The organism is Spirosoma soli (assembly GCF_042684525.1).
Lineage (GTDB): Bacteria > Bacteroidota > Bacteroidia > Cytophagales > Spirosomataceae > Spirosoma > Spirosoma soli.
This window is the reverse complement of the sequence record NZ_JBHULN010000014.1, coordinates 115,343-173,013: the sequence shown is the minus strand read 5'-3', so window position 1 is coordinate 173,013 and position 57,671 is coordinate 115,343. Positions and strand designations below refer to the sequence as shown.

42 protein-coding genes and 1 pseudogene (2 of these 43 running past the window's edge) are annotated in these 57,671 nt (G+C 50.6%); 38 read left to right on the top strand and 5 right to left on the bottom strand.

Annotated elements, in window-relative coordinates:
* From ACFSUS_RS20690 to ACFSUS_RS20645, 10 genes are all read left to right on the top strand, one after another.
* Positions 1 to 364: the 3' portion of a fumarylacetoacetate hydrolase family protein gene (locus ACFSUS_RS20690; RefSeq protein ID WP_381525652.1), read on the top strand. Its footprint begins 248 nt before the window's first position; the window shows 364 of its 612 coding nt (coding positions 249-612); its start codon lies beyond the left edge, outside the window; it ends in the stop codon at positions 362 to 364.
* Between the two features lie 94 nt (positions 365 to 458).
* Positions 459 to 2,432: a M23 family metallopeptidase gene (locus ACFSUS_RS20685; RefSeq protein WP_381525657.1), complete on the top strand. Its 1,974-nt coding sequence runs from the start codon at positions 459 to 461 to the stop codon at positions 2,430 to 2,432.
* A 62-nt stretch (positions 2,433 to 2,494) separates the two neighbouring features.
* On the top strand, positions 2,495 to 2,944 hold the full coding sequence (gene bcp / locus ACFSUS_RS20680; RefSeq protein ID WP_381525651.1) for a thioredoxin-dependent thiol peroxidase: 450 nt from the start codon (positions 2,495 to 2,497) through the stop codon (positions 2,942 to 2,944).
* Between the two features lie 56 nt (positions 2,945 to 3,000).
* Positions 3,001 to 3,858 (top strand): transketolase, encoded by an 858-nt coding sequence (locus ACFSUS_RS20675; protein WP_381525650.1) that lies wholly within the window; start codon positions 3,001 to 3,003, stop codon positions 3,856 to 3,858.
* Between the two features lie 38 nt (positions 3,859 to 3,896).
* A complete protein-coding gene (locus tag ACFSUS_RS20670; protein ID WP_381525649.1) occupies positions 3,897 to 4,874 on the top strand; it encodes an AAA family ATPase in 978 nt (325 codons plus the stop codon).
* Positions 4,868 to 5,440: a hypothetical protein gene (locus tag ACFSUS_RS20665; RefSeq protein WP_381525648.1), complete on the top strand. Its 573-nt coding sequence runs from the start codon at positions 4,868 to 4,870 to the stop codon at positions 5,438 to 5,440. Before ACFSUS_RS20670 ends, ACFSUS_RS20665 begins: the two co-directional genes overlap by 7 nt.
* An 8-nt stretch (positions 5,441 to 5,448) precedes the next feature.
* Entirely contained in the window at positions 5,449 to 6,402 is a 954-nt protein-coding gene (locus tag ACFSUS_RS20660; protein WP_381525647.1) for a transketolase family protein, read from the top strand.
* A gap of 65 nt (positions 6,403 to 6,467) precedes the next feature.
* Positions 6,468 to 7,040 carry an RNA polymerase sigma factor gene (locus ACFSUS_RS20655; protein ID WP_381525646.1) on the top strand — a complete coding sequence of 191 codons (573 nt, stop codon included), beginning with the start codon at positions 6,468 to 6,470 and terminating at the stop codon, positions 7,038 to 7,040.
* A 71-nt stretch (positions 7,041 to 7,111) separates the two neighbouring features.
* Positions 7,112 to 7,573, top strand: coding sequence for a hypothetical protein (locus ACFSUS_RS20650; RefSeq protein WP_381525645.1), 462 nt, complete (start codon positions 7,112 to 7,114; stop codon positions 7,571 to 7,573).
* Between the two features lie 8 nt (positions 7,574 to 7,581).
* A complete protein-coding gene (locus tag ACFSUS_RS20645; protein ID WP_381525644.1) occupies positions 7,582 to 8,037 on the top strand; it encodes a hypothetical protein in 456 nt (151 codons plus the stop codon).
* Between the two features lie 72 nt (positions 8,038 to 8,109).
* Here the strand turns inward: ACFSUS_RS20645 and ACFSUS_RS20640 are convergent, their stop codons facing one another.
* From ACFSUS_RS20640 to ACFSUS_RS20625, 4 genes are all read right to left on the bottom strand, one after another.
* Positions 8,110 to 10,941, bottom strand: a complete 2,832-nt coding sequence (locus ACFSUS_RS20640; protein ID WP_381525643.1) for a M14 family metallopeptidase — start codon at positions 10,939 to 10,941, stop codon at positions 8,110 to 8,112.
* Between the two features lie 101 nt (positions 10,942 to 11,042).
* A complete protein-coding gene (locus tag ACFSUS_RS20635; RefSeq protein WP_381525642.1) occupies positions 11,043 to 12,068 on the bottom strand; it encodes a LiaI-LiaF-like domain-containing protein in 1,026 nt (341 codons plus the stop codon).
* A gap of 86 nt (positions 12,069 to 12,154) precedes the next feature.
* Positions 12,155 to 12,619, bottom strand: coding sequence for a PspC domain-containing protein (locus ACFSUS_RS20630; RefSeq protein ID WP_381525641.1), 465 nt, complete (start codon positions 12,617 to 12,619; stop codon positions 12,155 to 12,157).
* Between the two features lie 214 nt (positions 12,620 to 12,833).
* The gene (locus ACFSUS_RS20625; protein WP_381525640.1) at positions 12,834 to 13,454 is read right to left on the bottom strand and encodes an N-(5'-phosphoribosyl)anthranilate isomerase; all 621 of its coding nucleotides are present in this window, start codon (positions 13,452 to 13,454) and stop codon (positions 12,834 to 12,836) included.
* Positions 13,455 to 13,672: 218 nt separating this feature from the next.
* Here ACFSUS_RS20625 and ACFSUS_RS20620 point away from each other — a divergent pair, with 218 nt between their 5' ends.
* From ACFSUS_RS20620 to ACFSUS_RS20610, 3 genes are all read left to right on the top strand, one after another.
* Positions 13,673 to 14,011, top strand: coding sequence for a PadR family transcriptional regulator (locus ACFSUS_RS20620; protein WP_381525639.1), 339 nt, complete (start codon positions 13,673 to 13,675; stop codon positions 14,009 to 14,011).
* Entirely contained in the window at positions 14,008 to 16,638 is a 2,631-nt protein-coding gene (locus ACFSUS_RS20615; RefSeq protein WP_381525638.1) for an ABC transporter permease, read from the top strand. The genes ACFSUS_RS20620 and ACFSUS_RS20615 overlap by 4 nt, the downstream gene beginning before the upstream one ends.
* Before the next feature lie 61 nt (positions 16,639 to 16,699).
* Entirely contained in the window at positions 16,700 to 19,399 is a 2,700-nt protein-coding gene (locus tag ACFSUS_RS20610; RefSeq protein ID WP_381525637.1) for a permease prefix domain 2-containing transporter, read from the top strand.
* Between the two features lie 67 nt (positions 19,400 to 19,466).
* Here the strand turns inward: ACFSUS_RS20610 and ACFSUS_RS20605 are convergent, their stop codons facing one another.
* Positions 19,467 to 20,321, bottom strand: coding sequence for a sugar phosphate isomerase/epimerase family protein (locus ACFSUS_RS20605; RefSeq protein ID WP_381525636.1), 855 nt, complete (start codon positions 20,319 to 20,321; stop codon positions 19,467 to 19,469).
* Positions 20,322 to 20,688: 367 nt separating this feature from the next.
* Between ACFSUS_RS20605 and ACFSUS_RS20600 the strand changes: the two genes are divergently transcribed.
* The 25 genes and pseudogenes from ACFSUS_RS20600 to ACFSUS_RS20480 form a co-directional block, all read left to right on the top strand.
* Positions 20,689 to 21,027 (top strand): PadR family transcriptional regulator, encoded by a 339-nt coding sequence (locus tag ACFSUS_RS20600; protein ID WP_381525635.1) that lies wholly within the window; start codon positions 20,689 to 20,691, stop codon positions 21,025 to 21,027.
* Positions 21,024 to 23,675 (top strand): permease prefix domain 2-containing transporter, encoded by a 2,652-nt coding sequence (locus ACFSUS_RS20595; protein ID WP_381525634.1) that lies wholly within the window; start codon positions 21,024 to 21,026, stop codon positions 23,673 to 23,675. The genes ACFSUS_RS20600 and ACFSUS_RS20595 overlap by 4 nt, the downstream gene beginning before the upstream one ends.
* An 8-nt stretch (positions 23,676 to 23,683) precedes the next feature.
* Complete coding sequence (locus ACFSUS_RS20590) at positions 23,684 to 26,344, top strand: permease prefix domain 2-containing transporter (protein ID WP_381525633.1); 2,661 nt, start codon at positions 23,684 to 23,686, stop codon at positions 26,342 to 26,344.
* Between the two features lie 30 nt (positions 26,345 to 26,374).
* Positions 26,375 to 26,752, top strand: coding sequence for a hypothetical protein (locus tag ACFSUS_RS20585; RefSeq protein ID WP_381525632.1), 378 nt, complete (start codon positions 26,375 to 26,377; stop codon positions 26,750 to 26,752).
* A gap of 3 nt (positions 26,753 to 26,755) precedes the next feature.
* Entirely contained in the window at positions 26,756 to 29,383 is a 2,628-nt protein-coding gene (locus ACFSUS_RS20580) for an ABC transporter permease (RefSeq protein ID WP_381525631.1), read from the top strand.
* A gap of 86 nt (positions 29,384 to 29,469) precedes the next feature.
* Positions 29,470 to 32,079 carry an ABC transporter permease gene (locus ACFSUS_RS20575; protein ID WP_381525630.1) on the top strand — a complete coding sequence of 870 codons (2,610 nt, stop codon included), beginning with the start codon at positions 29,470 to 29,472 and terminating at the stop codon, positions 32,077 to 32,079.
* Between the two features lie 75 nt (positions 32,080 to 32,154).
* Positions 32,155 to 34,773, top strand: a complete 2,619-nt coding sequence (locus ACFSUS_RS20570) for an ABC transporter permease (protein WP_381525629.1) — start codon at positions 32,155 to 32,157, stop codon at positions 34,771 to 34,773.
* A gap of 85 nt (positions 34,774 to 34,858) precedes the next feature.
* A complete protein-coding gene (locus ACFSUS_RS20565; RefSeq protein ID WP_381525628.1) occupies positions 34,859 to 37,528 on the top strand; it encodes an ABC transporter permease in 2,670 nt (889 codons plus the stop codon).
* A gap of 235 nt (positions 37,529 to 37,763) precedes the next feature.
* Positions 37,764 to 38,117 carry a PadR family transcriptional regulator gene (locus ACFSUS_RS20560; protein WP_381525627.1) on the top strand — a complete coding sequence of 118 codons (354 nt, stop codon included), beginning with the start codon at positions 37,764 to 37,766 and terminating at the stop codon, positions 38,115 to 38,117.
* Between the two features lie 41 nt (positions 38,118 to 38,158).
* Complete coding sequence (locus ACFSUS_RS20555; protein WP_381525626.1) at positions 38,159 to 38,650, top strand: hypothetical protein; 492 nt, start codon at positions 38,159 to 38,161, stop codon at positions 38,648 to 38,650.
* 54 nt (positions 38,651 to 38,704) lie between these two features.
* Positions 38,705 to 41,107, top strand: a complete 2,403-nt coding sequence (locus ACFSUS_RS20550; RefSeq protein WP_381525625.1) for an ABC transporter permease — start codon at positions 38,705 to 38,707, stop codon at positions 41,105 to 41,107.
* A gap of 326 nt (positions 41,108 to 41,433) precedes the next feature.
* On the top strand, positions 41,434 to 41,760 hold the full coding sequence (locus tag ACFSUS_RS20545; RefSeq protein ID WP_381525624.1) for a PadR family transcriptional regulator: 327 nt from the start codon (positions 41,434 to 41,436) through the stop codon (positions 41,758 to 41,760).
* Positions 41,761 to 41,763: 3 nt separating this feature from the next.
* Complete coding sequence (locus tag ACFSUS_RS20540; RefSeq protein WP_381525623.1) at positions 41,764 to 44,421, top strand: ABC transporter permease; 2,658 nt, start codon at positions 41,764 to 41,766, stop codon at positions 44,419 to 44,421.
* Positions 44,422 to 44,477: 56 nt separating this feature from the next.
* Positions 44,478 to 44,849, top strand: a pseudogene (locus ACFSUS_RS20535) (permease prefix domain 2-containing transporter); the annotation flags it as partial.
* A gap of 84 nt (positions 44,850 to 44,933) precedes the next feature.
* Positions 44,934 to 45,140, top strand: coding sequence for an ATP-dependent Clp protease proteolytic subunit (locus ACFSUS_RS20530; protein ID WP_381525622.1), 207 nt, complete (start codon positions 44,934 to 44,936; stop codon positions 45,138 to 45,140).
* Positions 45,141 to 45,395: 255 nt separating this feature from the next.
* Complete coding sequence (locus ACFSUS_RS20525; protein ID WP_381525621.1) at positions 45,396 to 45,731, top strand: PadR family transcriptional regulator; 336 nt, start codon at positions 45,396 to 45,398, stop codon at positions 45,729 to 45,731.
* Between the two features lie 74 nt (positions 45,732 to 45,805).
* The gene (locus tag ACFSUS_RS20520) at positions 45,806 to 48,553 is read left to right on the top strand and encodes a permease prefix domain 2-containing transporter (protein WP_381525620.1); all 2,748 of its coding nucleotides are present in this window, start codon (positions 45,806 to 45,808) and stop codon (positions 48,551 to 48,553) included.
* A 71-nt stretch (positions 48,554 to 48,624) separates the two neighbouring features.
* Complete coding sequence (locus ACFSUS_RS20515) at positions 48,625 to 51,249, top strand: ABC transporter permease (protein ID WP_381525619.1); 2,625 nt, start codon at positions 48,625 to 48,627, stop codon at positions 51,247 to 51,249.
* Positions 51,250 to 51,333: 84 nt separating this feature from the next.
* A complete protein-coding gene (locus ACFSUS_RS20510) occupies positions 51,334 to 53,697 on the top strand; it encodes an ABC transporter permease (protein ID WP_381525618.1) in 2,364 nt (787 codons plus the stop codon).
* A 71-nt stretch (positions 53,698 to 53,768) separates the two neighbouring features.
* Complete coding sequence (locus ACFSUS_RS20505; RefSeq protein WP_381525617.1) at positions 53,769 to 54,143, top strand: SnoaL-like domain-containing protein; 375 nt, start codon at positions 53,769 to 53,771, stop codon at positions 54,141 to 54,143.
* Between the two features lie 175 nt (positions 54,144 to 54,318).
* Positions 54,319 to 55,275 (top strand): pentapeptide repeat-containing protein, encoded by a 957-nt coding sequence (locus tag ACFSUS_RS20500; protein WP_381525616.1) that lies wholly within the window; start codon positions 54,319 to 54,321, stop codon positions 55,273 to 55,275.
* An 11-nt stretch (positions 55,276 to 55,286) separates the two neighbouring features.
* Positions 55,287 to 56,054, top strand: coding sequence for an ABC transporter ATP-binding protein (locus tag ACFSUS_RS20495; RefSeq protein WP_381525615.1), 768 nt, complete (start codon positions 55,287 to 55,289; stop codon positions 56,052 to 56,054).
* Entirely contained in the window at positions 56,055 to 56,819 is a 765-nt protein-coding gene (locus tag ACFSUS_RS20490) for an ABC transporter permease (protein WP_381525614.1), read from the top strand.
* Between the two features lie 160 nt (positions 56,820 to 56,979).
* Positions 56,980 to 57,306 (top strand): PadR family transcriptional regulator, encoded by a 327-nt coding sequence (locus ACFSUS_RS20485; RefSeq protein WP_381525613.1) that lies wholly within the window; start codon positions 56,980 to 56,982, stop codon positions 57,304 to 57,306.
* Positions 57,303 to 57,671, top strand: partial view of an ABC transporter permease gene (locus ACFSUS_RS20480; protein ID WP_381525612.1) — the 5' portion only. It continues 2,259 nt past the right edge of the window; the window shows 369 of its 2,628 coding nt (coding positions 1-369); its start codon is at positions 57,303 to 57,305; its stop codon lies beyond the right edge, outside the window. Before ACFSUS_RS20485 ends, ACFSUS_RS20480 begins: the two co-directional genes overlap by 4 nt.

Below are 57,671 nucleotides of genomic sequence, written 5' to 3'. Positions count from 1 at the left end.
CATTGACTTTACAGCACGCGATGTGCAAAGTAAGTTAAAGGCCAAAGGCTTGCCCTGGGAATTAGCCAAAGGCTTTAACGGGTCAGCGCCCATTTCTCAATTTGTGCCGAAAACAGACTTTCCCGATTTGCAAAACGTAAACTTTCGGTTAGATGTCAACGGCGCAACTCGTCAACAAGGCAACACGAGTCTGATGCTTTTCAAAATTGATTATTTGATTTCGTTTGTGTCCCGGTATTTCTTGTTACAACAGGGCGATATTCTGTTCACGGGCACCCCCAAAGGCGTCGGTCCTGTGCAGGTTGGCGACCGGCTTACGGCTTATATTGAAGATCGGCCCATGCTCACGTTTGACGTAAAATAAGTAGCTCTTTTCGCTTTTGAGACCATCGTTCGTTCATACTCTTTCAGCCATTTTGCTCAGTGCAGGTCTGGCTCTTGGCCAGCCCGTTACTAACATGCCTAAAGCGCCGGTCAACCTCATGATTCAGACCGGCTACTTTCTCTTCCCGATCATGCCAGGGGGAGCCAACTCATTATCAGGCGGAATGGGGGATCTTCGGGCTAACCATTTCCATGCGGGTTTAGATATCCGCACCGGTGGCCGTGAAGGACTCGATGTACACGCAGCGGCCGATGGTTACGTGTCCCGTATTGCCGTCTTCACCGGAGGCTATGGTAATGTCGTATTCATTAAACATCCCAATGGCCTGACCACCGTTTACGGCCATTTGAAAACGCTGAAAGACTCGCTGGGTACTTACCTCCGGCAACAACAGTACGAGAAGAAGACCTTTGAGATCGACCTCCGGCCTTCTCCTGACCAATTTCCGGTTAAAAAAGGCGACATCATTGCGGCTTCCGGAAACACCGGAGGATCGGGTGGACCTCACCTGCACTTTGAGATCAGAGACGCCAACGACAACCTCATTAATCCGCTCCTGTATAATTTCTCGGAGCTTCAGGACGAAGTCCCCCCCTATTTTGAACGTATTGCGTTGAAAACAATGACGCCCACCTCACGGGTCAATGGCGAATACCAACGAATTAGTTACGTTCCAGTTCGTCGGGCCGATGGTACGTATACGATCACCCAGCCGATTTCTGCCTCGGGCCTGATTGGCCTGGAAGTGTTAGGCTACGATAAAACGAGTGGGTCGCCCTACCGAAATGGAATCAGTTGCCTCGAAATTCGGCTCGATGGCCGGGAAGTATTCGCGTATAACATGAACAGCTTCCCGAATGAGCATACCCGGTTCATGAACATCCACGAAAATTACGAAGTTGAGCAAACGACTGGCCAACGGTATCACCGGGCTTACATCGCCGATGGCAACGTTCTGAATCTGTATAAATTACAGAGCAATGCAGCGTATCGAGGGCGCTTACCGTTGCTGGATGGTAAGCCGCACGAGGTTACCCTTACTCTTTACGACGCATACGATCACTCGGCGCAGCTTACGTTTACTGTTTTGCCAGAAGTCGCTAGCAACAATCCAGTCCAGATGGATTCCATACTGGCCCAACCCGCCAGTTATTCACCAACGTCCGACGACGATCTTTCCCCAGCAATCCCATCAGCGACGATAACGACTGACGAAAACGTGCTTAAACTCAGTGTTCGGAATGTGTCACCCTCAAATCCACCCGTTGCTAAACTATTTACAGGACGAACCACCTCCGAACTGCCCGCGAGTTATGTACGTAACAACCAGGCAATTTATCTCATAGATTTGCGGCAGACACTACCCGATTCGGTACAGTTTGGGCGGGGTGTAGTTCGCACTAATTTGAAAAAACGTATCCTTCCCGGCCGAAACGACGTGTTCACGGATGGTAACACCCGATTGGAGTTCAGTCCCAGGACCTTGTTTGACACCTTGCATCTGGCCCTACGGCCGGTGCCCGGTGGTGGCATTGAAATCAATCAGCCAACAATTCCACTGAATGATTATCTGACTGTTCAATACAAACCTAATTACCCGATTGCTATCGATACCATGCGGACAAAAGCCTATTGGACGAGCGGTGGACGGGAAAGCTTTCTGGGAGGAACCTGGAATAAAGGACAGATTGAATTTAAAACTCGTTCGCTGGGCCGATTCCAACTGCTGACCGATGCCAATCCGCCGACGGTGGAGATTCTGGCGGCAACGCCTGCGGGTATTTCGGCCAGAATCCGTGACGATCTGTCGGGTATTGCTCAATTCCGGGCGCTGGTTGATGGCGAATGGGTACTGATGCAGTATGACTATAAACGAGCCTTACTATGGTCAGACAAACTCAATCCCGGTGAACCTTTCGAAGCAGGGGCCGAAGTAATTGTGCAGGTAAAAGATCGCTCGGGTAACATTGGGTCGGATAGCACAACCATTGCCGAGCCACGTCCTGTGGTGCGCCGAAAAGCGACCACGAAGCGACGCAGACGATAGTAAACAAGACTTAGAGTAGTACTTTTAAAGCCACAAGCTAACTAGCCTAATCCAGAAGTTACATGAAGCTATCCATTGGCGACCCTGCCCCCGATTTTACCAGCACAGACCAAAACGGTCAGCCCATAAAGTTGTCTGATTACCGAGGCAAAAAGGTGGTTCTGTATTTTTATCCCAAAGACGACACACCCGGCTGTACGGCACAGGCGTGTAGCTTACGCGATAATTACGCTGACCTTCGGGCGGCTGGTTATGAGGTGTTGGGCGTAAGTGTCGATAACCAAACGGCACATCAGAAGTTTATTGGAAAGTATGATCTGCCCTTCACGCTCGTAGCGGATACCAACAATCAGGTTGTTGAGGCTTATGGCGTTTGGCAGGAAAAAGCTATGTATGGCCGGAAATTTATGGGTATCGTTCGCACAACCTTCGTGATCGACGAAAACGGCATTATCACTGACATCATTACGAAAGTGGATACCAAAAATCACGCAGAACAAATTTTAAAGTAACTCGGGTGGAAACCCGTTCATCAATCCCAAAAGCGGGTTTCCACCCGCGCTACCTTATGGAACTCGAACAACTCGAAGGCATTGCTACCGCCGTCCGGCGCGACATTCTCCGCATGGTTGCGGCCGTTAACTCAGGCCACCCCGGCGGCTCATTAGGCTGCACTGATTTTTTCGTCGCCTTGTACTTCGACATCATGCGCCGAAAAAAGGATGAAAAGGGCAACCCAATTTTTGATATGGATGGCCGCGACGAAGACCTCTTCTTTTTGTCGAACGGGCATATTTCACCAGTCTGGTATTCGGTACTGGCGCGGGCGGGCTATTTTCCACTTAAGGAGTTAGCCACCTTCCGCAAGCTGGACAGCCGACTCCAGGGTCACCCCACCACCGCTGAACACTTACCCGGCGTCCGGATCGCTTCGGGTTCGCTCGGCCAAGGCTTATCGGTAGCGAGTGGCGCGGCTTACGCCAAAAAACTCAACGGTGATGACAAACACGTGTACGTCCTGATGGGTGATGGTGAGCAGCAAGAAGGCCAAATATGGGAAGCTGCGCAATTTGCCCCGAACAAGAAGCTGGGTAACCTCACGGCTATTATTGACCTGAACCATGCTCAGATCGACGGTACGACCGACAATGTGAACAGCAACCGCGATCTGGGCGCTAAATACAAGGCGTTTGGTTGGTTCGTTGAAGAAATGGAAGGCAACGACATGGCCGAAGTGATCCGTACGCTTAAGAAATCCCAGGAGAACCCTGACGTGCCAACCTTAATCCTGATGCATACTGAAATGGGCTTTGGCGTGGATTACATGGTTGGCAACTACAAATGGCACGGTACGGCTCCTGACGCCGAGCAATTGACCCAGGCACTGAATGGCCTCCCTCTTTCAGTTGGCGTAACCGATTATTAATCGTTTAAAACAGCATCCTGCTGTTTCAGACAGCGCATATGAACATCAAACGCCTTGTCATCGAAAATTTCAAGTCCATAGAACGGATTGAGCTCATTGAGCCCAATCCGTTCACGGTCTTTGTTGGCCCCAACGGGTCGGGCAAATCGAATATTTTCGAGGCTTTGGAGTTTGTGAATCGATGCTCTAAGACACTAGTATCTGAAGTAGTTAGGGAATTTGGTGGTGTAAGTAAGATCAGTTACCGAAGTGGGGCCCACCTGAGTCGATTTTATTTTAGAACCGATTTTGGTGAAGAAACTGAATACACTGAGATTAGATTCGCATACGATGCTATACAAGATAAAATTCATTTACCCAATAAGATCCAGAATGAATGGTTAAATCTATCAACTGATACACAGGACCAATTTTACCTTGGCTTTAGTAAAGTTTTTATTAACAGCAGTAAGTCCCCAAGATACAATTACCAAGACGATCGTTCTCTCAATTCAGCCGCAACTAATTTAGAGAAAGTCCTCAAACGTATCCTCCTTGATGACAAAATGCGTCCAGAAATTTTTGAATGGCTTTTCTTGTTCGTTCCAGGTTTCGATTATGTTTCGATTGACGAGCATAATGAGATTCAATGGTACGAGAAATATTCTGTTGATCACTTCACTAAAGATTTAATCTCTGATGGTACTTACAACATTCTGGCTCTACTAACGGCCGTTTACCAAAGTGATAAACCGCAGTTCCTTTGTATTGAAGAACCAGAGAATGGTTTGCACCCAGATGTCATTAAAGAATTGGTTAACTTATGCCGCTACGCCTGTGAAACATATGGGCATTTTATCTGGCTTAATACGCACTCACAAACGTTGGCAGCACAATTAACTTCCGATGAAATTATTGTTGTTGATAAGGTCAATGGAGCCACGCAAACCAAACAATTCAAAGGTCGTGATTTCCATGGCTTACGTATGGACGAAGCTTGGCTGATGAATGCTCTTGGAGGGGGGCTTCCGTGGTAAAAATAGGTTTCATTTGTGAAGGCAAAACCGAGAAAAATATTATCGAATCAGACAGTTTTCAAGAGTGGCTGCGTCTAAACAGTTTTGACTGTTCACTTCCGGTCATTGATGCAAAAGGAAATGGTAATTTACTTCCCCACAAGATTGAAGCTCTACGCCAAGAACTGCTTGATCGAGGTGTGCACAAGATAATAATTCTAACGGACCTGGATGTTGACAGTTGTATTACATCAACTCGGCAACGGATCACCGAACGAGCAGACCAACTAATCATTGTCGCAGTCAAACAAATCGAAGCATGGTTTCTGAGTGACACGCAGACCTTACAAAACTTATTTAGTGATCCAGCTTTCGTGTTCAACTTACCAGAAGAGGAAATGAGTCCGTTTGCCACGCTTCAGCAGTTATTTTTAGCAAAAACAAATCGCGGTGTTGGTAGCAAAAGTATTCTCGTTAGTCGCATGCTCAATTACGGCTTCAGCATTGAGCAGGCTGCTCAGCACCCGAACTGTCCGTCGGCACGTTATTTTCTAACTAAATTGCAAACCCTCGCTTCGGCGAATTAAAAACGACCATGAAAAAATACGAATACACCGAAAAAAAGGATACGCGCTCAGGTTTCGGCGCGGGCATCGCCGAACTGGGTCGCTCGAACCCGAACGTTATTGCGCTGACAGCGGATCTGGCGGGATCACTGAAACTCGAAACGTTCATCAAGGAAAATCCCGACCGCTTCATTCAGTGCGGTATTGCCGAAGCGAATATGATTGGTGTATCGGCGGGTTTGACCATTGGTGGCAAAATTCCATTCGCCACCACCTTCGCCAACTTCGCTACCGGACGAGTTTACGACCAAATTCGTCAGTCAGTTGCTTACTCAAACAAGAACGTTAAGATTTGTGCATCACACGCGGGCGTAACGCTTGGTGAGGATGGTGCCACTCACCAGATCCTGGAAGACCTGGGCATGATGAAGATGTTGCCGAACATGACCGTCATCAACCCCTGCGATTATAACCAAACGAAAGCCGCCACCATCGCTATTGCCGATTATGAAGGGCCCGTTTATCTACGGTTTGGTCGTCCGGTGATTCCAATCTTTACGCCAGCCGATCAGAAATTTGAAATTGGTAAGGCATGGCACGTTAACGAAGGCTCCGCAGTGTCAATCTTCTGTACAGGCCATCTCGTTTGGGAGGCAATCAAAGCCGGGGAAATGCTGGCCGAAGAGGGTATTGAAGCCGACATCATCAATATCCACACAATTAAACCGTTAGATGAAGAAGCCATTCTGGCGTCTGTTAAGAAAACAGGTTGTGCCGTATCGGCGGAAGAACACATGATCAACGGCGGTTTAGGCGACAGTGTAGCCCAGGTGCTTGCCCGTAACTATCCTGCTCCCATCGAATACGTTGGCGTTCACGATACCTTTGGCGAAAGCGGTACTCCCGACGAATTAATGAAGAAGTATGGCCTCACCGCCGACAAGATTGTTGAGCAGGTGAAAAAAGTAATTAGTCGTAAGTAGTAAGTGATCAAGTGGTAAGTAGTTAATTACTTACCACTTACCACTTATAAACTTACCGCTTATTTATGACTGACGAAGAACTGCTTACTAAATATCGCGACCCGTCGAGCCGGAATTATGCCTTCAATCTGCTGGTGCGTCAGTATCAGCAGAAAATTTACTGGCATATCCGTAAAATGGTCATTGACCACGACGATGCCGATGATCTGGTGCAGGAAACGTTTATAAAAGTCTGGAATAGCCTGGAACAGTTTCGGGGTGATAGTCAGTTATATACATGGATTTATCGCATTGCCACTAACGAATGCCTCAACTTTCTGAACAAGAAACGTCGGCGTTTTTTCCTACCAATTGGCGATGTGGAAGGCGAATTGATGGAGAAGCTCGAAAGTAACTCCGACTACGTTACGTCCGGGAACGATCCGAGTGGCGAAGAGGTGCAGCTAAAACTACAGAAGGCGCTGCTTAAATTGCCCGATAAGCAACGGCTGGTGTTTAATATGAAATACTTCGACGACATGAAGTACGAAGAAATTTCGGAGATTACCGGCACGTCGGTCGGCGCGCTGAAAGCATCGTATCACCTCGCCGTCAAAAAAATTGAAGATTATCTGAATAAATCCGATACAACCGATTAAACCCCAGCCTGTACGAGCTGTCAAACCTAGAAATAGGCAGACAAATCGTGTGGCTTGTACACAAGAATACAATGAACGAGAACAATTACTTCCGGCTTGATGAACTTCCTCCCGAGCACCCGCTTCGGCAAGAGCCGTTTAGTGTGCCGGATGGCTACTTCGACGCCTTACCGTCGCGGGTACAGGCACGCGTTACTCGTAAGCCCAAACCTGCTTTTTCCATTAGCTGGTCGTGGCAACGGACCGTAGCGTCTTTGGCGGGAGCCAGTTTAATTGCTGTGCTGATCTGGCAGACATTGCCACAACGGCAGGAATCGTTAGGTAATGAAGCATTGAGTGGTGTAAGCAATGAGGTCATTGCCGCTTATCTCGACGACCAGGGCATTGACCCATACGAATTGGCCGATACGCAACAGATTCATTCGTCGCTCGGCAACGATACAACGGCAATCCAGTACCTTAATGTACAGCCCGCCGATATTCAGCAACTTATTGATGAGCAGGGTCTGCGAGAAGGTAGCCAAGGCTCTTAATTTTAAGAATGGTTAATTTTACCACAATGAGACACGCATGGATGGGTTGGCTAGTTGGGTTCGTATTGATGGCGCATGTTGCCGGAGCGCAAAATGACCTCAACGGCCGCCAGAAAATTGAATCGGCTAAAATTGGAATGATCACGAACCGTCTGAATCTGACCACGGATCAGGCTCCGCAATTTTGGGCCGTTTACAATGAATATAACGCCAAAAAGCAGGAGTTAAACCGGAGAATTCGGCAGTTGGGCAATGAGCCATCGCGCAATAACCTAAATAATAATCAGTTAGTAGACGGCTTGCGGGAAATCAATGCCACCAAGCAGAAGCTCGCTGATCTGGATGAAGAATATATGAGTCGGTTTCTGAAAGTTATTAGCCCGGCGCAGTTAAACGAACTGTATAAAACCGAGCGCGACTTTAATCGAATACTGCTCCGGCAGTTGAATGGTCAGGGAAATTAACCCTGTTGTTTACAAAAAGAAAGCCGCTCCGATAATCGGAGCGGCTTTCTTTTTGTAAACAGCAGTCAAAGTTTACTCCGTATCGGAGGCTAACGCTCTCGGCCCCGAGTTGGTATAAAGTTGGTTGAACAGGAATTTGAAGGTGCTATGTGCCTGCGCCCGGAATGTGATTTCCGGTCCAAACGCGTATAGCTTACCAGAGCCGACTGGGGCGACAAAAGCGGCAACACCATCCTGCAAATACGACTGACCCCAGGCCCAGCCGCTACGTAATGGTTTATCGGTTGCAAACCAGGCCAACGGTTTTACTTTTCCGCTAGCGATTGCATCAGGAGCGAGTTTGAATACCGGACTGGCGTCGAAATACACATCACTTTGAGCGGGCATACCCCAGGCCGCCTGGTTCGTTGAATCAACGTTGACCCGCAGAATACTGCCAGGAATGTAATATTTCTCACTGGGCAACGGCCGAGTCTGTCCCGTGTTCGTCATCTCCACAAGCGCGTTTTTCACCGGTAAGCCTAAATGGTACGCCAGGTTTGTGCTGGAACCAATAGTTACCACCGATCCGCCAGCTTCCATAAACTGCTTAAGTTGAGGTATAGACTTATCGGCCGTGATTTTACCCAACCAGGGTCGATATTCCGCTGGCGTTTCTTCTGCTTTGGGCTCCCGTCCGCCAAAGCCTCGTTCGTTATTATCCTGGCCACCCACTGGCGGAATAGCCCGCGTTACAAACACAATGACGTCATATTTCTTACGCAGATCGCCCGCGTCAATGTCCTGCGGATATATAACCTGAATCGGGAAATGATACTGCTCCATAAGCCAACGTACCCAACCTGAAGGCATCGATCCGCCGTACGTGTCCCACAGGGCAATCCGCATGGGAGCTACTTTGGTTAGGGTAGCCGGACGTTGAGCTACACCCGTAATTTCGAGACCTAAGTCAGCCGCTGATTTATCCAGAACAGATTTAGCTTTTGCCCCCGCAGGTACGAAAAAAGCACCGGGTTCTACCCCACCCTTGGTCGCCGTGCCGCCTGATACTCGGAATACGTCAACGCCCGCCTTCAGCAGATCGTTAGCCGCCGTGAAGGAGTAGTTAGACCGGGGAGTCAGGACATAGCCCGCTACCGACGAAGCCGCTTTTACTTCTCCTTTCGGCGACTGCAATTCTCCGTAGGGTATCCGCTGAAATGGCCCGTTAAAGTCGTCAAGCAAGCGATCAAACCGAACCCCCATCTGGTACGCCAGCGTCCAGCCAGCTGCGTCGTAAGGGCGAATGGGCGGGCCACCCGGATACTGGAAATCGTTCGGGTGGTCCTGCGGTTCGAACATATCAAGTAAATGCGGCCGGAACGACTGATTGGTTTTTATGACGTACGAACCTGCTGGATACTTCTTGCCGGCAACGCTAAAGTCGGCGGTTGCCTTATGCACGACCAGTCCTGTTTTGATGAGCGCGTTAATGAACCCCACAGTCGTTGGAAAATCGGGTTGATCGGCCGAAATGATGTAGCCACGCGGATCGCGCAGAGCTGGGGCTCGCATCACCGAATCGTAATACTTGACATGTATACCCGCATTTCGGTTCGACCACCCCATGGGATCACTAGCCGCCGTATTTGCCGAGTTTGGGGCTTCGTTGGAAGTTAGTTTTCTCTGATCGTTTCTGTACGCCTGATTAATGGCGTCAACCCGTTTCGGCGAAAGCGTCCAGTAGTCATGACTACCATGATCAATGGCATTCTTACCCATGTGGTAGATGTTGAAAAGCAGCTCATCGCGGTGACGAGCTGCGTAATCCAACACAGCATAATTCAGCGACAGCGAGTAATCAATTGACTGCTTAAACGTCCACTTTTGCGGAGTAACCGGGCTGGGCGTCGCTCCGTTCGGAATGAGTCGCTGGGGTACCAGTGGTACGTCTTCCGGGGTTGGCCCACCGATAATCTCGGTTAACAAACCAATCATGTTGTGAAAGTGAGTGGTTGTGCGCAGGCCACCGTTATACCAGGTAGAGAAACTAGCCCCATTGAGCCGCGTGAAACCAGGTTTGTTCTCGGCATTCAGCCGGTTATACATAGCCGCACCCAGCGCATCAATGCCGGTTACCATCATCGGGTCGAAGACGTAGTTGAAGGGATCGCGATACGGCGGACCAGCCAGCACTGAACCCGCAGGACCGCGCTGGTGGTGGTTGTACATGATCTGCGGAATCCACTCGACGAACAGTTGACGCCCAATGTTCTGCGATTCTTTCATGTTCATGATAAAGAAATCGCGGTTATTGTCGTGACCAACGTATTTCTGATAAAGCTTAGGCAGGTTTTCGAGTGATCGTTTCTCGGGTTTTGGCTCCCGCATATACCAGTTCGTCACGATCTCCTGTCCATCGGGATTAGCGTGGGTGAGCAAAATAACTACCTGATCCAGAATGCGCATCGTTTCGGGGTCTTTCCGGCTTACTAACTGCCAGGCTGTCTCGATGAGCTGGTGCGTACCAACGGTTTCGGTCGCGTGCAAACCGCCATCGATCCAGACGATAGCCTTGCCTTCTTCGGCCAGGGCGCGGGCTTGCTCATCGGTCAGGTTTTCGGCCCGGGCCAGTTTCTGAGAGATCTCTTTGTAGCGATCCAGCTTTTTCAGATTGGCGGGCGACGAAACGATCATCATAAACTGCCGACGACCTTCCTCTGTAGGTCCGATGTCAACAAGTTTGGTGCGATCCGAAGCTGCAAGTTTTTTAAAATAGGCTTCGGTCTGGGTGTAGGTGGCGAGTTGGTAGTTATCGCCAATGTTGAAGCCGAAGTGCTCTTTCGGCGATGGAAGGGTTTGCGCCTGCGCCAGCCGTGAGCTAAGCAACAGAACGACAGTAACTGAGCGAAGAACTCTGATCATCACGTAGGGTATTTTGTCAGGTTGATATTTAGCGGTTGAATTTAACTATAATAAGCTAAAACCAACCGCTAAACCACTAACATTTACCCTAATAACCGAATTTAATATCGAATGACCTTGAAACTGGAGATACCCCCATCGAAACGGATTGTCATTTTTTTGGCAGCAGCATCATATCCAGGGCTAACAAACTCTCCCCCGCCTACCTCCGTAAAGTCGTCTAGTTGTTCCAGATTCAGAGCGCCATCTTTTTTTATTCGGCAGCCCACTTCTTTTGGTACACGTACCGTAACAGAGGCCGCTCCTACATCGAGCTTTACATCGGAGGCATCCGCTTTAGCCCCTAACTTAAGGTCAAGATCGGCGGCTCCGGCACCAATTTTCAGGCTTTTGATGGCGTAGGGGCTTAAATCTAAATCACCTTGACCGGCCCCCAGAGCCACGTCCATCGTCCAAACAGGTTTGGTGTTTAAATGTACATCCACCCGGTTTTCGAACTTCCCGTCTTTCAAATCGATGTTCTGATGCTCTTCCGTAGGCTTAAGTTCAATGGTCGGAATATGCGTAGTTTCGTCGCGGTCTACCGACATCGAATAACTACCAACGGTTTGCTTTGTATCCGCTTTTATGAGCTCGGTTGTTGGTTCGCTGATGACAAATCGCCCGGCTCCTCCCGACAATTTTAGAACAGCCTCGCGGGTATCGCCGTCCATTGACTCCGCAAAGGTGTTCGAATGAACCTCAGTATCAGCCTCGTCTCGCCTTTCACGTTCCGCCCGATAATCGGTTTCGTTATCATCATCGTCGTCGTCACCGTTATCATCCTGATCATCGTTGTCATCGTCATGATGCCAGCGCATGTTGTATTCATGATGATCACGGTTGCGGGCAAACAGGCCAAATATCGTAGTCGGTACGGCTACTGCCAGTATAACCGTTGTGACGAAAGCGGCTGGATTACCTCGTCGCTCCAGAATCAAGTTAATACCAGCCAGGATCAAAAGAACCGGCCAAAGGTTGACGAGCGCATGCCAGTCTACATCCAGCCAACCCGCCCGCCGGGCCAGGAACAACACCCCCAGCGTTAGCAGAAAAATACCCCAGAATAGTCCGTTCCTACGTTGCATGATCGTTTTTCAATTATGAATGATGAATTATAAATGATGATGTTTTCGGGCTTGTCATTCATCATTTATAATTCATCATTCCTGGTTCACAGTGGGTTGTTGGTATTATTTTGGTTTGAATCGAATGGCGTTTTAATCCGGTCGCGGAAAATGAGCCACAGTCCAATTGCAATCAATACAAAGGGCCACAGATCACCAAAATCGATATCGAAGTAGCGGTCGAGCAGGAATAAAACGCCGAGCACAATCAGAACGGCTCCACCGACAACGCTACGGTCAGGTGATGCGGGTTGGTTGGGGTTGTAAGGATTCATGGAGAAAACAGGATTTGCGTAAACAGTTAATTGATTGACGGACGCTCCGAGCGGCTGCTTCGGCATGGCAATCCACAAGATAATGTAAATCAGTAAGGCCGGAAAGCCTGGCAATGGAATACCAATCAGAAAAATCAGTCGCACCACTGTGCGATTCAATCCAAAATAGTGGGCCAGTCCGGCCGCGACGCCCCCGATCATTGCTTCGTCGGAGATGCGTTCTAATCGTTTGTTCATGGCTTCTGCCGGAACGCCGGCCCGGTGTCTAAATCCGATGTAAACGTAGCGGGTAAACACATCCCGAGAAAAGACAATTGGACGGATGGACGCGCGTATGGATGGATGTAGGTTTTCAATGATAGTAGGTAATGCATAGTAGTGGTATCGGCAAAGAGCTGAGGGTATAGGGCATGGGGTGACAAAATCATAGCGATCTGACCTAAGCCCCCAGCTAATCCACTTCAATCGCTTCCAGAATATCCATTAGTTCACCGAACTCCTTATTACCTGGCCGCTCTTCGTCACCGCCACTCAGCGCAATCCCCCGCACAGGAAGCTCAGCCAGTAGTGTGTGCACATTTGCGACTGAAATCCCAATACCTAACAGGATAGGGTACCGAGTGGAAAGCCGTTGCAGGGCCGTTTTCAAGTCATCGTCTAGATGGAGTGGGCTGTTACTTTCAAGCAAGATGTATTCGGCACCAGCTGACCCCGTTTGAAACAGGGTATCGAGTTGGTCAAGTGTCATCTGCGCCAAATCGACCCGGAGCACAATTGGCTTACCGTACGTACCTAAGTAAGGTAACAGAGCGGCTTCATCAACCTGCAATAAATCAGGCTGGTAGGCTTCGAGAAGGTGCTCAATGGTTTCCGGGTCGATCGCCGACGTTTCCCCCACGATCTGCACCCCAGCTACCCAAGACTTTATCTCGGCAAATTTTTTCGGGTCAACATACTCGGGAGCATCCTCATCCATCGAAAAACCCAGCATATCCACGCCCATTCCAGCGCAGTAGCGGGCGTCGCTAAGGTTCGTAACGTTCGAAATTTTAACTAAGGTTTTCAGGGCCATTCGTGGTAAGCAGTTAGCGAGTAAACGTAAACAAATGGCAAAAATACGTACTCGCGCTTTCTAGTCCCCTCATTTGTTCTGGATTGTTCAGCTTCGGACAGCTCGTGTACGATTTCGGACATGTAGCTGACAACGAATAGCGGTATTTTAGGCCGGAAAGCAATTTTTAGCAGTTGGCAAGCCATTTGTTCTACAAAAGTTGAAAATAACAAGCTGTTATGAAACGAACCTATCTGGGCGAGTTTGAAGAAATAGTTTTATTGACCGTTGCCGTGCTGGGTGATGGGGCGTATGGCGTCGCTATCACTGATGAATTGGATCGGCAAACCGGCCGCTCAGTCAGCATTAGCGCCGTTCATGCTGCGCTGCATCGCTTGCAAGAGAAAGGTATGCTGTCGTCTCACATGGGCGATGCCACCGCCGAACGCGGAGGTCGGCGGAAACGCTTGTTCACCGTAACAATGCTGGGTAGCCGGACACTACACGATATCCGATCGGTACGCGAACAATTGTGGAATTCAATTTTACCTAATTCATTACCCGCTATCAGCATATGAAGTCCACAAGGTCACGCAGCAGTGGACCACCGCGGTGGGCTGACCGTCTGCTGGAATGGTGCTGCGCTCCGCTCCTGCTAGAAGAAGTGCAGGGGGACTTGCATGAGCGATTTCAACGACGGGCGACCCTGTTCGGCCAACGGAGTGCCCGGCGGCAATATATCTGGGAAGTATTGGGGTTCATCACAAAGCCATTTGCCGTTAAGCGTCAACGGAGCGAGTACTCATCACCATTTTTCTCACATCCTGATATGATACGTAATTATCTAAAAATTGCCTGGCGGAACATCGTCGGCAGTAAAGCTTTTTCGGGCATCAACATTTTAGGACTTGCCCTCGGCATTGCAAGTAGCCTCCTGATCTTACTCTGGGTTCAAGACGAGTTAAGCGTAGACAACTACCACGCCAACGGGCCGCAGTTGTATCACGTTATGCAGCGACAGATGTACGACGGCAAAGTTGAAACAGGTCGTTTCACACCGGGCGTATTGGCCGATGAACTGAAGAAGCAGTTTCCGGAGGTTGTTCATGCGGCCGGCTATACCGGCTGGGAAGCCCGTATGACATTTAGCGTCGGTGATAAAGTTAACAAAGAAGGGGGTCACTGGGCCGGGGCCGATTGGTTTAAAATGTTCAGTATACCACTGCTGGCCGGTACGCCCGAGACTGCACTTAATACACCGAATAGTCTGGCTATTTCCAGAAAAGTAGCCGAGTTCTACTTTGGTAACCCAATGACGGCGATTGGCAAAAGCATTCGCATCGATAATAAAAGCGACTATCAGGTAACGGCCGTATTCGAAAACCTGCCCAGCAACTCGTCTGACAAATACGATTTCCTGCTTAACTGGCAGGACTGCCTCACGCGGAATCCGTGGATGAAGGATTGGAATAACAACGGACCACACACCCGCATTCAGCTTCGCACTGATGCAAATGTTGCCGCAGTTGATGCGAAGCTTACACCATTTCTAAGAAAATACAACAAAGAGATTGGCCGTAGTTTCGACGCCCAGCTGTTTCTGCACGCGCTGCCTGACGCCTACCTGTACTCAAATTTTAAGAATGGACAGCAGGACGGGGGCCGCATCGAGTATGTACGCTTGTTTAGCATTGTAGCGGCCTTTCTGCTCCTGATTGCCTGCATTAATTTTATGAACTTAGCCACGGCACGATCGGTCAAGCGAGCGCGGGAAGTAGGCGTTCGTAAGGTCGTCGGCGCCATGCGGGGGCTATTGGTTGGGCAGTTCATTGGCGAGTCTCTGTTGCTTACGTCGATGGCCTTATTAATTGCACTGATACTAATCAATTTGCTCTTGCCCGCGTTCAATTCTCTAACGGGCAAACACATCAGCTTACAGGTCAACGAGCCTCAATTCTGGCTGATGTTGATCGGCATCACCATTGTAACGGGTCTGTTGGCTGGGAGCTATCCTGCCTTGTTTTTATCGTCGCTTAATCCAATTCGCGTTCTGAAAGGATCGCTTAAGTTTGGGGCTGGTGCCCGGTTGTTCAGGCAAAGTTTGGTGGTCTTTCAGTTCGTTTTGTCGACACTGCTTATTGTCGGGACTATCGTTGTCTATCGGCAGGTAAATTTTATACAGACGAAGAACCTTGGCTACGATCGTGAAAACCTGATCTATATACCCGTTGAGGGCGAACTAGCGGCTCAATCGACGTATAAGACCTTCCGTGATGAGCTCCTTCGGATGCCCGGTGTTCTGTCCGTATCCTCTATACAGGAAGCGCCCCACCACATTGGCAGCAGCACAGGGGGGGTTAGCTGGCCGGGCAAAGACCCGAATGTGAACATTGAGTTTGCGCAAACGTCCGTTGGCTACGATGTTGCCAAGACGTTGAAACTGAAGCTGAGCGGCCGCGATTTCTCTCCTGCTTTCAGCACCGATACGACCAATTACCTCATCAATCAGACAGCCGCGAAACGGATTGGCTACGCAAACCCGGTTGGTCAACCGCTAACTATGTGGGGCAAGCCCGGCAAGATTATTGGCGTAATCGAAGACTTCCACTTTCAGTCGTTGCACACGCCGATTACGCCGTTAATTTTTCGACTGAGTACCGAGCCGGGGTCGCAAAACTTCATGATTCGGACGCAACCGGGTCAGACTCAACAGGCCCTGGCAAGTATGGAGACGCTGTGGAAACAGATGAATCCGAAGTTTCCGTTTGCCTACCGCTTCGCCGATGAGGAATACAGTAACCTCTACAAAAGCGAAACAGTCGTCGGTAGTCTGGCTAACTACTTTGCTTTTCTGGCTATTTTCATCTCCTGTTTGGGCTTATTTGGGCTGGCAGCATTCACAGCGGAGCAACGTACCAAAGAAATTGGCGTGCGTAAAGTGCTCGGCGCCACAGTTCCCAACATCATTACGTTGCTGTCCATGGACTTTCTTAAGCTTGTGATTATCGCTATCCTGATTGCGTCTCCAATTGCCTGGTATGCGATGACCCAATGGATGCAGGGTTTTGAATACAAAGTTGGTGTGGAGTGGTGGGTATTTGTGGTAGCGGGTGTGCTGGCAATGTTAGTCGCCATCCTCACGATTAGCTTCCAGAGTATCAAAGTAGCGTTGATGAATCCGGTTAAGTCATTACGTAGCGAATAAATAGCCTGGAGGTGGGGGCATAGGGTAACACCAAGTCCGCCCCTGCCCTAAGCCCAACGCCATGAGTCCAACCCCCAAGCCCTCCGCCGGATCGCCGGACCGCCCTACCCCTCCGCGTACAGCCGATCGCTTACTCGAATGGTTCTGTGCTCCGCACTTGCTGGAAGAAGTGCAGGGCGACTTGCACGAGCGCTTCCAACGCAACGCGACCCTGTTTGGCGAGCGGAGTGCCCGGCGGCAATATACGTGGGAAGTATTGGGATTCATCACGAAGCCATTTGCCATTAAACGTCAACCGAGTGAGTATTCATCACCTTTTCTAGTAAGCCCTGCCATGATACGTAATTATTTGAAAACGGCTTTCCGTACGCTGACGAAGCATAGAGTCAGTACACTTATCAACTTATCCGGCCTTACGCTGGGCGTAACAGCTTGTCTGGTGATTTACCTCATCACTAGCTTTGAATTAAGCTACAATACGTTCTTTCCTGATAAAGAGCGGATCTACCGCCTGGTCGGTGAGTCTCAGTATGGCGCAGGGGGCGAGAAGCATCCCGTTGGATTTATCCCCAATGCCGTACCGAAGGCAATTCGGGAGGAGATTCCTGGTTTGGAAACAGTAGCTGCGTTTCATAACATTGAGTCGCAGGTCCTCATTCCCGACGGAAAAGAAAAACCCAGGCGATTCGACAACAAAAGTCACGGTGACATTATCGTCGCTGAGCCACAGTATTTTGACATCTTCAACTACCAGTGGCTAGCTGGTAATCCTAAAGTTGCCTTAAATGAGCCCTTCAAACTGGTTCTTTCGGAGCGTAAAGCCCGTATGTACTTTGGTAATTTACCCCTGGACCAGATGCTGGGCAGAGAGGTTATCTATTGGGATTCCCTACGGGTTAGCGTGGCAGGCATTGTGAAAGATTGGGAACAGCCGACTGATTTCAGGTTCACCGACTTTATTTCGTTTTCAACGATCAGGGCCAGCAGCCAGATGAAAGGCAGCATAAACCTTGACCAATGGGACGACATCTGGTCGGCATCGCAGGCCTTCGTAAAACTGCCGCAAGGTACGTCGCCCACCCAATTAACGAATTCCTTTCTGCAATTCTCTAAACAACATTTCAAGCAGGGTTTCAAATTTGTACCGGCTCTTCAACCCCTCTCTGACTTGCATTTCAACGCCAACTACGCAGATAATTACTCCCGAAAAGCCCACTTACCCACGCTTTACGGACTCATGGGCGTTGCTTTGTTTATCTTGTTGATTGCCGCAATTAATTTTATCAACCTGACTACGGCACAGTCTATTCGGCGAGCGCAGGAAGTAGGACTTCGGAAAGTGCTGGGTAGTAATCGGAGCAGTCTGGTTGCTCAGTTCATGAGCGAAACGCTCATTTTAACTGTTTTTGCCGTACTCATTTCGTTAGTGCTCACAAAGCCCGTGTTATCAGCCTTCCAGTCATTCATTCCTGAGGGCGTTGGCTTCAATGGGTTAGATCCGCAAACATGGCTATTTCTGGCGCTTATTACGTGTCTTACGGCTTTTCTCTCGGGCCTGTACCCATCATGGATATTATCGTCATACCGACCTGCGCTTACTCTAAAGGGGCAGAACGCAGTAGTCGGCAATCAGAAAGGTTACCTACGTAAGAGCCTGATCATTTTCCAGTTCACCGTTTCACTGGTCTTCATTATTGGCACCTTGTTTGTAGGTCGTCAGCTTAGTTTTATGCGTACTAAAGACCTGGGTTTTTCGACCGACGCTATTATTTCGCTTCAAACGGGTCGCCTGGGTAAGAGTGACGTTCTGGCTCAAAAACTAAAACAATTGTCGGAGGTCGACCGAGTTACCATGGAATGGTTTCCGCCAATGGGTGAGAGTTACATGGTAACTAAGCTGAAATACCGGGGCAAAAAGGAGATAGAAATGGATGTTTCAGCTAAAGTGGGAGACGCAAATTTTATTCCTTTGTATCAGCTTCGATTACTGGCCGGCCGAAACTATCGCCAAAGCGATTCACTACGGGAACTGGTCATTAATGAAACGTACGCCAAAGCGTTAGGCTTCAAGAAACCGGCAGAGGCCCTTAATCAGCTCATTGACTTTCAAGGAAAAACGTATCCAATTGTTGGGGTGGTGGCCGACTTCCATGAGCAATCGTTTCATGAGAAGATCAGCCCGGTCTTTATTGGGTATATGCCCCGACAGGCCCAAAATATCGGGGTAAAATTAGCCACAAGAGGCAAGTCGTTGAGCAATATGCAAGGTACTTTAGCGACCATTGAAAAGGCCTGGAACCAGGTATATCCCGACAATAAATTCGAGTACTCATTTCTGGACGACTCGATTGCTAAGCTGTATGAAAAGGAGCAAAAAACGAGTCAGCTTATTAATACAGCCACCACCATCGCTATTCTGATTTCATGTATGGGCTTATTCGGTCTGGCCATGTTTACGGCCGAACAACGTACCAAAGAAATCGGCATCCGTAAAGTCCTGGGCGCGTCGGTCAGTAGCATTGTTACGCTCCTGTCGGCTAATTTTCTGAAGTTGGTGTTGATTGCGATTGCCATCGCTACCCCAATTGCCTGGTATGCCACAACCCAGTGGTTAGAAGACTTTGCCTATAAGATTACCATCGATTGGTGGGTATTTGCAGTGGCCGGTATGCTGGCGATTTCGGTTGCTATGCTCACTGTTAGTTTTCAAAGCATAAAGGCGGCCCTGATGAATCCGAGCAAGAGTTTACGAACCGAGTAGTAACACGGAGTCATAAAAAAAGCTGCTGTTACGTAACAGCAGCTTTTTTTATGACTCAATCAATGAGTTACTGAACCTTTACGCGGTTATAAATCTCCCGGAAGTTCTTTACACTTTCGGCAATTTCTGGCCCATTGTTTTCCCAGTGATATTCGTATTCCGCCGAGATCGGTCCTTTAAACTTCTGGCGTTTCATTTCCGCAATGACCTGCTCAACCTTGCAATCCCCAGTGCCCCAGACCACATCGTGGTACTTACCCTCGGGGGTATCTTTTTTCACGTCCTTAAAATGCATACCCAGCACATGGCCGTTCAATTTCTTTAGGCACTCAACCGGATCTAATCCTGAGCGTACCCAATGTCCAATATCAGAGCAAGAACCGACGTATTTACTAGTGCCAATGGCTGCCAGCACCGTGTCGGGATGCCAGTACCGCGACGGCTTGGGGTGATTGTGCAACGCTACGTTGATTTTATATTGATCGGCTAGCTGACGAACGTAAGGCATCTGCTCGGGTGTGGGTTCCGAATTAATATTCAGGACGCCCATATCTTTGGCAAACTCAAATAAGGCTTTCCAGTCATCCTCCGTTTTGGGACTAATTACCCCGTAAGCAACAACCGTCATGCCGCGGTCTTTTATCATCTTCTTAACGGCTTGCCGGGTAGCGGCATCCATCTTAAAGTCCATCTTACCGTCTATACCGTTGCCGATGGTCTGCCCCGGATAAGCCTCTACGTTTTTAAGGCCACAGCTATCGATCTTACGGAGCGCTTCGGCAAATGGAAACAGCCGAAATGAGTAGGCCTGTGCCCCTAGTTTCCAACCCGCTTTGTCTTCGGGCGCTTTCTGGGCTATCAGCAATACCGTATGAAGTGAGCACAGCACACCACAAAGCAAAAGCTTACTTAGATGTCTCATAGCAATGTCTGAAGTAGTTTCTCAGCAAAAGGGTAGAGCTTATCGACTTTACCCGTCCAGAGCCAGAATTCACTGAGTGAATATTGTTTGAACCGCCGGAGTAAAGAGTCTGTGCACGCTGTGATGAGAGTCATAACCATACTGTCCTGAAGCGTACATCCGGTGTCCGGTAACGGACAATCTTCAGTTACAGTCTTTAGCGCAACCTGCTACCAGAAGCCATTAGAGGCATTTTCAACGCATTGGCAACCTATTTGCTCAGCAAAAATGGATTTAATAGCGTATCTAAATATGGAGTGGAAAAGAGTGGCATCGTTCAGTAAAGCAATCACTCTTTCGCTCATTCACTCATTCGCTCTTTACTACTATGAAACGAACCTACTTAGGCGAGTTTGAAGAGATTGTACTGCTGCTGGTGGCAAGCATGGACGGCGAAGCATATGGCGTTGGCCTTACGCACAAGCTGAACGAGGAAACCGACCGGTCCGTACGACTCAATCAGGTCCATGCCGCTCTGCACCGGTTGCAGGAGAAAGGTATGGTCGCGTCGCGGTTGGGTGATCCCACACCCGAGCGTGGTGGTCGTCGGAAACTGCTGTTTACGGTGACAGCCTACGGCTATCGGACATTGCAGGACATCAAAGCCATGCGAGCGCAGTTGTGGAACGAAGTGCCTTCTACCCCCAAACTCGCCATTAATCTATGAACTTCCAACCCCCGCGCCTTGCCGACCGCCTACTCGAATGGTTTGTGGCTCCTCATCGGCTGGAAACCCTGCAAGGCGACCTGCATGAGGAATTTGCTTACCAGGTCGGACGCATCGGTAAGCGTCAGGCCAGGTGGCGCTACTGGCGGGATGTGCTAGGGTTCATTCGGCCCTACGTCATCAAGCGTGAAGAAAGTACTTATTCGAACCCGGCACTGACAACTATGCTACGCAACTATTTTAAAATCGCTTATCGGAACCTGGTCAAGAACAAGGTCTACTCCTTTATCAATATTGCAGGTCTGGCCGCAGGTATGGCCGTAGCGATGCTGATCGGTCTCTGGATCCACGACGAATTGTCGTTCAACAAATACCACCAGAACTACGACCGAATTGTGCAGGTGATGCAACACCAGACCTTCAACGGCGAAGTTGGTACGCAACGCGCCAATCCGTATCCGCTGGGGCCTGAACTCTGGAGTAAGTACGGTTCTGATGGCCAAGCCGCCGGCGAGGGGCTGTTCAAATACGTGGTGATGTCCTCCTGGACGAATGACCACGTTCTGGCTTACGGCAATAAGAAAATAACAAAAACCGGAAACTTCTTTGAAGCACAAGCGCCTGATATGCTGACGCTCCATATGCGGAAAGGAACGCGGGCGGGGCTAAAAGAGATCAATTCAATCATGTTGTCTGAGTCGGTAGCCAACGCCTTTTTCGGAGATACTGACCCCATCGGCCAGCTCATGAAAATTGATAGTAAGTTCGACGTGAAAGTAACGGGTGTTTACGAGGATTTGCCCTACAATTCTGACTTCAAAGAATTGACATTCATGGCGCCCTGGGCGCTGTTCTTCAACAGCACCTCGTGGCCAGAAAAACTTAATAACCCCTGGCGGGCCAATGCTTTCCAGACCTTTGCTCAACTGGCCGACCATGTGGGCGTGCAGCCGGATGACATTGACAAACTCTCGGCTCAAATAAAAGATGTAAAACTGAACCGGGTGAATCCTGCCGAAGCCAGGTTTAAGCCCGAAGTTTTCCTGCATCCGATGAGCCAATGGCATTTGTATTCGGAATGGAAAAACGGCGTCAACACAGGCGGACGAATCCAGTTTGTCTGGCTGTTCGGTATCATCGGCGTATTCGTGCTGTTGCTGGCCTGCATCAACTTCATGAACCTCAGTACCGCCCGTTCCGAGAAGCGCGCCAAAGAGGTTGGTATTCGCAAAGCAGTAGGTTCAGTGCGCAGTCAACTGATTGCCCAATTTTTCAGCGAGTCGTTGCTGGTGGTCGCGGTTGCTTTTGCCGTGGCGCTCCTACTGGTCCAATTCTCGCTGCCAGTATTCAACGAAGTAGCTGATAAAAAGTTGACGATCTTATGGTCAAACCCTTTATTCTGGGGTTTGGGACTTAGCTTCAGCTTATTGACGGGTTTGATCGCCAGCAGTTATCCAGCCCTCTATTTATCCAGTTTTCAACCGGTAAAAGTACTGAAGGGTACGTTTAAAGTAGGCCGCTTTGCCGCCATTCCCCGCCAGGTGTTAGTAGTCGTGCAGTTCACCGTATCGGTTACCCTCATCATCGGAACGATCATTGTGTTCCGGCAGATTCAATACGCTAAGGATCGGCCAATTGGCTATAGCCGGGATGGGTTGTTGACGGTACCCATGACCACACCCGACATGGCGAGCCATTATAATGCAATTCGGAGTGATGTATTACGAACCGGCGCCGTGGCCGACATGTCGGAATCGTCTAATCCGCCCACCTACGTAGCGGCCGTTAACAATGGCTATGAATGGAAAGGGAAGGACCCCAGCACAGAAGGCAACTTCGCAACGGTTTCCGTCAGCCACGACTTTGGGAAGAGCGTCGGCTGGCAGTTCAAGCAAGGTCGTGACTTCTCGAGGGCTTTCTCTACGGATTCATCCGGTATAGTATTAAACGAAACGGCCGTAAAATTCATGGGACTCAAGCAGCCCATCGGCGAGACAGTAACCTGCGACGGTAAGCCTTACACGGTAGTTGGTGTGATCAAAGATATGGTGATGGAGTCGCCTTACCAGCCTGTTTTCCGGACTGTTTTCATGTTGGATTACGGGGATGCGAACGTCTTTAATATCAAGCTAAATCCAGCACTTAGCGCCCGCGAAGCACTCAGCCGAATCGAACCGGTCTTTAAAAAGTATAGCCCCTCGGCTCCCTTCGACTATAAGTTCGTCGATGAAGCCTACGCTCGGAAATTCGGCGACGAAGAACGGATTGGAAGGCTGTCAAGTTTCTTTGCCATTCTGGCCATATTCATCAGCTGCCTGGGCATTTTTGGGCTGGCTTCGTTTATTGCCGAGCAACGAACCAAAGAAATCGGCGTACGAAAAGTATTGGGAGCGAGTGTAGTTAACCTCTGGGGGCTGCTCTCCAAAGACTTCGTGGTGCTGGTAGTGATTGCCTTTTTTGTCGCGACGCCCCTGGCCTATTATGCGCTTAACAGTTGGCTCCAAAAATATGAATACCGAACAGAGATTTCCTGGTGGATCTTCGCCGTGTCGGGTGCGGGAGCCTTAGTCGTTACGCTACTGACGGTAAGCTATCAAAGCATTAAAGCCGCCCTGATGAACCCCGTCAAGTCCCTCCGTAGCGAGTAAGCCAAGCCATGAAGCCGGACCGCCCAACCCCTCCGCGCGCAGCCGATCGCCTGCTCGAATGGTTCGTGGCTCCCCATCTACTGGAAACCTTACAAGGCGACCTGCACGAGGAGTTCGCTTACCAGGTCGAGCGCATTGGTGAGAGTCGGGCACAGTGGCGGTATTGGCGGGATGTGCTGGGCTTTGTCAGGCCCTATGTGATGAAGCGTGAGAAAAGTGAGTATTCAAACCCAACCAACGCAGATATGATTCGTTCCTATATCAAAATTGCCCTGCGGAACCTCTGGCGAAGCAAAGGTTATGCCGCCGTAAATGTGGTTGGCCTCTCGGTCGCCTTCTGCATCTGCCTGTTTTTGTTCCTTGTAGCTTACCGCCAGCTCACATTCGACTCGTTCCATAAAGACGGAGACCGGATTTTCCAGACGTACTTCTTTTCCAACGATCCCGATCGCGTCAGTCGGACGGGAGGAATGCCGCTTCCCCTCACACCAGCCTTAAAAGGTGAACACCCAGAGATTGAAGCTGCGGCCCGGGTCATGTCTGGGCGAACCAGTCTGGTTGAATACCGGGGAAAATATTTTGACAAGATGGTCGTCCAGACTGATCCTGACTTTCTAAAGCTGTTTTCCTTTCCCTTACTCAAGGGGAGCCGGGAGGTGGCATTACGTGACCTAAGCAGCATTGTCATCAGCGAAACAATGGCAAAAGCCGTGTTTGCCGATGAAGACCCGATTGGCAAGCGGCTACTGATTGGGAGCGACAAAAAGCAATACATCGTGACCGGGATTATTGCCGATTCGCCGGATAACTCCTCGATTCACTACGACGCGTTGGCTCGCATCGAAACTGCGCCAAATTACCAGAACGATAAGGACAGTTGGCAGGCTATTACGCATTGGGTGTTTATCAAAGTAGCGCCCCAGGTCGATCAGGCAGCTTTTGAAGCCCGGCTCAAGCCATTCACCCAGAAGTATTTCGCCGGCACCGTGCAAGACCTCATAAAGAAAGGAGCCAAGGCCGATGAGCGTGGGGATGTATTTGCGCTACGCTTACAGAAATTGGCCAATGTTCATTTCGACCGGGATGTGTCAGATGGCAAAGGAGCACCCATTGCCCTGATCTACGTCCTGATTGGCATTGCCGTTTTTATCCTGTCTATTGCCTGCATCAACTTCATCAACATGAGCATTGCCCGGTCGTTTACGCGAGCCAAAGAAGTGGGTGTGCGCAAGTCGCTGGGAGCGCTCAGGAACCAGTTATTTGTCCAGATATGGAGTGAATCGACGTTCATCTGTCTCCTTGGCTTTATCATTGGTGCCGCACTCATTTATCTGCTCATAGGCACGTTCAACAGTACGTTCCAGACCAAGTTTACCCTGACTCATGCGTTTCAACCGGGTTTTATTGCCTGGATGGTGGGCGTCTTTCTCCTGGTTACGCTCGTGGCCGGTGGTTACCCGGCCTGGCAAATGGCCAAGTTCAATGCAGTGGAGGTGTTGAAGGGTAAGGTGTCGCTGAAACGTCCGGGTCTGCTACGTAATTCGCTTATTGTTACGCAGTTCGCCATGTCTACCCTATTGGCCTGCTGCACGATCATTGCCATTCAGCAAGTGGATTACATGCGCCAGCAACCGGTTGGCTTTGATAAAGAACAGGTCATCAGCATTCCGGTCGGAAATCAGGCGAATGGTCGACAGGTGCTGGGTCGCCTGCGGAACAGGTTGGCCAACGACCCCACGGTGCTGGCCGTGACAGGCACAAGCATTAACCTCGGCAAAGGCAAAGACCGCGTTACGTCCCGAAGTACGTTCGGCTTTACCTACAAGGGCAAACAAATTGTGACCGACTGGCTGCTGGTTGATTACGATTACCTCAAGACCCTTAATATCAAGCCCCTGGCTGGCCGCGATTTCGACCCGGCTTATGCTGTCGATTCGGTGAATCGCGTGGTCGTTACCGAGAGTATGGCTAAACTAATCGACGCTAAGCACCCCATTGGTGCGTTCATCAAGGATGACTCCGATACGACAGGTTTGAAGACCGAAATCATTGGAGTAATTCCCGATTTTCACCTCTATTCGGTCGCCGACGAAGCCCGACCTATTGCCATGCATCTTTCCAACCGAGAGGACATTCATTACATCTTTGTTCGGGTCGCCACGCAGAGCTTGGCGCAGTCGATGGACAGGATGAAACAGATCTGGCGGGAAGTGGCCCCTCAATCTGAATTTTTAGGCTCGTTCCTCGACGAAAACGTGGACGGCTGGTACCAGAATGAAGAAGCCATGTCGAAGATTTTTAGCCTGGCTGCCAGTATAGCCATGTTGCTTTCGTGCCTAGGCCTGTTCGCCATAGCGCTGTTGGTTATTGAGCAACGTACTAAAGAGATTGGTATCCGAAAGGTGCTCGGGGCCAGCGTACCAAATATCGTCGTTACGTTGTCGCGGGACTTCGTCAAGCTTGTACTCATTGCCCTAGCCATTGCGGTCCCTTTGGCCTGGCTTGGTATGCAGAAGTGGCTGGACAACTACGCCGAGCGCATTACCATCAGTATCTGGATTTTTGTAGGGGTTGGCGTTGCGGCCATTCTGGTAGCGCTAGCTACGGTCAGCTTTCACAGCATTAAAGCCGCCCTGATGAACCCCGTCAAGTCCTTACGGTCCGAGTAAATATTCCTTGTGCGCTAAAACAATCCGCGAATGAAACGCCTGCTCATCCTCCTGCTCCTCAGCGTGAGTACCATAGTAACCACCCGACCATCTACCTCATCGAGGGTGAAGACACGCATCTCGGATGATGGCCGAATACTGTCCATTCAAATTGACGGCTTTTCGGACCGACGAACGATTCATTACAACCGCTCATTTAACGTAGTGGACATGAACCGGCTTGAAGTAGACCTGCTTACGTTCCGTGTCTTTTCGTCCCAGGGAGTAACACCACCATTCGACCAGATGTCGTCGTTACTACTTGCCGCGCTGGGGCTGAGCCTATTCATTATCACGTTGTTGATCGTAGTCTATCGGCAGAAAAGATCGGCCCTGATGAATCCAGTCAAGTCACTCCGTAGCGAGTAAGCCATGAAGCACAACCGCCCTAAGCCCCAAGCCCCCCCGCGTTTAGCCGACCGCCTACTGGCATGGTTTGTGGCCCCGCATCGGCTGGAAACCCTGCAAGGCGACCTCCACGAGGAGTTTGCTTACCAGGTCGAGCGCGTGGGTGAACGGCGGGCGCGGTGGCGGTACTGGCGAGAGGTACTGGGGTTCGTGAGGCCCTATGTAATGAAACGTAACCCTGAACACTATTCAACTCCAACTTACACCGGTATGCTACGCTCCTATCTCAAAATTGCCTTTCGTAACCTGGCTCGAAACAAGGCTTTTTCGGTCATTAACCTGCTAGGCTTGTCCACAGGCATCACGGTATGTCTGATGATCTTTCTATTTATCATGAATGAGTTCAGCGTAGATGATTTTCACAAACACGGAAAATCTATCTACCGCGTGATGCGTGGTATCCCACATGAGGGCAAAGAAGTAGCCGTCTCGTACCTATCGGGCCCTTACGCCCCTGCGTTGCTGAACGATTTCAGGGGGCAAATTACTCAGGCGGTACGAGTCAACCCGACCGATGCGCTGGTAACTTACCAGGACAAATCATTTCACGAGCGAAAAATCATTGATGCCGACCCTAACTTTTTCACGTTCTTTTCTTTCCCGCTGCTCAAAGGCGATCCCGCTACGGTATTGCTCGAACCGGCGAGTGTCGTGCTCACCGAGTCAACGGCCCAAAAATACTTTGGTAGCGTCGACAACGCCATGGGTAAAATTATTAAAATCGATAACAATCTACCCGTCAAAGTCACCGGTATTGCTCAGGACGTACCCGCTAATTCTCACCTAAACTTTGACTTAGTGATCCCCCTGGAAAATTACAAAGACCGGGGTTGGATGACCCGCTGGATCAACAACGCCCTTTACACCTATGTGAAACTGGGCCCAATGATCAGTGAAGAACAGGTTGAGCGAAATTTCCCCCGCTTTATGGATAACCACATGGGGTTGATTATGAAGCAGTCGGGCTTTCATTTCAGTCTATCCCTCACGCCCTTGCACGACGTTTACTTTGAGCAGGGGGCCTTCGATGGGGCCAAACATGGCGACAAACAGGTGGTGTATATCTTTCTATCGATTGCTATTCTGATTTTACTCGTGGCCTGCATCAATTTCATGAACCTGTCGACGGTTCGGGCGGTGGAGCGGTCGAAGGAAATTGGCGTGCGGAAAGTCTTAGGGGCTATCAAAGGGCATCTGGTATGGCAGTTTATTGGCGAGTCGCTGCTACTGACAAGCCTCTCGTGCGTGCTGTCAGTGGTCCTGCTGACGTTAAGTTTCCCTTTTTACAAACAACTACTGGGCTACCCCTTGAACCTAGCCGTTTATGCCCTACCAATCGGGTTGTTTCTAGTCGGGATTATCCTGGTAGCAGGTTTCTTGTCGGGCAGTTATCCCGCGTTTGTCTTAGCGGCCTTCTCACCTATCCAGGCGCTGAAAGGTAAACTACGGCTGGGCAAAGGCGGCATTTCGTTGCGGCAAATGCTGGTGATCGTGCAATTCACGATCTCGATACTACTTATGCTCGGGACGGCTATCGGAACACGACAGATGAGCTACCTCAAAAACAAACAGCTTGGGTATAACAAAGAGCAAACGTTAGTAATCCCAATCGATAACGGGGACATCTACAACTTCATGCTGAACCATAAACCGGAATTACTTGCTCAAAGCCGAATAGAAGCCGTTTCGATGATGTCGGGTGAGCCAGGTGGCTTTTTCGATGGGCATATGTTTGATGTAGAAGCGCATCCCAACCGATGGAAAGCCCGAACCGAGTTTGCGGATTTCGATTATGTGAAAACTATGGGGTTAAAGCTGATTGCAGGCCGGAACTTTTCGCCCCAGTATGCCAGCGACACAGCCCGGGCTGTTTTGATCAATCGAACGGCCGCTAATAGACTAGGCTGGACTCCGGACGAAGCCATTGGCAAGTGGCTGAAGAATACCACGCAAGACAGCACTAACCGCACGATCATTGGGGTGGTAGAGGACTTCAATTTTTTGTCTTTGAAAGAAGTCATCGAGCCGCTGGTGATTGCGCCCAACCCCGACGACCGACGAGCCGCCCTGATTCGGCTGAGACCCGGCAACCTGCCCGCTACGGTTGAAACCATCCGGCAGTTATACGCCAAAACGCGGCCGTCTTATCCGTTCGAGTACCACTTCCTCGACCAGCAATTTGACCAGATGTATCAAGCCGACCTGCGCCAGCAAACGATTTTGAGTGGTTTCGCTGGCTTGGCCATATTCATCGCGTGCCTAGGTTTGTTTGGCTTAGCCTCATTTTCAGCCCAGCAGCGCACCAAAGAAATTGGCGTGCGGAAAGTCTTAGGGGCATCGGTAGGCAGTATTGTAAGCCTGCTCTCCAGCGATTTTCTCAAACCAGTAGGCATTGCCATTTTAATAGCCAGCCCGATTGCCTGGTACGCCATGAATCAATGGCTACAAAACTTCGCCTACCACATTGACATTGAATGGTGGGTGTTTGCCCTGGCCGGTATAGTAGCGGTAGGCATTGCCCTCCTGACGGTCAGTTCACAAGCTATCAAAGCAGCCCTAACAAATCCGGTTAAGTCATTACGGAGTGAGTAAATAGCTTGGAGATGAGGGCCTGGGGCGAAGGGTAACACCAAGTCCGGCTCTGCGCCCTAAGCCCAGCACCCCCAAACCCTATGCCTATGAGCCCCATGCCCCCTACCCCACCGCGTACCGCCGACCGCCTACTCGAGTGGTTCGTGGCTCCTCACCGGCTGGAGACCCTGCAAGGCGACCTGCACGAAGAGTTTGCCTACCAGGTCGAGCGCATAGGTCTTCGCTGGGCGCGATGGCGCTACTGGCGGGATGTACTGGGCTTTGTCAGGCCCTATGTCATCAAGCGTAAAACCCAAGAATACTCAACCCCTTTCTTACTCAGTCCTGTTATGCTACGTAATTATTTGAAAACCGCCTGGCGCAGTCTGGTGAATAATCGATTTTATTCACTCATCAACATGACGGGTCTGACCGCTGGGTTAGCCGTTGGACTACTGATTTTATTTTGGGTGCAGGATGAGCTTAGCTTTGACCGGTTTCACCACCAGGCCAGCAACATCTACCGACTCGAAAACTGGGCAGGCACCGGAAGTAGTCGCCAAATCTGGACGACCACCGTCGCGCCCATCGCGGAACTTGGCAAACGGGAGCTGCCCGAAATAAAGGACGCCATTCGGATCGCCTACAATGGAGCATACACCCTGTTCAAATACAAGGACAAGGTTTTTAACGAAGAGCATTCGTCATTTACCGACCCATCCTTGTTTTCGGTATTTGATTTCAACTTGATTCAGGGCAATCCAGCAAAACCCTTTCCTGATAACCACTCTGTTATTCTGACCGAGACTACCGCAAGGCATTATTTTGGTAATGAAAACCCAATAGGTAAAGTACTAGCTGCCAACGACAAGACCTACTTTAAGGTAAGTGGAGTTATCCGGGATTTCCCCAAAAATTCGAGCATTAACGGCGACCTGTTTTTGCCCATGCAGCTCCTGTTTAAAAACATGTATCAGGACAGAAAGGATGGAAAGTCTATGGATAGTGACTTCTTGCAGTTCATGTATGAAACGTATCTACTGCTCCAACCAGGCACGTCAACCAACGCCTTGAGCGATAAACTGCGGAAGATTCACCTGCGAAACAAACCCGACGATACGGACCTCTCCTACCTGCTTCAGCCCCTGACCGACATGCATCTTTACCGGGCTGACGGCTCAGAAGGTGGCATCGAAACGGTCAGGATGTTTTCTATTATCGCCCTGCTGATCCTAGCCATTGCCTGCATCAACTACGTCAACCTCTCCACGGCCCGTTCGTTGCTACGCTCCAAAGAAATCAGTATGCGTAAAATTGTCGGCGCAGCCCGCAGTCAGCTGTTCTTACAATTCCTGCTGGAAACCGCGCTGCTTTTTTCTATCGCTGCTGTCCTGGCCATTGGGTTGATGTATGGATTGCTCCCCCTGTACAATCAAGTCTCAGGCAAAGAGCTTGTCCTGAATTTCTCTGATTACCACCTGTGGCAGCTGATTGGTCTGACCATTGTCGGAACGCTGGCCGCGTCGAGCATCTATCCGGCCATATTGCTCTCTTCGTTCGAACCCCTCAAAGCGCTGAAGGGGAAAGTATCGTCGCGGCTTAGTGAAGCCAGCTTCCGGAAAGTGCTGGTTGTGGTCCAGTTTGCGGTTTCGGTGATTCTGATTGCGGGGACATTCGTTATCAGCAACCAACTGCAATACATTCGCTCGAAGGAACTGGGTTATGAGAAAGCCCACGTGTTCGGGTTGTTCATGCGGGACATGGGTAAACATTACGATGCCGTAAAAGCCGATCTATTAAACCAACCCGGTGTCACGGCGGTCACGCGAGCCAGTTCGAACATTGTCAGCCTCGGTGGCCAAACCGGCGATAATGACTGGGACGGCAAAGAACAGGGCGAAACCATGTTTATGCGGCCGGTAGCCATCGATAAAGACTTTATTCCCTTCTTCAAGATGAAGTTGCTGCAAGGCAACAATTTTACGGGTGCTGCAACGGATTCTCTGCATTTTATTCTGAACGAAACGGCAGTAAAGGCCGCGCGCATCAAGAATCCCATTGGCAAGCGATTTAGGCTCCAGAAACATAATGGCACCATTGTTGGCGTCGTTAAAGACTTCCATTTTGCCTCTATGCGGCAGAAAATAGAGCCCGCTATTTTTTACTACGCACCGGAGCAAATGTACGCGCTTTACGTCAAGACAACTGGCAAAAATGCGGAACAAGCGATTGCCGCAACCGAGCGTTCGTGGAAGCAATACAATGCAGATTACCCGTTTAGCTACACCTTTCTGAACGAATCGTTTAACAACCTCTATAAGTCGGAGCAGCAATCTGGACTACTGTTCAACGTCTTTGCCTCCATTGCCATTCTCATTTCCTGCTTGGGCCTGTTCGGTTTAGCCACCTACACGGCCCAGGTCCGGACCCGCGAGATTGGCGTTCGTAAAGTACTCGGGGCCAGCGTAACGGGCATTATTCAGTTGTTAGCTACAGATTTCATAAAACTAGTCCTCATTGCCGTGATCATTGCCGTTCCGGTGGCTTGGTTTACAATGAGCCGATGGCTGGAAGATTTTGCTTATCGCATTGATATACAATGGTGGATATTCGCCTTAGCCGGCATATTAGCTCTAGCCATTGCCCTATTAACGGTCAGCTACCAGAGTATTAGGGCGGCCTTGATGAACCCGGTTAAGTCCTTACGTAGTGAGTAAATCGCGGGGCTATGGGCATGGGGCGAAGGGTACAACCAGGCCCCAGCCTTCGCCCCATGCCCATAGCCCTATACCATGAGCCCCAAGCCTAAAACCCCTCCGCCATTAGCCGACCGCCTACTCGAGTGGTTCGTGGCTCCGCATCTGCTGGAAAGCCTGCAAGGCGACCTGCACGAGGAGTTTGCTTACCAGGTCGAGCGCATAGGTCTTCGCCGGGCGCGATGGCGCTACTGGCGGGATGTACTGGGCTTCATCAGGCCCTATGTCATTAAGCGTAAAAAGCGTGAGTATTCAACCCTAACCAATACCGATATGATCCGAAGTTATTTTACCATCGCCTTCCGAAACATGTCCCGCAACAAAGGCTATTCGGCTATTAACATCGTTGGCTTATCCGTAGGTATGGCGGTGGCCATGCTAATCGGCTTGTGGGTTTGGGACGAACTAGCTTACGACAAGTACCACGCCAACTACGACCGCATTGCGCGGGTGATGCAGCACCACACGTTCAACGGAGCGACCAGCACAACGCCAGCCACACCTCTTCCCATGCGGGCCGCTTTGCAGAACGAGTATGGCAATTATTTCAGCCACATCGTCCTATCATCATGGACGGAAGAATATATTCTGGCGTGCGGGCCAAATAAGTTCACAAAAAAAGGTAACTACGTAGAACCGAACTTTCCGCAGATGTTTTCGCTCAAGATGTTGAGAGGAACGCAGAACGGGCTTGATAATCCTACGTCTATTTTACTGTCCGAGTCAGTGGCAAAGGCGTTGTTTGGCGGGACCGATCCACTAAACAAACTCGTTAAGGTTAGTAATAAGCATTATCTCAAGGTTACCGGTGTCTATGAAGACTTACCGTATAATACTGAGTTCAGGGACGTATCATTCCTACTTCCCTGGAAGCTGTACATTGAAGAGGCACCTTGGGTGAAACGGTCAGAGACAAACTGGGGTAACAACTCTTTTCATCTGCTGGTCCAGATTGCGCCCAACACCAGCTTCGAGCAGGTCACAGCCAAAATCGAGCGCATTAAGGCTCGGCACGATAAAGAGGAAGCTAAGTTCGACCCCAAAGCGTTTCTTCACCCAATGAGCCGCTGGCATTTGTACTCCGAATGGGAGAACGGCGTATCAGTACGCGGTCGTATTCAATTCGTGTGGTTGTTTGGCATTATTGGCGTGTTCGTGTTACTGCTGGCCTGCATCAACTTTATGAACCTGAGCACCGCCCGTTCTGAGAAGCGAGCCAAAGAGGTTGGCATTCGCAAGGCGGTGGGTTCGGTACGTAGTCAGTTAGTCAACCAGTTTTTGAGCGAATCGCTACTGGTGACCACAATTGCCTTTGGCCTAGCGTTGCTGCTCGTGCAATTACTTCTGCCGTGGTTCAACGAGCTTGCCGACAAAAAGACGGTTGTTCTGTGGAGCAACCCGTTATTCTGGGTGCTTGCCGTTGGATTTACGCTACTTACCGGCTTATTAGCTGGCAGCTATCCGGCGCTATATCTGTCAGGCTTTCAACCCGTCAAAGTCTTGAAGGGCACATTCCGGGCTGGACGGTTTGCCTCGGTGCCTCGTAAGGTCTTGGTCGTTACGCAATTTACCGTGTCGATAACGCTCATCATCGGTACCATCATCATCTTTCGCCAGATTCAACACGCTAAAAACCGACCCATTGGCTACGACCGGACTGGTCTGTTATCGATTCGAATGAACACGGCGGACCTCCACGATCATTACGACGCTATCCGCAATGATCTATTGCAAACCAGTGCTATTATTAACATGGCCGAATCGTCAAGTCCAACCTCTGAAGTTTGGGGCAGCGACGCTAGTTTCGACTGGAAGGGCAAAGACTCCAATAAACTGGGCGATTTTGGCACCGTTGGAATCACGCATGAATACGGCAAAACCGTTGGCTGGCAGTTTAAGCAAGGCCGTGACTTTTCACGCGGCTTTTCGACGGATACACTCGGCATAGTCGTCAACGAAAGTGCCGCTAAGTTCATGGGCATGAAAGAACCCGTCGGCGAATACATCAAGTGGAATGGCAAGACTTACACAATCATCGGTGTAATCAAGGACGTGGTGATGGGGTCTCCCTTTACGCCAATCCAACCAACCATATTTTTGCTTGATGAAGACTGGGCTTCGTTCATTCATGTCAAGATTAATCCACACCTGAGTGCCAGTGAGGCCCTTGCTAAAATTGAGCCTGTTTTTAAAAAATACAATCCTGGCAGTCCGTTCGAATTTAAGTTTGCCAGCGACGAATACGACCATAAGTTTCGCGCCGAAGAGCGTATTGGTCATCTATCTACCGTCTTTGCCATTCTGGCAATCTTTATCTCTTGCCTGGGCCTGTTTGGACTAGCTTCGTTCATAGCCGAGCAACGAACCAAGGAGATTGGTGTGCGAAAAGTGCTGGGCGCTTCGGTGTTCAATCTGTGGCAATTACTGTCTAAAGACTTTATCAGACTTATCTGCATTGCATTACTGCTGGCTTCCCCAATCGCCTACTATTTCATGGGGGGCTGGTTGCAACAGTATCAATACCGGGCTGACATTTCCTGGTGGATTTTTGCCGCAGCAGGTGCTGGCGTTTTACTCATCACCTTGTTAACCGTCAGTTTTCAGAGCCTTAGAGCTGCGTTGATGAATCCGGTGAAGTCCTTACGTAGTGAGTAATTGGCTGGGGGCATGGGGCGAAGGATAACACCAAGCCGTGCTCCCAGCCCCCAGCCCTTCGCCCCATGCCCCCAGCCCTATGCCTATGAACCCAAAGCTCCCTACCGGATCGCCGGACCGCCCAACCCCACCGCGTACCGCCGACCGTCTGTTGGAGTGGTTCGTGGCTCCGCACTTGCTGGAAACCCTGCAAGGTGACCTGCACGAGCAGTTTGCGTACCAGCTTCAGCGCGTAGGTGAGCGCCGGGCGCGGTGGCGCTACTGGCGGGATGTGCTGGGCTTTGTGCGGCCCTATGTGATTAAACGTAATAAGAGTGAGTATTCTCAACCTTCTTTTCTGAACCCCAGTATGATCCGTAATTATCTGACCGTCGCCCGGCGGAATCTTATCAACCAAAAAGTATATAGTTTATTAAATCTGTCAGGATTAAGTCTGGGGCTCACCTGCGTGCTGGTCATTACGTTGTACCTCAAAAATGAACTTACCTATGATGGTTTTCATGACAAGGCCGACCGCATTTACCGTTTAACGACCACGACGACGAACGCTGCTGGAACGGAGATCAAAAACCAGACAGGCAACTCGGGTGCCATTCAAGGACCGACGTTTGCAGCTAACATTCCCGAAATCGAGTCAGCGACACGCATACAAGGCGTTTTCTTTAACGTCCGCCGGGGCAACGATGGGTTTTACCAGAACGCCCACTACGTAGACGATACCATCTTTGAGACGTTTTCATTACCACTTATTGAAGGCACACCCCAGTCAGCATTCCCAGCGGTTAATTCAATTGTACTGACCGAAGACGGTGCCAGGAAGTATTTCGGTACTACCCACGCATTAGGCCAGACGCTTAGTCTGGAAATCAACGGTAAATTCGAGCCGTTTGTAGTTTCGGGCGTAGCCCAGAATCCGCGCCCAAACTCGTCCGTACAATTCGAGATGCTCTTGCCGTTCAAGCATTATGAAAGCAAATACAAAGACCAGGATTGGCTTAATGTGTATCTAGCGACCTTCCTGGTGCTCCGGCCAGATGCATCGCCCGCAGCGGTAGAGCAGAAGATGGCACGCGTTTTCAACAGCCTGGGTCGTGAACAGGTAGTCAAAGCAACTCGGGAACGGGGGAATGTCGAACAGCTGCGATTTGGCCTTCAGTCCCTTACGGATATTCACCTAACCTTGGCCTACGGCGGAGGCAACGACATCGCATTGCCAACCAATCCCACGACGTTGTACTTGCTGGGTGGCATTGCCGCCTTTATACTGATCATCGCCTGTATCAACTTCGTGAACCTGACAGTCGCTCGTTCCCTGCGACGCGCCCGCGAGGTAGGTGTGCGCAAGGTAATGGGAGGACAACGCGTGCAGCTAATGGCCCAGTTTCTTGGCGAATCGTTTCTGTTAAGTACCCTCGCGTTTGCCCTATCCCTGGGATTCACCCAGCTATCTTTGCCTTTTTTTAACGGAATTTCGGGCAAAAGTCTCAACCTATCGTACTTGTTCGATACTCAGTTGGTGCTCTTATATGTAGGTTTATTGATCATGACCGCATTACTGGCCGGATCGTATCCCGCCTTCATACTGTCGCGGTTCAACCCGGCGCGAGTACTGTATGGTCGGGTTGGTTTCCAAGGCAAAAACTACCTCAGCCAGGGGTTGGTTGTGGTGCAGTTTGCCTTATCGGTTTTCCTGATCGTTGCCACGCTGGCCGTTTTTGCTCAGTTCGACTTTCTGACGACAAGAGACCTTGGATATAGTCCAAACCATTTGGTTCGCATAGAATTGCCTTCACTACGTAATGGCAACGACAACTTCGCGCGTCTATTCAAGCAAAAGCTCGCCAACCAGCCCGGTATTGTTAACGTAGCTACAAAGAACTGGCTTGACGAGTACACCAGTGCACGAGCCAGCAATAAGTCAATTGACGTCAATTACCTCCGTATTGACGAGAACTACCTTCCAACGCTGGGCATTCATATAGCTCGGGGCCGGAACTTCTCCCCGAGCTACACTTCGGACACGCTCGACAACGCATTGGTTAATGAAACCTTCGCACGAGAAGCCGGGTGGAAAAATCCGCTGACGCAGCAAGTCATCATACCCGAACTCAACAATAAAGTGTATCGGGTTGTCGGTGTTGTGAAAGACTATCACTTTTCATCGCTGCACGAAAAGATTAAGCCGCAGGTTTTTGTGGGTGACGATGACCGCGCGCCTTTTGGCGAGGTTTGGGTAAAAATCCGGCCCGAAAACGTGGCCCGGACAATGGCCCTGCTTGACAAGACGTACCGAGAAGTCGTTCCGCAGCACTATTACCATTACCAGTTTCTGGATTCGGTTCTGGCCAAGCAATATGAAGAGGAGACCCGGTTACGGCAGATCGTTACGTGGGCGGCTGGTCTGTGTCTGTTTATCTCCTGTCTTGGACTGTTCGGTATTGCTACGTTCTCCGCCGAACGACGCACGAAAGAAATTGGGGTTCGAAAAGTACTGGGCGCTTCAACCGAAGAAATCGCCACCCTGCTCTCCCGCGATTTAGTGAGGTTGATTGTTTTAGCCCTATTTATTGCTATGCCAGTCGCCTGGTGGTCGCTCAATCAATGGCTAAACGTATATGCCTTCCATGTGAATCTAAGCATCTGGCTATTCCTTGGAGCTGCCTTTTTTGCCGTATCGATTGCCCTATTAACCGTCGGTTTTCAGAGCATCAAAGCCGCTCTGATGAACCCAGTAAAAAGCTTACGTAGTGAGTAAACACACAACTAGATAAAAACCATAAAGCTCTGTTTATCACAAGAAGCTTTATGGTTTTTATATGCCATCAAACGGCAAGAAGTCACGGGCGATTTTCGGTCGAACTCGTGTATCCCACAAAGAAACTTACAGCCTGGGGTTATCCTGTTCGCACAGGTTATGAAATATTATTTTTATATATAATTTTCTTATATATTTTTGTTTCAAATTAACGGTCAATGATTAACCAAGGCTTATGGATTCAGTTAATGGGGAATTTTTACGAGGAAACCTCAAGACGATAGTTCTTCGGTTACTGGCTCAACAAGGACGGATGTATGGGTACGAAATTACGCAGGCAGTCGAAGAACGTACCGGTGGAGAACTAACCCTTACATTTGGCGCCCTTTACCCAGTACTCCACAAACTGGAAGACGAGGGCTTACTGACTACACAAAGCCAGGAGGTCGACGGGCGACTTCGCAAATACTATCTGCTAACCCCAACCGGCAGTGCGCTATCAGCTCGAAAAGGCACTGATTTTGAACGTTTTGTCTACCTGATGCGATTACTCATGAATCCTGCGTCGGATATAACCTTCGGGCAATAATTCATAACTATTCTCCCTTCATTCATTCCTTTTCGTTAGCTATGAACAAACTATCTCCCGCTCAACTGAACCGCTTAGTGCAAGAGATTCAGCACTGCAAGCCACATCAGGCGTTGCACGCCGAACTTCTGGACCATATAGCCTCCCTGATTGAGCAGCGGATGGATCAGGGGCAAGATTTTCCGACTGCCTTTGAGCAAGTCATGCAGCAGGCTAATCCGCTGGCCCTGCACCAGTTGAAACAACTATACATCCGAGAGTTTAGCGGTCCGTTTGCAACCGCTGCACGATTTAGGGTAAGGCCCAAACGACGTCCAGCGACCAAACCTTTCCAATACATGTTCCTCTCCAACGGGCTCACGTTTTTGATCCTGATGGGTTTTCTGATCGTGGTGAGTCGCCCGTTAGCGATACCGATTGTGATTTTTCAAACCGCCTGGGTATTCGCCCTGGCGGCCTTATTAGGAATAGGCATGGTTCGGTGGTGGCTGAAGGGGCGCCCTCGTAAACCTAAGTCATTCGCCATCGCTTGACCCTGCCGTTAACGATTTCTGCTAGATTTTTCATCCTTACCAATCCCTTTTCTGATGGTTGTTCACTACCTCAAGGTGGCCCGGCGTCAGTTGTGGCAAAGCTGGCCTGTCAATTTGGTTAGCTTACTAGGACTGGCCGTGGGCTTAACCAGTGGCCTGATCATTTTCCTGGTGGTCAATTACATGTTCAGCTTTGACCGCTACCATCCGCATCTGGATCGTGTATATTGGCTAGTCACCGACGTGAAAGGCGAAACAACCATGCCCACGGATGCCGCCCCTCGCCCACTAGCCGACGTACTCCGGCGCGACTATTCGTTTGTCGAAAGTGCGGTTCGTTTAGAGACGTTTTATGGGCGGAGCCTAAGTGTCTCGAATGGCAAGGGCGGTTGGGTGAAAAAGTTTGCCGAAGCGCGTACCGTCTGCTTTACCGAACCTCAATACTTCACCATATTCGGTGTAGAGTGGGTAAGCGGCAACCCAAAAACAGCGCTGGCGGCTCCCAACGCGATTGTCCTTAGTGAACGCTACGCCCGCAAATATTTCGATACCGCACCCGCCCTGGGGCGAACCCTGCGGCTGGACAACCGGGTAGACCTGACCGTTACAGGTATCGTAAAAGATCCACCCGCCAATACTCAGCTTCGTTATGATGCCTTCGTTTCCTATGCCACTATTTCGGTGCTCGACGGGCCGTCCGCGCTGGCCGACTGGCAGGGCCTGCAAGCGATGTGCTTTGTGCGGCTTCGGAAAGGGGTCGACCCGATCTTACTCCATCAGAGCTTACCAGCCATTCGGCGCAAGTATCTACCAGCCAGGGAAGCCGCTCATTTTGACTATCAGGTGTTACCCCTGGCCGAGCTCAATCATGAGCGTAGTGGTACGGCTCCACGGCCGATCCTTTATACCCTGATTGCGGTCGGTATGCTTCTGGTGATAGCGGGCTGTATCAACTTTATTAATCTGGCCACCGCCCGGGCGCTGAAACGAGCGCGGGAAGTTGGAGTTCGTAAAGTGATGGGCAGCACGCAAGGGCAACTAATCGGTCAGTTTATGCTGGAAACAACCCTACTGGTCATCCTGGCCATGCTGGTAGCACTCCTGTTGACCCAATTGAGTTTGCCGTTTGTCAATCAAACCTTAGCCGCTAACATCGAGATGCTCCAGCCGAACCTCTCCATTATGGACGTGGTCCAGCGCCGGGCCCTGGCATGGTTCCTAAGCTTACTCATCGGGGTTATCCTGCTTTCGGGATTGTACCCAGCGTTCGTACTAGCCCGTTTCAATCCAGCCAAAGCACTGACGAATCAACTGACAACGCGGATGAAGGGTAAGCTAACGGTTCGACAAGGGCTTGTCTGGGGCCAGTTTGTACTGATGCAATTGTTTATCCTGAGTGTACTGGTTATCACCACGCAGCTCCGGCACATGCAGCAAGCCCCGTGGGGTTTTCAGTACGAATCGATCCTAGCCGTTTTTTTACCCCAGCATAGTCCTGCCCCCCTTTCGACCCTACGCGAGCAGTGGGGGCAAATTCCAGGCGTCGAGCAAGTTGCCTTCGGCAGCGACGTCCCCGCGTCAGCTTATAACCGGCCCAGTCCGTTCAGTTATCATACGACCACCGAGCCCGAACCGTTTGAGACGAGGGTTCGGGCGATTGATGCGCATTACCTGTCGGTTTTCGGCTTATCGCTAGTGGCAGGTCGCAACGTTCGATCTACCGATACGACGGGTCATGATGCACTGGTGAATGAAACGATGGTAAAGCGGCTGGGCGTTTCCTCGCCAGCTGCCGTGCTGGGAAAACCGATTCGCGTGAAAGACGCGGAACGGGTCATCGTCGGCGTTGTGCGGGATTTTCGCAGCGGTGATTTACACCAACCCATTCTACCCATCACGCTAATCCATGACCTTCCGCATAGCCGGGTAGCCATGATCCGCCTGACCCCCACGCACGCTGGTCAGACCCGCCGGGCCATTCAGCAGGTTTGGGACAAGGTATTGCCTGATCAGGTTTATCATCCAGAAGACCTCACTGATTTGATGGCAAGCTTTACGGCCACCGATCGGTTACTGGCCAACTTGGTCGAGGCCTTCGCTTTGGTAGCTATTGGGCTGAGTTGCCTGGGTTTGTACGGCCTGGTTACGTTTCTGACTGAGGCCAAAGCAAAAGAAATTGGTGTTCGTCGAGTACTGGGGGCCCGAACGGCACAACTCCTATGGTTGTTGGGCCGTGAATTTGGCAAGTCATTAGGTCTCGGCTTTCTGGTAGCGGCCCCCGTGGGAGTATGGCTGCTCTCGGCTTGGTTAGAGCAGTACACCTACCGGATATCCGTGAACGGATGGTTGCTAGCAGGTACCCTCCTACTGACGGGCCTGATAACCGCTTTGACCGTTTCACGTCAAGCGCTAAAAGCGGCCCGTTCAAATCCGATTCACTATTTGAAAAGCGAATAAGATTAGCGGTGACTGAGTTTGGCAAAAACCTGCGCCCGCAGGTGTCCCTGAGTTACGGCAAGGCGAGCCAGCCTGGCCCACCGCCAGCAACGAATTTCCGGCCCTGACGCGCGCTCATCACAGACCGTATCGCCAAGTGACGATTACTCGGTTCAGTAAAACTTCTCACTGTCCGCGACCGTACGAAACCTGTCCGTTTCTGGACATAATCCATTATCCTATATAACTCAAACACGCGTTTTTAGGCTACTACTGCCCGTTTCTTTGTTTGGCAAGGCATTTGTTTAGCAAAATATAAGCAAATACAGCAAGCCAGAATCGACCCTATGGGCAGATCCTATTTAGGTGAATTTGAGGAGTTGGTCTTACTGGCTGTAGCCGTGCTGGAAGGTCAGGCCTACGGCGTAACCATAGCCACCGAACTCAAGCAACGTACCAGCCGCACCATCAGCCTCAGTGGGGTACATATTGCCCTGTACCGATTAGAAGAGAAAGGCTTCGTGCGATCAGAGCTAGGTGGGGCGACGGCCGCCCGCGGTGGTCGACGGAAACGACTGTTCACGATCACAGCCGCCGGTAAACAAACGCTCGGCGAAATGCGCGAAGTACGTAACGAACTCTGGAACGCTATTCCTAAACCTTCCTGGTCGTAAGTCATGGCAAAGCACTTACCAACCACTCCGCCCACCTGGGCCGACCGACTTTTGAGTCGGCTTGTTCCGACCGACCTGGCCGAAGAGCTGCTGGGTGATCTGCACGAGCAGTTTGCTCAGCAGGTGGCTGATCTTGGCGAGGCAAAAGCGCAACGGCTTTACATGGTTGAAGTCCTCAAATTTTGTCGACCGTACTTTCTCAAACGACGCGCAGAGCACCATAGGCACAAAGATCAACGGATTGATTATTACGCTAAACCTTACTCATTAAGTCCAGACATGATCCGCAACTATTTCAAGATCGCCTTCCGAAACCTCGTCAAGAACAAGGTTTACTCATTCATCAACATCGCTGGCCTGGCGACCGGCATGGCTGTAGCAATGCTCATCGGGCTTTGGCTGTGGGACGAACTATCCGCCAACAAATCGCATCAGCACTACGACCGAATCGCGCAGGTGATGCAGAATCAGACGTTTAACGGCGATGTACAAACGTGGGAGTCTATGCCCTACGTAATGGCCGACGTACTGGCGAACAGGTACGGTGATTCGTTCAAGCACGTAGTTATATCGACCTGGATCGGTGGACACGTCTTAACAGCCGGTGACAATAAGCTGATCAAAAGCGGTTCCTACATGGGCTCCGACGCTCCCGAAATGCTGACACTGACGATGTTGAAAGGCACACGGGCTGGCCTGAAAGATCCCAGCTCCATCATGCTGTCGGAGTCGGTCGCTAAAGCGTTCTTTGGCGACGCCGATCCGCTTGGTAAGCTAATGAGAATCGACAATAAGGTGGACGCCAAAGTGACGGGCGTGTACGAAGACCTACCTTACAACTCGCAGTTCAAAGATTTATCCTTCATTGCGCCCTGGGAATTAAACCTGGTTGCCGAACCCTGGCTGAAGCAAATGGAGAACCCCTGGGGCATGAACGGCTTTCCCACGTTCGTTCAACTGGCCAGTAACATTGATCTTGATAAAGCATCTGCCCAGATCAAGGACGCCAAACTGCGGTATGGGGTTAAAAATGATTCCAAGTACCACCCCCAGCTCTTTCTGCACCCGATGCGGGATTGGCACTTGTACGGCGATTTTAAGAACGGTGTTAATGCCGGTGGTCGCATCGAATTTGTGTGGCTGTTCGGCATCATCGGCGTGTTCGTATTGCTGCTGGCTTGCATTAACTTCATGAACCTCAGCACGGCGCGTTCTGAGAAGCGGGCTAAGGAAGTAGGTATTCGTAAAGTTGTCGGCTCGGTTCGTACGCAGTTGATTAGCCAGTTCTTCAGCGAATCGCTGCTGGTCGTCGCCATTGCTTTTGTGCTGTGCCTGCTGCTGGTACAACTCATCCTGCCCACGTTCAATGAAGTAGCCGACAAGAAGATGTCTATCCTGTGGGCAAACCCCTGGTTCTGGTTGGCCAGCATCGGGTTTAGCCTCGCGACGGGCCTTGTTGCGGGCAGTTATCCGGCCTTGTTCCTGTCGTCGTTCCAGCCCATTAAGGTTCTGAAAGGAACGTTCCGGATAGGTCGCTTTGCTGCTATTCCGCGCAAGGTGTTAGTCGTTGTTCAGTTTACCGTTTCCGTGACACTAATCATTGGCACCATCATCGTCTTCCGCCAGATTCAACACGCGCAGAATCGCCCGGTTGGCTATAATCGGTCAGGCTTAGTCACGTTCGGCCTGGCCCGAGAAGCCTACAAACACATTGACGTGTTCCGGGATGAGTTGAAGAAAGCGGGGGCGGTCACTGAAGTAGCTTATACAAGCTCCCCCCTTACGGCAGTTTGGTCCACGAACGGCGGCTTCGAGTGGCGAGGTAAAGACCCCAACATGGCTACTGACTTTCCGCATACGCAAGTATCACCAGAATTCGGCAAAACCGTCGGGTGGCAGTTTAAGGAAGGGCGGGATTTTTCCAGAGACTATGCGTCCGACTCTTTAGCGTTTGTCATCAACGAAGCTGCAGCTAAGTTCATGGGCTTCAAGAACCCGGTGGGCGAAATTATTCGCTGGGCGGGCAGGTCGTTCAAAGTCATCGGCGTCATCAAAGACGTGGTCGTGCAGTCACCGTATGACCTCATCAGGCCGTCGATTTATTCTATATCACGGGATTATGACGAGTTCGTCGTAGTCCGAATTAATCCAGCCGTAAGTACGCAGGATGCTTTGGCTAAAATTGAAACAGTATTTAAGAAGTACAGCCCTGACGCACTGTTCAACTACCAATTCGTCGATGACGAATACGCCAAAAAATTCGGCAATGAGCAGCGGATTGGCAAGCTGGCCAGCTTCTTCGCCGTGTTAGCGATCTTCATCAGTTGCTTGGGCATCTTCGGCTTAGCGTCGTTTATGGCCGAACAACGCACCAAAGAGATCGGCGTTCGCAAGGTGCTGGGCGCGTCGGTGGTCAACCTCTGGCGGCTATTGTCCAAAGACTTTATATTCCTGGTGTTCATCTCGCTGCTTATCGCCACACCTATCGCCTACTATTTTCTCAGCGGCTGGCTGGAAAAATACCAGTACCGCACGGACATTTCGTGGTGGGTGTTTGTCATCGCGGGCGCGGGTGCTTTGCTGATTACGCTGCTGACAGTGAGTTACCAGGCCATCAAGGCTGCACTGATGAATCCGGTTAAATCCTTACGAACGGAATAAATCGCTGAGGGCATGGGGCTAAGGGTAAAGCCAGTCCCTTAGCCCCTCCGCCACTCGCCGACCGCCTGTTGAAGCGACTCCTGCCAGAAGACTTGGTGGAAGAGTTATTAGGCGATCTGCACGAGCAGTTTGCCAAACAGGTGGCCAAGGTAGGTGAGGCTAAAGCGCGACGGCTCTACATGCTGGAAGTGCTCAGGTATTGCCGACCGTATTTCCTGAAACGACGTGCGGCTAAACGTAAACAGCATGCAAGTGAATACCCTGAAGCTTTTTCATTAAGTCCCGATATGCTACGCAATTATGTCAAAATCGCCTGGCGTAACTTTCAACGCAACAAGACGTTCTCCGCTATCAACATCGTTGGACTGTCAACCGGCATAGCCTGTTGCATCCTGCTATTGCTCTATATCCGTAGCGAACTGTCGTAGGACAAACATCACCAGCGGGTTGATGATCTGTATTTAGCCAACACTAAGGGAGTATCGGCATCGGGTGACGGGAAGGAATGGCCTATGTTGGGAGCACCGTACGCAGCCGCCTTGCAGGCTGGGTTCCCCGAGGTTGAGCAGGTCTCGCGACTCTTATGGGCTGCTATGTCGGACGATAAAGTGCTGTTGCGGGCGCAGCAACGACTCGAGCGCAGGGCCGACCGCGACTACTGGATCAAAGCCGAAGAAGCTAAAGAGTACGGCTTCATCGACGAAGTGTTGATGCGCTAACTGTACCCGAACCGTTGGTTCGGGCTACCTAACAAGCCGTCAGCCCAAATTCGGGCACCGACGGCTTGTTTTTGTTTGACCCAAGCCTGTCCGCGACCGTACGACGCTTGTCCGTTTTTGGACACCTCATCGCTACACAAATATCAGAAATGGGCCTGTACGCTGCCTAACGTGCGGTTTCCCATTCTGGCAAGACATTTGACATACAGAAATAGAAGTAATAAAGCGAAACACCATCACATTAACCTACTGCCCATGCGACGGAGTGATTTAGGCGAGTTTGAAGAGGTCGTTTTACTAGCCGTAGCTGTACTCTCGCCCAAGGCGTATTCGGTAATTATCGCCGAAGAACTCGAACGAGAGACTGGACAGACCGTCAGCACGGGAGCCGTCCATGCGGCTCTGCAACGTCTCGAGCAGAAAGGCTACCTGAGCTCCCAACTCGGCGAGGCAACACCCGAACGCGGTGGCCGACGCAAGCGCTTGTTCACCGTTACGGCCCTCGGTGGACGCGTCCTGAACGAAGTACATTCGGTTAGGACGCGGCTTTGGGAACGCATTGTTCCGCAAACGATACTCAAGTGGAGTTAACCTGTTTGGGGATGGGGCCGGGGGCCAAGGATAATACCCACCAAGTCCACGCCCTTAGTATCCAGCCCAACGCTATGAACCCGAACACATCACCAACTCCCCGAGACAGCATCGGAATGCCAGACCACGGCGGACCGGCTGGCCCGCCCAAATGGCTCGATAAGCTGCTCAGCCGGCTGGTAGCTCCGCACCTGCGCGAGGAGGTGTTGGGAGACATCCACGAACGGTATGCCCTGCGAGTCAAGCGGCTGGGCGAACGAAGGGCGCGATGGACGTACTGGCGGGAAGTGTTGGGGTATGTTAGGCCATCGATGATTAAACGACAAATACAGGAATATCCAAACCCAACTAATGTAGTCATGCTACGCAACCATTTCAAAATTGCCTTCCGAACCCTGAGCCGACACAAGCTGTACACCAGCCTAAATGTGGCCGGTTTAACCTTCGGCGTCACCTGTTTTTTACTGATCGGATTGTACCTCTTCGATGAACTGACCTTCGACCAGCAACACAGCCGAACAAACCGGATCTACCGGGCCATTCAGCATAAAAAAACACCTACCGAAGATCTGACTATTGCAGCGTCGAGCTACAAGGTGGCTGAAGAATCGAAGAAACGGATTGCCGAAATCGAAAACTCGGCCCGGATTAACCGAGTTGGAAGAGCCAATCTCTCGAACCCGGAAAACAAGAATACGTTTCAGGAAACAATCGCCTTTGGTTCCTCGGGGCTGCTGGAAGTGTTTGACTTCGAAGCCGTTGACGGCGACAGTAAGTCAGGGTTGAAAGAGCCTAATTCCATCGTTATTGTCGAAGAATTAGCGCAGCGGCTTTTCAACACCACCCAGGTTGTCGGCAAGACCGTCATCGTTGAATTTATGCCCGATAAACCGCTGAAGATAACGGCGGTCCTGAAAAATCACCCCCGTAATTCAAGTTTTAACTTCAACTCGATCATTTCGGAAGCGACCATCGCCAACAGCGACGACTTTGCTCAGTGGACAGCTGATTGGGATGAGCAAAATTTCCTGACGTTTTTTCTGCTGAAAAAACAAGCCAATCCCGAAGTCGCGGCTCAGAAGATCAATAACTTACTCAATGCCAATGTAAAATGGGAAGCAGGGCATTCGATGACCTATACCTTGCAACCCCTCGCTGACATGCATCTGCACTCCGAAAACATTGAGGATGGCGCCAGAAACGGTAACGTAGAAGCGATGAGCCAGGGCGTTCTGCTTTACATCAAAATCTTTGCGATTGTCGCGTTGTTTGTCCTGCTCATTGCCTGCATCAATTACATGAACCTCGCCACGGCCCGGGCATCCAACCGGTCGAAGGAAATTGGTGTTCGTAAAGCCAGTGGCGCGTTTCAGAGTCATCTCATCCATCAGTTCCTGACCGAATCGCTGGTCGTAACGGCTATTTCTTTTCTGCTGGCTGTGGTGTTAGTCAATCTACTGCTTCCTGCCTTTAATGAATTCACTCACAAAGAACTCTCGTTAGGCATTTATAGTGATTATCGGATTTGGCTATATACCTTCGTTGCCCTGGTTATAACGGCCTTATTATCGGGCAGTTATCCCGCCTTTTTACTGTCTCGTTTTAGCCCTCTGTTGTTGCTGAAGAATCTTAAACTGCAAAGCAAGGGCGATCTGTCACTGCGGAAAGGATTAGTCGTGTTCCAGTTTACGATTTCGGTCGTCATGATGATCGCCACCGTCGTTCTTTTCCAGCAAGTTCGGTTTGCCAACAACAAGAATCTGGGCTTCAACAAAGAGCTTTTAGTGGTGGTCGACATCAACAGTGGTAAAGTACGGAGTGGTGCCGAGACCATCAAAGCCGAATTTAGCCGGATTCCAACCGTCAAAAACGTGTCGGCGACCTCGCGAGTACCGGGCGAGTGGAAGACTATTTCTACGGTCAAAATCAGGCCCGAGGGAAATACCGACGAACACAAAATCGCTTATCTGATTGGAGCCGACGAAAACTTTGCCAGAACCTTTGAAGTACAGTTGCTGAACGGTCGAAATTTTGGCGGAATGAGCGATTCGACGTCCGTCATCTTAAACGAAACAGCCGCCAAACTACTTGGTATCCGGGAGGCCTCGGCGCAGCAAGTTGAGATACCCGCCCGAGCAATGGGCGGAAGCTATAACCCACTCAACGAGGCAAACCAACCTTTTAACGCAAGAGTCGTCGGAATTGTAAAGGATTTTCATTTTCAATCCTTACGCGAAAAGATTGCCCCGCTGGTGTTGGCTTACCAGAAGAATCCGGTCTATCCGATCGATTATTATACAGCCCGAATTGAAGGCAAGGCTATTCCGGCAACCTTGGCCAAAATGAACGACGTTCTGACCAGTATTGATCCTACGCACCAGTTGGAATATCACTTTCTGGATGAGCAACTGGCCCGTTTCTACGCCGAAGATCAGCGCCGGGAAACCCTGCTGATCTGGGTAGCGTTGGCTACCATTTTCATTGCCTGCCTGGGACTGTTCGGGTTGGCTACTTATGCCGCTGAACAACGCATCAAGGAAATAGGTGTTCGGAAAGTGCTGGGGGCAAGCGTCCTGAACCTTACCGCTCTGCTCTCCAAAGACTTTTTGAGATTGGTTTTAATCGCTAATGGCATTGCCTTTCCGCTGGCCTGGTGGGCTACGCATCAATGGCTACAAGAGTTTGCTTACCACATTGATGTGGAATGGTGGATGTTTATCATAGCGGGGATCTTGTCCATCATCGTTGCCTTAGCGACCGTCAGTTATCAGGCGATTAAGGCGGCCTTGGTGAACCCAGTGAAAAGTTTACGCAGCGAATAGATGGCGAAGGGACGGGGGTATGGGGCTTAGGATAAGCTCCGCCCTGTGCCCCATGCCCTAGGCCCAACCCCATGAACCCAAACCCAACACCTCCGCCCAAATGGCTCGATAAGCTGCTCACTAAGCTGGTGGCTCCGCACCTGCGCGAGGAGGTATTGGGCGACATTCACGAGCGCTACGCCTTACGGGTGCAGCGGCTAGGCGAGCGCAAAGCCCGAACTACGTACTGGCGCGAGGCACTGGCGTATATGAGACCTGAGTTTATCAAACATAAACATTCTGATCCGGCGTACCGGCAGTACCCAAATCCAACGAATACAGCTATGTTACGTAGTTATCTCAAAATCGCCTGGCGTAACCTGGTCAGCCAAAAAGGCTACTCATTCATCAACATTTCGGGCTTAGCCGTTGGCATGGCCGTTGCTATGCTCATTGGCCTATGGGTATTTCATGAGTATTCGTACGACAAGTTTCTGCCAAACTATCAGCAACTCTATCAGGTAAAGCGAAACTATAACAGCAATGGCGATACGCTCACCTTTGCAACGACCTCGCTCAAGCTAGCTGACGCTCTGCGCCATCAGATACCGGAGATTGAGTATGTTGCCGAAAGCGATTACATGGAACCTCATGGCCTCAAAGTTGGCGACCAAAAGTTCTACATGAACGGAGCCCGAATCGGAAGCGACTTTCTGAAGATGTTTCAGTATCCGCTGGTCAAAGGAGAGGCTAGTATCGCCTTGCAAGATCCCTATTCGATTGTTCTTACCGAGTCAACCGCCAAAGCATTTTTTGGTGACGAGCCTGCAATGGGCAAAACCGTTCGGTTCGATAACCAGAACGACTTAAAAGTGACTGGTATCCTAAAAGACCTCCCGACGACCTCTTCCCTACAATTCAAATTTCTGGTTCCATTTAGCTATTACGAAGCGACAGATGACAACGCCCGTATGGCCCGCAGCGGCAGCTTCGGCGATAACTCGTATCAGATCTTTATCAAGCTCAAATCCAGTGTCGATTACGCACAGGTAGCCCCTAAAATTGCCCTTATTGAACACACCGAGACAAACAATGTAAACGCCATGAACTCGGTGGTCATTCTTCAGCCACTACAAAACTGGCATCTGTATTCAACTTATCAGAACGGAAAAGAAACGGGTGGATTCATCGACTACGTCCGTATGTTTACTCTTATCGGTATGCTGGTTGTCCTGATTGCCTGCATCAATTTCGTCAACCTGACCACCGCCCGGTCCGCTAAGCGTGCCAAAGAAGTGGGCATCCGAAAGTCAGTTGGCTCGCAACGGCAGCAACTTATCAGCCAATTTCTGACCGAATCGTTCCTTCTCACGTTGGTCGCTTTCTTGTTCTCACTCCTGTTCGTACAGCTCTCACTACCCGCCTTCAATGCACTGATTAATAGCCAAATAGCCATTCCCTACGCAAAGGGTGAGTTTTGGCTGGCTCTGCTGAGCTGCCTTCTGATTACGGCTCTCTTAGCAGGTAGCGTACCCGCGTTTTACCTGTCGTCTTTCCAACCCATAAGGGTTCTAAAAGGCATGATGCAAGTCGGCAGAGCGGCTTCATGGCCCCGCAAAATCCTGGTCATCGCCCAGTTTAGCTGCTCCATCGCGTTGATTCTGAGCGCCGTTGTCGTTTTTCGACAAATCCAACACGCCAAGAACAGGCCAATCGGATATAATGTCAACCGCCTGATGACGACCGGCCTGAACACTGAGTTAGGAAATAATTTCACTATCCTGAAAGATGAGTTACTCCGGAATGGCATTGCCGAAAGTGTATCACAGTCATCAAGCCCCCCTACCGACATCTGGTGGCATACCGACGTAGAGAAATGGCCAGGCAAAAACGCCGGTGAAACGGTGGAAATGGGTATCATTCAGGTGGCTAAAGATTACTTTAAAACGGTAGGCATGACGCTGGCGCAAGGGCGGGATTTCACGAGCGAAAACGACACGACCAGCGTTATTATGAACGAAGCGGCTATGAAGCGACTGCGCCTGGCGCATCCCGTTGGCCAGTTCATTGAGTGGCAAGGGCGGCAGCTGCAAATTGTCGGGGTAGCCAAAGACGCCTTGATGCAGTCGCCCTTTGCTCAGGCAGACCCTACTCTGTTTTTCAGCAGGCCCGGTTCGCTCAACGTTCTTCTATACCGCATTTCGCCCCGTCTGTCAACACAGCAAGCCCTTACGCAGATGACGGCCTTATTCAATAAATACAATCCCTCGTACCCCTACAGCTATCAGTTCGCCGATGTGAACTACGCGGCCAAGTTTAACCTCGAAACCCTGATCGGTAAACTGGCTGGTATTTTCGCGGGTCTCGCCATATTCATCTCCTGCTTAGGCCTGTTTGGGTTGGCCTCGTTCATGGCCGAGCAACGGACCAAAGAGATTGGCGTCCGCAAGGTGCTGGGCGCGTCGGTACTCAACGTGTGGAGCTTACTGTCCAGGGAGTTTATTTATCTGGTTGGCATCGCCTTTATCATCGCGGCAACACTGGCGTATTACCTGCTCGCTAACTGGCTCCAAAAATACGAGTACCGTACTGGAATACCGTGGTGGATTTTCGCCCTGACGGGTTTGGGAGCCCTGCTGGTTACATTACTGACGGTCAGTCTCCAAAGCATTAAAGCAGCCCTAGCCAACCCGGTGAAGAGCTTACGAACCGAGTAGCCGCCAAAGTAGCTTAACCTTTTTTAACAACCTGTCTATCAACAATGTCCGTACCTTGGCTACCCAACCAAGTACGGACATTTCATGCTTACGAACTACTTCAAGATTGCCTGGCGCACCCTCGTTAAAAATCGGCTTTATACCGGAATTAACATCGCCGGGCTATCGGTCAGCATGGCCGCTTGCTGGCTAATTACCCTGTATGTCTGGAACGAACTAACCTTCGACCAGTTTCACGAACGCGCCGATTCAATCTATCGTGTCATCACTCGGTTCAAGATGACAAACTCGGACGATGGCCTGGCCTTATCGAGCGCGGATGTTGGCCCTCGACTACAGCAGACGTACCCCGAAGTGTTGAAAACCGTCCGGTTCAAGTCCGTCCCCGTTGCAACCATCCGAAAAGGCAATGAACTGACGAACGAAGGGGACGTGTATCAAGTTGACAAAAGCCTTTTTGACGTATTCTCCTACCACCTACTTTTCGGCAGCAAAACCGCTTGGGATAGGCCCAACAGCGCGATACTGACCCAACAAATAGCGGAGAAGTACTTTGGAGAAACCAATCCGATCGGAAAAATTCTACAACTGAATGGGCAACCTTATACGGTAACCGGCGTGTTGCAAAACCTTCCAGCCAACACGGATTTGACGTTTAAGATTTTACTTTCCTGGCAAAATGCACCAGCCACAGTCGAAGACGTTTTCGATACGTCCTGTTTCACCTACGTGCTGTTGGCGGACCACACCCAGGCCAGCAATTTCCGCCGAAAGCTAACCCAATTTGACCAGGTTCAGGTTACCCCCCGCGTTAAGGCATTAGGGCTAGGAAACGATATCAAGATTGAACATCAACTACAGCCGCTGACTGCGCTGCATTTCGTTGGTGGTTTGTTCGATGATACGCCCAAGGGTAATCGACTTTATTTGATCGTCTTCTCCGTCGTGGCCGTATTTATTCTGCTTGTGGCCTGCATCAACTACATGAATCTGTACGTGATTCAATCCACTAGACGTCACAAAGAAGTTGGGGTGCGAAAAGTAATGGGCGCCAGTAAGCGTCAGCTGGTCAACCAATTTTTGGGTGAGGCTTTGTTGATTATGCTGATGAGCACCCTTCTGTCATTCGCCGTGATACTAGGCGTTCGACCAGTGTTTGAACAGCTCACAGGTATTCCGCTGACCATGCCCGACTGGTCATTGGTGGCCGTTGGCCTGGGTGTACTGAGCCTGGTGGGTTTACTAACCGGCCTGTATCCGGCGGTCATTTTATCGTCACCTGAGCCAGTAAACATACTCAAAGGACAATCGTTCGGAATCGGTCGTCAGTGGACCCGCCGATCGCTGGTCATTTTGCAATTCACCCTTTCGGTCATCATAATCGTTAGTACGCTGGTCGTACGACAACAGACACGCTATCTACGCAGTAAAGATCCGGGGTTCGCTAAGGAACAGGTACTTATTGTAAGCGTCCCGGCCGACGAAACGATTCGTAAAAAGATGTCTGTGCTGAAAGCAACCCTAGGCCAAAGCAGCCGTATCGATGCCGTATCGTTGGGATTAAGCCCGATTACCAACGAAGCCAAAGCGAGCGTCATTAAAGAAACGGGCGGCCAGCGAACCGAGCAACTGGTTTTTTCCGCCCACATCGACGAAGCCTATCTCAATCTCTTACGAATCAAACTCCGGGCCGGACGCAACTTCAACCCTAACCTAACCAGTGACAAAAAACACGCGGTGATTGTAAACGAGAGCTTCGTCAAATGGATGGGCTGGCGGATGGATCAGGCCGTTGGGCAGATCGTGAAAACATCCGCGCATGACTCCCTCAACCAACAGGTAATTGGGGTTGTCAGCGACTACCATTTCGCATCGCTTCATAACCGAATCGAGCCCATTCTTTTGTATTACCAAACGGATAATCCGCTTAATGTACTGGTTCGGCTAAAGCCTTCGGATGTAGCGGTTGTCCAATCGGCCTGGGCTTCCCTTATCCCTGCCTATCCGTTCGAAGCTGCGTTTCTGGACACAAGCTTCAACAAGCAATACGAGCAGGAAGAGAAAGGCACAACCCTACTCAGTTGGTTTTCTATCCTGATTATCCTTATTGCCTGTCTTGGACTTTTCGGTCTGATCGCGTTCACCGCCGAGCAACGGACTAAGGAGATTGGCATCCGAAAAGTACTGGGGGCTTCGGTGGTTCAAATCGTAGCTTTGCTGACAAAAGACTTTATGATGCTGGTGCTCATCGCGATTGTGGTTGCCAGCCCCATTGCCTGGTACGCTATGAATCGGTGGTTGCAAAGCTTCGCCTACAAAATCGACATCGACGGGTGGGCGTTCGTTTTTGCGGGTCTACTGGCGATTGGTATTGCACTGTTAACGATTAGTTTCCAGAGTATCAAAGCGGCTTTGATGAATCCGGTGAATAGTTTGCGCAACGAGTAGTAGGCCTGCTGACATACGGCTGTCACCCGGACCCGCGTCCTTTGTGCTGTCAATAAATTAAACACTGTACGATGACAACACAACAGGTTGCTGACCGGTATTACGAGATGGCTCAACAAGGAGAGCTGGAAAAGATTCAGGATGAGTTGTACGCGCTCGACGCGGTGAGTGTTGAACCGGCGAATGCCTCGCAGCTACCGTTATGGGTGAAGGGGCTGGACGCCATGCGCCAAAAAGAGTACCGGTTCTACCAGCAGATGGTCGAAGAAATGCACGGTGGTTTCTGTAACCCACCTGTAGTGTCAACCTTCCATTTCGCCTGCGCGATGGGTATGGACGTTACCCTGAAAGGAGAGGCCCGGCGTGTGAAAGAGCAAATCGGCGTGTTTGAAGTCCGGGACGGCAAAATCGTCTCGGAGCACTTTTTCTACGACGATTTCAAGTAGGTCTCTGCATGGATTCATCCAAAGCACCGCCGGTACCGGCGGTGCTTTTTTGTTGCTTTTCTTTGAAGGTTTCGGCCTGCATACTACTTATAGTTGTCATAAACAACCATAGGTAGCGTAAGTACAACCATAAGTGTTTGCATTTTTTTACTGCCAGCAATGCATCCGAATACCTTTGCAGTGTCAAAAAATCAAACAAAAAACGCTACGTATGGATGCTAAAATGATTGGCAGCAAGATTGCCAAAGCGCGGAAGGAGATAAACATTTCCCAGGCCGAGCTTGCTCAACATCTATTTATTAGTCCACAAGCCGTTGGAAAATGGGAACGCGGGGAATCAATTCCTGACATCGTTACTATCAATCGGCTCGCGAAAATTTTAGGGGTTGACCTTAACTATTTTTCAGCTGATACAGCGCCTGCGGACAGTGGAACGGCCTCTAAAATTAGTAGTGACAGTATTGAGCAAACAGCCCAGGAGGTTAATAATCTCGCCCTCTCGCCGGAGGAGCAGGCACTACCTATGAACTTCAGTGGTAGCGACCTGCCAAAAAGCGATTTTGCGGGGGTTACTGCACATAAAGGAGACTTTAAGGGAAGCGCATTACGTGCCTCCAGCTTTGCCGGTGCGGACCTGACCGGCAGTTCGTTTGCAGGCAGCGATCTGCGTGAAGCCAATTTTGACGGTGCGAATCTAACCGACTGCAATTTATCGGGTATTGACCTTAAGAATGCGAGTTTTAACGAATCTATCCTTGTGCGCACCAACTTCAGTGCGTCGGGGATGGACGGGGTGACGTTTACTGGTATAACACTGACCGACGTTAAGCTGACCTCTACCGACCTAAGAAAAACAGTCTTTGACAATTGCATCTTCGACGGCGTAGACTTTCGGCATTCTGATCTACGGGGCCTGTGCTTGGATGGACAGACCTTTATTAACGTCAAGTTTGAAGGGACGACACTCAATGAAGTTACGTTTAGAGACGCAATACTCAAAAACGTGTCTTTCCGTTCGGCACACATGTCAAAGAAAAAAGCCATGTGCTTTGACGGCGCGACGATGGATAAACTGACACAGGTCGTGCTCAAAGGCCTGGGAGCCGATTTATCGAAGGTCACTATCATCTAAACGCAATGGAAATGAATAAGCAAAATATTGCTATTCAGGTAAACAACCTGAAAAAGTCGTACAAGCAGCTTAATGTGCTAAATGGCGTCGATTTTGACGTAAAGCGGGGTACTGTTTTCGCCCTGCTCGGCTCCAATGGTGCGGGCAAGACAACGATTGTGAAAATCCTGACCACGCTGCTCAAACAAGATAGCGGAACGGCCACCGTTAATGGATTCGACATCGTGGCAAAACCCAACAGCGTGCGGCAATCGATCAGCCTAACCGGGCAGTTTGCCGCCGTGGACGAGGTGTTGACCGGGCGGGAAAACCTGATCATGATAGCCCGGCTGTGGCACCTGGGCAATCCGCGTCAGGTAGCGGACGATTTGCTCAACCGCTTCGGGTTGACTGATGCCGCCGACCGCAGTGCGTCTACGTATTCGGGCGGTATGCGCCGTCGGCTCGACATTGCCATGAGCCTTGTAGGAAAACCACCCCTCATTTTCCTCGACGAGCCGACCACCGGGCTTGATCCAGAGGCCCGGATTGAGGTTTGGAAGATTGTCAAAGAACTGGTTGATAGCGGCACCACAGTATTTCTTACTACCCAGTATCTGGAGGAGGCCGAACAGCTCGCCGATCGAATTGCCATTCTTCATGAGGGCCGGATTATCGTGAGCGGTACGCTCGACGAACTGAAAAAGCTGTTCCCGCCTGCCAAAGTGGAGTACATTGAAAAACAGCCGACACTGGAGGAGATATTTCTGGCAATCATCAATAAAAACGAGAAAAAGTAAATGGAAACGACGAGAACCTATTTTCTGGCGGACATGGGCGTCATGCTTGGCCGTTCCATGCGCCATATTTTTCGCAGTATGGACACCATCATGACGGTCACCATATCGCCGATTGCGATTATGCTGTTGTTTGTTTATGTGTTAGGTGGCGCTATCCAGGCCGGTACGGATAACTATGTGAACTATCTGTTGCCGGGTATACTGCTGATTACCATTGCAAACGGTATAGGCTACGTGTCTTACCGCCTGTTTATGGATAAGCAACGGGGCATCTTCGAGCGATTCCACTCCATGCCGATTGCACGTTCGGCGGCCTTGTGGGGACACGTGCTGACTTCGTTGCTATCTAACGCCCTGTCAATTATCGTGATTATTCTCGTAGCGCTCATCATGGGCTTCCGCTCGTCGGCGGGTCCATTGGAATGGCTTGCCGTAGCCGGTATACTCGGGTTGTTTACACTAGCTTTGACCTGGGTGGCTGCGATTGCCGGATTGTCCGCCAAAACGGTGGACGGCGCCAGTGCCATTGCCTGGCCGATTCACTTTTTGCCATTCATTAGTTCGGCGTTTGTGCCGACTCAGTCCATGCGGGGGCCTGTCCGCGCCTTTGCCGAAAATCAACCGGTTACCTCGATCGTAGAGACCATCCGCGCGCTGCTTTCAAACCAGCCAGTAGGTAATGACATCTGGGTTGCGCTCGCCTGGTGCGTCGGCATTATGCTCGTGGCTTATGTCTTTGCCATGCGGGTATATAAAAACGCCTGACAGAAACGAAATACGGTTGTCCACCGCCGTACACTTACTGTCCGTTTCTGGACAATTTTCCTTATACAACTCACCTGTAAACAGCCGTTTCTGCGAAGGAATGACCGTTTACGTCTCTGGCCCGTCATTTGTTATACATATACATAACTAATCTATTACCATGAAAGGGACTTACTTAGGCGAGTTCGAGGAGGTGGTGTTGCTAGCCGTCGCGATCCGGGTCGGGGACGCGTACGGCGCAGCGGTCGTCGGTGAGATCGAGCAGCAGATGGGCCGCGCGGTTAACCTCGGGGCTGTACACTCGGCTTTAAACCGGCTTCAGGAAAAAGGGCTGGTCACGTCGGAGATGGGGGGCGTCACGCAGGAGCGCGGTGGTCGCCGGAAACGATTGTACTCCGTGACGGGAATGGGTCGGCGGGCGCTGGAAGAAGTGCGGCAATTGCGCAGTCAGATGTGGGACGCCATTCCCCGAACCGCCTGGTCATGAGCAAGCAACCTATTCCACCCCGCTTAGCCACCCGATTACTACGCTGGTTCTGCGCTCCGCACTTGCTCGACGAGATGGAGGGCGATTTGGATGAGCTGTTTGAGGAGCGGGTCGCGTCGGTAGGGCTGCGTCGGGCGCGGTGGCGCTACTGGCGGGATGTGCTGAGCCTGATGCGGCCTCAATTTATGAAACGACAAGCTACCGGTACGCCGGATCGAGAATATCCAAACCCAAGCCTCATTACTATGATACGGAGTTATTTGAAAATCGCCTTGCGGAATCAGCGAAATAACGGTACGTTCTCCCTGCTCAACATCGGTGGCCTGGCTACGGGGCTGGTTTGTTTTACCGTCATTGCCCTTTTT

Bases quoted from the DNA above. Each gene is read 5' to 3' on its own strand.
- ACFSUS_RS20660 (WP_381525647.1), top strand. From the start codon at position 5,449: ATGAAAAAATACGAATACACCGAAAAAAAGGATACGCGCTCAGGTTTC.
- ACFSUS_RS20485 (WP_381525613.1), top strand. From the start codon at position 56,980: ATGAAAGGGACTTACTTAGGCGAGTTCGAGGAGGTGGTGTTGCTAGCC.
- ACFSUS_RS20635 (WP_381525642.1), bottom strand. From the start codon at position 12,068: ATGCAACGTAGGAACGGACTATTCTGGGGTATTTTTCTGCTAACGCTG.
- ACFSUS_RS20540 (WP_381525623.1), top strand. From the start codon at position 41,764: ATGGCAAAGCACTTACCAACCACTCCGCCCACCTGGGCCGACCGACTT.
- ACFSUS_RS20590 (WP_381525633.1), top strand. From the start codon at position 23,684: ATGAAGCCGGACCGCCCAACCCCTCCGCGCGCAGCCGATCGCCTGCTC.
- ACFSUS_RS20685 (WP_381525657.1), top strand. From the start codon at position 459: ATGCCTAAAGCGCCGGTCAACCTCATGATTCAGACCGGCTACTTTCTC.
- ACFSUS_RS20575 (WP_381525630.1), top strand. From the start codon at position 29,470: ATGAGCCCCATGCCCCCTACCCCACCGCGTACCGCCGACCGCCTACTC.
- ACFSUS_RS20675 (WP_381525650.1), top strand. From the start codon at position 3,001: ATGGAACTCGAACAACTCGAAGGCATTGCTACCGCCGTCCGGCGCGAC.
- ACFSUS_RS20645 (WP_381525644.1), top strand. From the start codon at position 7,582: ATGGTTAATTTTACCACAATGAGACACGCATGGATGGGTTGGCTAGTT.
- ACFSUS_RS20600 (WP_381525635.1), top strand. From the start codon at position 20,689: ATGAAACGAACCTACTTAGGCGAGTTTGAAGAGATTGTACTGCTGCTG.
- ACFSUS_RS20525 (WP_381525621.1), top strand. From the start codon at position 45,396: ATGCGACGGAGTGATTTAGGCGAGTTTGAAGAGGTCGTTTTACTAGCC.
- ACFSUS_RS20490 (WP_381525614.1), top strand. From the start codon at position 56,055: ATGGAAACGACGAGAACCTATTTTCTGGCGGACATGGGCGTCATGCTT.
- bcp (WP_381525651.1), top strand. From the start codon at position 2,495: ATGAAGCTATCCATTGGCGACCCTGCCCCCGATTTTACCAGCACAGAC.
- ACFSUS_RS20610 (WP_381525637.1), top strand. From the start codon at position 16,700: ATGAGTCCAACCCCCAAGCCCTCCGCCGGATCGCCGGACCGCCCTACC.
- ACFSUS_RS20605 (WP_381525636.1), bottom strand. From the start codon at position 20,321: ATGAGACATCTAAGTAAGCTTTTGCTTTGTGGTGTGCTGTGCTCACTT.
- ACFSUS_RS20520 (WP_381525620.1), top strand. From the start codon at position 45,806: ATGAACCCGAACACATCACCAACTCCCCGAGACAGCATCGGAATGCCA.
- ACFSUS_RS20580 (WP_381525631.1), top strand. From the start codon at position 26,756: ATGAAGCACAACCGCCCTAAGCCCCAAGCCCCCCCGCGTTTAGCCGAC.
- ACFSUS_RS20670 (WP_381525649.1), top strand. From the start codon at position 3,897: ATGAACATCAAACGCCTTGTCATCGAAAATTTCAAGTCCATAGAACGG.
- ACFSUS_RS20530 (WP_381525622.1), top strand. From the start codon at position 44,934: ATGTTGGGAGCACCGTACGCAGCCGCCTTGCAGGCTGGGTTCCCCGAG.
- ACFSUS_RS20555 (WP_381525626.1), top strand. From the start codon at position 38,159: ATGAACAAACTATCTCCCGCTCAACTGAACCGCTTAGTGCAAGAGATT.
- ACFSUS_RS20495 (WP_381525615.1), top strand. From the start codon at position 55,287: ATGAATAAGCAAAATATTGCTATTCAGGTAAACAACCTGAAAAAGTCG.
- ACFSUS_RS20515 (WP_381525619.1), top strand. From the start codon at position 48,625: ATGAACCCAAACCCAACACCTCCGCCCAAATGGCTCGATAAGCTGCTC.
- ACFSUS_RS20585 (WP_381525632.1), top strand. From the start codon at position 26,375: ATGAAACGCCTGCTCATCCTCCTGCTCCTCAGCGTGAGTACCATAGTA.
- ACFSUS_RS20640 (WP_381525643.1), bottom strand. From the start codon at position 10,941: ATGATCAGAGTTCTTCGCTCAGTTACTGTCGTTCTGTTGCTTAGCTCA.
- ACFSUS_RS20565 (WP_381525628.1), top strand. From the start codon at position 34,859: ATGAACCCAAAGCTCCCTACCGGATCGCCGGACCGCCCAACCCCACCG.
- ACFSUS_RS20625 (WP_381525640.1), bottom strand. From the start codon at position 13,454: ATGGCCCTGAAAACCTTAGTTAAAATTTCGAACGTTACGAACCTTAGC.
- ACFSUS_RS20630 (WP_381525641.1), bottom strand. From the start codon at position 12,619: ATGAACAAACGATTAGAACGCATCTCCGACGAAGCAATGATCGGGGGC.
- ACFSUS_RS20545 (WP_381525624.1), top strand. From the start codon at position 41,434: ATGGGCAGATCCTATTTAGGTGAATTTGAGGAGTTGGTCTTACTGGCT.
- ACFSUS_RS20650 (WP_381525645.1), top strand. From the start codon at position 7,112: ATGAACGAGAACAATTACTTCCGGCTTGATGAACTTCCTCCCGAGCAC.
- ACFSUS_RS20595 (WP_381525634.1), top strand. From the start codon at position 21,024: ATGAACTTCCAACCCCCGCGCCTTGCCGACCGCCTACTCGAATGGTTT.
- ACFSUS_RS20570 (WP_381525629.1), top strand. From the start codon at position 32,155: ATGAGCCCCAAGCCTAAAACCCCTCCGCCATTAGCCGACCGCCTACTC.
- ACFSUS_RS20505 (WP_381525617.1), top strand. From the start codon at position 53,769: ATGACAACACAACAGGTTGCTGACCGGTATTACGAGATGGCTCAACAA.
- ACFSUS_RS20560 (WP_381525627.1), top strand. From the start codon at position 37,764: ATGGATTCAGTTAATGGGGAATTTTTACGAGGAAACCTCAAGACGATA.
- ACFSUS_RS20620 (WP_381525639.1), top strand. From the start codon at position 13,673: ATGAAACGAACCTATCTGGGCGAGTTTGAAGAAATAGTTTTATTGACC.
- ACFSUS_RS20510 (WP_381525618.1), top strand. From the start codon at position 51,334: ATGCTTACGAACTACTTCAAGATTGCCTGGCGCACCCTCGTTAAAAAT.
- ACFSUS_RS20655 (WP_381525646.1), top strand. From the start codon at position 6,468: ATGACTGACGAAGAACTGCTTACTAAATATCGCGACCCGTCGAGCCGG.
- ACFSUS_RS20550 (WP_381525625.1), top strand. From the start codon at position 38,705: ATGGTTGTTCACTACCTCAAGGTGGCCCGGCGTCAGTTGTGGCAAAGC.
- ACFSUS_RS20615 (WP_381525638.1), top strand. From the start codon at position 14,008: ATGAAGTCCACAAGGTCACGCAGCAGTGGACCACCGCGGTGGGCTGAC.